The sequence below is a fragment of the Croceicoccus gelatinilyticus genome, assembly GCF_018398395.1.
In the GTDB taxonomy this organism is placed as follows: domain Bacteria; phylum Pseudomonadota; class Alphaproteobacteria; order Sphingomonadales; family Sphingomonadaceae; genus Croceicoccus; species Croceicoccus gelatinilyticus.
Genome location: NZ_JAHCBF010000003.1, coordinates 337,777 through 390,162 on the forward strand (window position 1 = coordinate 337,777; position 52,386 = coordinate 390,162).

The following is a 52,386-nucleotide window of genomic DNA, read 5'->3' on the forward strand; positions in this document are numbered from 1 at the left end:
GGCGACCCTGCGCCTGCTTTCGGGCGACGATGCGGGCGCACGCGAAATGGCCGCCTCTGTCGTAGACTGGCTGGAAAGTGACACGGACCTGGCGGAAACGCCGTTCTACCTCGCCGCAACTCGCGCCGAGGCCCTGCTGCTTATCGGCGATACCGCGGGAGCAAGAGCAGCGCTCATCTCGGCGTTGGAGGCTTCACCAGACAACCACGAGGACATGGCGAGCACGCTGCGCCAGTTGCGGCTGATCGTCGAAGCGCGGGGCGACGACGCCGACTGGCTCGATGAATTCCGCCCGCCACGCTCGCTCCACTTCGCTGGCCATATGGGCGTCGATGCGAAGAACGTGGCCGCATTGGCCGACCGGATCGATTCCGTGCTGGAAGAAGAAGCGATCGGCCTGGGCTTTGGAGCGCTGGCCGCAGGGGCCGACATCCTGATTGCCGAACGTTTGCTGGCACGCGGTGCGGAACTGCATGTCGTCCTGCCACTGACGCCCGAGGCGTTCGCCGCGCAGTCGATCCGTCCTTATGGCGCAGAGTGGGAAACGCGATTCCGCGCCTGCCTTGAGGCGGCGGAAAGTATCGTAACCACTGCTACCGATACGGGCGCTTACGAACCTTTGGCCACTGCGCTTGCATCCGACGTCGCGATGGGATCTGCCGTGCTCCACGCCTCGATGATGGGGAGCGAGGCAGTGCAGCTTACCATCGTTGATGACGAAGGGGGCGAACTGGGCAAGGGGCGCGCCACGGCGCGCGATGCTACGCGCTGGCAGGATGCTGGTCGCCGCAGCCACCACTTGCGTTGGCCGCGTGTCGAAAGCGTGCAGGCCTCCGCGACGAAGCCGCCCGAGGGGCGGCCCGACCGCAGGCTGGCCGCAATGTTGCAGATCGGCTTTGCAGGGCTCGACGATCTCGATGAAGCCTCGTTCGAGAGGGCGGCTGACGAACTGCTATACCCTTTGCGCGATGTGCTGGCGGCAATGGAGGCGCAGCCGGCGATCGTGCTTTCCAATGGGAATACGCGCATCGCGGCCTTTGGCACGCCCGAGGCGGCGTGGAAATTTGCCTGCGAACTGCAAGCGCATCGCTTCAAGGCCCCGCTGACCATCGCCGGCCACTACGCGCTGGCCCACTGGTTCGAAGAACCGGCCGCTCTTGCCGGTCGCGGTGTGGCAGACCTTTCGCGCCTTGCCGGACAGGCCCTGCCCGGAGTGGTGACGGTGAGCGAGCCTTTCGCATCCGCCTTGTTTCTTGCCGCGCCGGGCGTGGTCTATGCCGAACCTGTCGGGGAGTGTGAGGGACTGACCCTCTTTGCCTTGCGCGATGGTTAGGGGCCTCGCGCCTCTCCGATCAGAAGATCAGTTCCTCGAGCCGGTGTTCGGCCACGATGCGAAGCCCGGTTTCCTCGCGCTTCACGATCCCTTTCTTTTCCAGCTTGCTGATTGCGCGCGACACGGTTTCACGCGTCGTCTGAAGGCTGAGCGCGAATTGCGTCAGTACCGGCGGCGGCGAAATCGTGAGGTTTGCGCCGTCGCGCGCCAGCCGCAGAAGCTCTGCATGGATGCGGCCGACAGTGGAAAGCGTCGAAACCTCGGCCATGCGGCGGTTCTGCGTCATCAACCGCTTCAGCAGACGGCGCGAGATCGCCATCGCGACGCTGGCATGGGCGGACATGGCCGCGACCATGACGTGCGATTCGAGGCTGCAGGTCGTGCTGTGGCTTACCGCGACCACTTCGTCCCCGGTCTCCGCCCCTGGCCCTTCGTCGGTCAGCGCGCCCTCGCCAAACAGGTCGCCGTCGCGAAATTCCTCGATCACAGCCATGCGCCCGTCGATGGAAATGGCCAGCATCCGCGCGTGACCGCGGATCATGAGGAACAGGTGTTCTGCCCGCTGCCCGCTGGCGAGCACGATGTCGCGCGGTTCGAAATTGACCCTCTGCGCCTGCCGCGCAAGCGACAGCGCAACTGCGTCGTCGCAGTCGAAACCGCGTGCAATGGCCTGCACCGTTTCAGTATCGGGGTTGCGGATCATGCGTATCACGATACTGCCGCGCGATATGGACACGCAAGCTGCCCGCTTGAGAAATCGGGGCAGCCCAGATCGGGGCAGGGATGTCGGGCATGACCGGGGACGCAGGACCGGGCGGGGGCGCCACTTACTGGGCATTTATCAGCTACTCTCATGGCAATACGCCCTTCGCGACGTGGCTGCATCGCGCGCTTGAGACATATCGCCTGCCCCGCCACATCCGTGTCGAGGATGGCGAGGAACAGGCCCTGCCCAAGCGCCTGTTTCCCATTTTCCGCGATCGGCAGGAACTGGAGGCGGCGAACGACCTGGGTGACCGGCTGCGCGAGGCGATCGCCGCGTCGCGCAGCCTGATCGTGATCTGCTCTCCGGCGGCTGCAAAGTCGCGCTGGGTGGACGAGGAAATCCGCTATTTCCGCAAAGTGCGCCCCGACGGCATGGTGCTGGCCGCGATTCATTCGGGTGAGCCGCATGCCAGCGCGATCCCAGGGCGTGAGGACGAGGAATGCCTGCCGCGCGCCCTGCGTTTCGCGATGGGGCCGGATGGCGAACTGACCGACACGCCGATCGAGCCTCTCGCCGCCGATTTTCGTGATGGCGGCGATGGCAAGCGGCTGGCGCGGCTGAAGCTGGTCGCGGGTATCCTTGGCGTAAAGCTTGACCGGATCGTGCGCCGCGATGCGCAGCGGCGGCACCGGAGGTTGGCCATCCTCGCCTCGGCATCGGTGCTCGGCATGATCGGCACCAGCCTGCTGGCCTATACCGCCGTGCGCGCCCGTGACGAGGCGCAGTACCAGCGCGCACAGGCCGACAGTCTTGTCGAATTCATGATCACCGATCTGAAACCCCGCCTCGAGAAGGTCGGGCGGCTCGACGTGCTGGATTCGGTGGGGGATCGCGCGCTGTCCTATTACGAGGATCAGGACCAGTCCGATCTCGACATCGATGCGCTGGGCCGCAAGGCGCGTGCGCTGCATCTTGTGGGTGAAGTCGCAACCTTGCGCGGACAGCCCGAACAGGCACGGCGCAGTTTCGTCGAGGCAGCGCGCGCCACTGGTGCGGCGCTGCAAAACGATCCCGACAACTGGCAGCGCGTATTCGATCATTCGCAAAGCGAATTCTGGGTCGGATACGGCTTCTACGAACAGGCCGATTGGGCAAACGCAGCGGTGCATCTGGGAAGATACCGCGATCTTGGCCGCAAGCTGGTCGAATTGAAGCCCGACGATCCAACCTCCAAGCTGGAAGCGGCCTCGGGCGAACTCAATCTCGGTGTCGTTTACCGCGAAATCGGGCGTTTCGACGATGCGCTCGCCTCTTTCGAGGAGGCCGAGCGGCTCTACCGGCTGATCGAACCGCAGGACCGAACGACCCGAACCGCAATCTTGCAGGCGATTTCGCACGCGGCGACCACTCACGACTATGCCGGTGACGACATAGGGGCGGAGAAAGCCCGCATCCGCCAGATCGCGCAGCTCGACGCGTTCGACGACGGCACGGATCGGCAGGTCGACCGGTACCGCGCCATCGCTCTCGATCAGTTGGCGGGGCTGCGCTTTGGACTAGGCCGGATGAAGGACGGGTGCGCCAGTCTGGAGCAGGCGGACCGCCGATGGCGCGAACTCATCGCGCTCGACCCCGACAACAAGGTCTGGGAACAGGACCGCGATTTCGACCGTGCGCAGATGGCGCTTTGCAAGTGGCGCAGTGGGCGCAAGAGCGAAGCGACGGCGGATTTGCGCGCCATTTCACGCAAGATCACGGACAGCGAAGGCAAGGGCACGGACGAGGCGGACGAGTTCTACCTGCTCGCGCTGGCCTATGCCGCGGGGTTGGGCGTTGCCGAACCGAAGACACTCGATCTCTACGCAAAACGCGAATATGCTGGCGATTTCGAGGGGCTTACGACCAGCGCCCCGGCCCGTGCCGCCATCCTGATCGCAATCGGCGACAATGCGTCCGCCGGCAGCGCCGCGCGCGAAAAGGCGTGGGAGCAGGCGGGTGAGGTGCTGGCCGCGTCGCATCATCGCAAGATGCTGCAGCGGGTGCAGGAAAAGAGATTGTGCCGCCGAACGCGCGGCAAACAGGAATTCTGCTCGGAGGAAAAGGCCGGTGCGCCTGCCTCTGCTTTCGGGGGAATATTTGCAGAATAACGCAAAGGAGTGGGGACTATGGCTAGCTCAAGCTATCCGAATAAGGTGAAATTCCACGTCAACAAGAGCGGCGTGAATGTCGACAATCGAACAATCATGCCGAATTCAGACGGGATCGTTGAACTGACGATCGCGCAGGACAACAAGTGGGAGTTCGCATCGAACACCGACTTCATTCCGGCAGGTTACAGTTCGTGGACTGCGCTGACCGATAACAACGGCGCTTTTATCGGCGTGTTGATCAAGAATGGCGACATCGCCTTCAACGCGCGTGTCGGTACCGACGACCAGGACCTTGAACTGACGGTCACGTCTGGCGGAACCGCCGGCGTGGAATACGAATACGCCGTCCTGCTGCAGTCCACCAACGACGACGGCACGTTCGCATTCTGCGATCCTATCATCGTCGACCGCGGATAGGCGTCTTTTCCGCTGTTTGATGCAAACGACTCTCAACAGTCGGTTTTGATTGAATCGGCGGCAGTGCATCCCTAGGTGAAACCGGACCGGATCGTTCCGATTAAGGAATGATCATCCGATTACACCTGGGAGCACGAGCTTACATGCGGCTTTCGAGCATGGCCGACTACGCCGTCGTGGCGATGCGTGCCGCTGCCCTTCACTGTGGCGGCGATCGCACCAATGCGTCCGAGATCTCGGAAGAAACCGGCCTGCCCCTGCCCACCGTGCAGAAACTGGTGAGCAGGCTTTCCTCCGCTGGCCTGCTGCGTTCGGTGCGCGGCGCGGGCGGCGGTTTCCGCCTTGCGCGCCCGGCCGCCGCGATCACCGTCGCCGACATTGTCGAGGCGATCGAAGGCCCCATCGCGCTTACCCAGTGCTGTGACGAGGATGGCGACTGCGCCATCGAACTGCGCTGCGGCACCCGCGCGCACTGGCCGCAGGTCAACCGTGCCATCCGCTCCGCGCTATCCGGCATTTCGCTGGTCGATCTCGCCCACGAAAAAGCCCCGCAAGACATTCCCGATCTGGAAGTACCCGCATGAACGACCCACAGGCAGAAGTGCTGAAAGCAGCCCAGGACGAGGCGATCGAGAAGGACCGCGCCGCGAAGGAAGCGGCCAAGGCTCTCGAAACCTACGAATACGGCTTCTCCTCCGACATCGAACAGGAGTTTGCCGAGAAGGGTCTGTCGGAAGAGACCGTCCGCTTCATCTCGGCCAAGAAGGAAGAGCCGGAATGGATGCTGGAATGGCGCCTCAAGGCATACCGCCACTGGCTGACCATGCCGCAGCCGGACTGGGCCAAGGTCAACTTCCCGCCGATCGATTATCAGGACGCGTATTACTACGCCGCGCCCAAGAAGAAGCCGAAGCTGGAATCGCTCGACGAACTCGATCCCGAGATCAAGGCCGTCTACGACAAGCTGGGCATCCCGATTGCAGAGCAGGAAGTGCTTGCCGGCGTTGAAGGCGCGCGCAAGGTGGCCGTGGACGCGGTGTTCGACTCTGTCTCGGTCGCCACGACCTTCCGCAAGGAACTGGAAGAAGCGGGCGTCATCTTCCGCTCGATCAGTGAGGCGATCAAGGAATACCCTGATCTGGTCAAGAAGTGGCTCGGCAAGGTCGTGCCGATGCACGACAACTTCTTTGCCACGCTCAACTGCGCGGTCTTTTCCGACGGCACCTTCGTCTACATCCCCAAGGGCGTGCGCTGCCCGATGGAGCTGTCGACCTATTTCCGCATCAATGCCGAGAACACGGGCCAATTCGAACGCACGCTGATCGTCGCCGACGAAGGCAGCTACGTCAGCTATCTCGAAGGCTGCACCGCGCCGATGCGCGATGAAAACCAGCTCCACGCCGCCGTGGTCGAACTGGTCGCGCTAGACGATGCGGAGATCAAGTATTCGACCGTCCAGAACTGGTATCCCGGCGATGCCGAGGGCAAGGGCGGCATCTACAACTTCGTGACCAAGCGCGCGCTGTGCCAGGGCAAGAACAGCAAGGTCAGCTGGACGCAGGTGGAAACCGGCTCTGCCGTCACGTGGAAGTATCCTTCTTGCGTGCTCAACGGCGAAAACTCGGTGGGCGAGTTCTACTCGGTCGCCGTCACCAACAATCGCCAGCAGGCCGATACCGGCACGAAGATGATCCACAACGGGAAGAACACCCGTTCGACGATCATCTCCAAGGGGATCAGCGCGGGCAAGTCCGACAATACCTATCGCGGCCTCGTCCGCGTGGGCCCGAATGCCGACAACGTGCGCAACTTCACGCAGTGCGACAGCCTGCTGCTGGGCAGCGAATGCGGCGCGCATACCGTGCCCTATATCGAGGTGAAAAACCCCACTGCCCAGATCGAGCACGAAGCGACGACATCGAAGATCAGCGATGACCAGCTGTTCTACGCGATGCAGCGCGGGCTGGACGAGGAGCAGGCCGTGGCCCTGATCGTCAACGGATTTGCCAAGGAAGTGCTGAAAGAGCTCCCGATGGAGTTTGCGGTCGAGGCGCAGAAGCTGCTCGCGATCTCGCTTGAGGGGAGCGTGGGGTGAGCTTGCGCTCTTACTTTCGCGCTCTAGTCAGCCTTCAAACGCTGAAAGCATATCCGAAAGTCTTGGGTATGATCGTGAATGGTGCCTTCAGCGCGCGACTGCGCCGATATTCAAATGACGAGCATGACATTGACTGAACGCAAACCCCTCACCCTGCGTCCCGCAACAGACGACGCCGAACCCGCGATCAAGAAGAAGGGTCGCGGCTGGGAAATTTCCGAATCGCGGCTCGACGCGCTGCACGATCGTGCGCGCGAGATGCGGCGGCATTCGACGCCTGCGCACAAGGCGCTGGCCGAAAAGTTCGCAGAGGCCGACATGGGCCGCTATACCTTCAAGCGCCACGCCGTCGTCGGCAGCGCCATCGTCGACTTCAACTGCCACAGCCTCGGCATGGCGATCGACATCGACGAGGAAGGCGAGGACGAGACGCTGGCCAAGCGCCGCGACAAGAGCCTTGAGGCCGTTGGCATCCGCGTCATGCGCATCAAGGCCGACGACATCCTCACCAACATGGACGACGTGCTGAAGCGCATCACCGCCGGAATGCGGATGCGTATTGCAGACCGGCAGGAAGCGCGGCGCAAGCACTTCGACGAAAAGAAAAACAGCGGGCAGGGCTACAAACCCCGCACCGCTCGCGGCCCCAAAAGAGACTGATACGATGCTGAAAATCGAAAACCTCCACGCCGAAGTTGACGGTAAGAAGATCCTCAACGGCCTGACGCTCGAAGTCGGCGCGGGCGAGGTCCACGCGATCATGGGCCCCAACGGCGCGGGCAAGTCGACGCTGGCCTACACGCTGGGCGGCCGTCCGGGTTACGAGATCACCGAAGGGTCGGTGACATTCGACGGTGAAGACCTACTGGACATGGAACCGCATGAACGCGCCGCGGCCGGCCTGTTCCTCGGCTTCCAGTATCCGGTCGAGATTCCCGGCGTTTCCAACGTCCAGTTCCTGCGCGAAGCGGCCAATGCCCAGCGCAAGCATCGCGGCGAACCCGAACTGACCGGCGGTGAATTCCTGAAACTGGCGAAGGAAAAGGCCGCACTGCTGCGCATGGACATGGACATGCTCAAGCGCCCCGTGAACGTCGGTTTCTCGGGAGGTGAGAAGAAGCGGAACGAGATGGTGCAGATGGGCATCCTCGATCCCAAGTTCGCCATTCTGGACGAGACGGACTCGGGCCTCGACATCGACGCGCTGCGCATCGTGGGCGATGGCATCAATTCGATCATGCGCGATGCGGGCAAGGGCGTGCTGCTCATCACCCACTATCAGCGCCTGCTCGATTACGTGAAGCCGGACAAGGTCCACATCCTTGCCAAGGGCCGCATCGTGAAGACCGGCGGGCCGGAACTGGCGCTGGAGCTTGAGCGTGAGGGTTACGAGGAGGTCGTGTGACCGATCTGGCTACCCTTCCCACCACGCGTGACGAGGACTGGCGCTATGCCGACGCGGCGGCGCTGGAGGCTTCGGACGCGGACACGCTGACCGGCTGGACCGAGATCACGGTTCCTGCTGGCGAAAGCGTGGCCGAAAGCCGTGACGTTACCGGTGTCGAACGCATCCGCGTCCGCATCGGCAAGGGCGGACGGTTCGAACTGTCCGCCGTAAACGCGGCCCCCGGCTATGCGCGGCTCGAATGCGAAGTGACGCTGGAAGACGGCGCGCATTTCGAATTCGGCGGCGTCACCATCGGCGGCGGCAGCGAAACGCGTGAATTCGTGACCCGCTGCATCCATGCAGAGCCCAACGCGACCTCGAACCAGGTCGTGCGCGCGGTTCATTGGGGCAAGGCGATCGGCAACTTCCTTGGCCGGATCGAGGTCGTGCGCGATGCGCAGAAGACCGACGCGGGCCAGAACTTCCGCGCCATCCTGCTGGAAAAGGGCGCAGCTGCGAACACCAAGCCCGAACTCGAAATCTTTGCAGACGACGTAAAGTGCGCCCACGGCGCGGCGATCGGCGCATTGGACCAGATGGCGGGCTTCTACATGGCCGCGCGTGGCATCCCGCCCGAGATCGCCCGCAAACTGCAGGTCCAGGCTTTCATCGCCGACGCATTCGAGAACATCGAGGATGAGGCGGTGGGCGAACGCCTGCTCGAACGTGCGCTGTCCGTGCTGGAAGGTGCGCAGTTGTGAGCACGCAGACGATCTCCAGAAAGGCGGACTTCCCCGGCATGGTCAATGCCGACGGCAGCCCGTGGCACTACCTCGACACTGCGGCGACGGCGCAGAAGCCGCAGGCCGTCGTCGATGCGATGACCCGCGCGCTGGGCCGCGATTATGCGACCGTACACCGCGGCGTCTATTCGCGCAGTGCAGAGATGACGCTGGGCTACGAATCTGCCCGCCGCAAGGTGGCTGGCCTCGTCGGCGGGGCCGAGGACGAGATCGTTTTCACTCGCGGCGCGACCGAGGCGATCAATCTCGTTGCTGCAACATGGGGTGCAGCAAACCTGAAGGCCGGAGACCGCGTTCTCCTGTCGGTTCTGGAGCATCATTCCAACATCGTGCCGTGGCAAATGCTGCGCGACCGCATCGGAATCGAGATCGATGTCTGCCCGCTGACCGAAGATGGCCGCATCGACCTCGATGCTGCGCGGCAAGTCGTTGACGAACGGACGAAACTGATCGCGCTGGCGCACGTGTCGAACGTGCTCGGATCGCGGCTCGATACGGCAAAGGCGGCAGATCTCGCCCATTCGGTGGGTGCGAAATTGCTGCTCGACGGTTGTCAGGCGGTGCCCCGCACAAAAGTCGACGTGAAAACGCTCGATTGCGACTTCTACGTGTTCTCCGCGCACAAGATCTATGGCCCCACGGGCATCGGTGCGCTCTGGGCGAAGAAGGACATTTTGGACGCCATGCCCCCCTATCAGGGCGGCGGCGCGATGATCGACCGCGTGACGTTCGAAAAGACGACATGGGCCGACGCGCCGCAGCGGTTCGAGGCGGGCACCCCCGCCATTACCGAGGCGATCGCCTTTGCCGCTGCCATTGATTACGTCGAGGCCATCGGCATCGATCATATCGCGCGGCACGAGGACGAACTGTGCCGGAAGGCGCGCGCCGAACTGGCGAAGATCAACTCACTCCGCCTGTTTGGGCCGGATGACAGCGCAGGGATCGTCAGCTTCCAGCTTGGCGACATTCACCCGCACGATCTCGGCACCATCCTCGACGAGGAGAACGTCGCGATCCGCGCCGGTCACCACTGCGCGCAGCCGCTGATGGATCACCTCGGCGTTCCCGCGACTGCCCGGGCCAGCTTCGGCCTCTATTCCGACGAAGACGATATCGCCGCGCTGATCCGCGGCATCGAACGTACCATGAGGATCTTCGGATGACCGACGAAAACACCCCCGACCGCGTCGTGGCCCCGCCGCCGACCGAGGAAGTGACCAGCATCGAGCAGCCGCGCCGCGCGCGCGTGCAGGACCTTGTCGAAGAGCCCGAGGAAACCGCCGCCGAAAAGCTGGAGCGCAAGAAGGACTATCTCGACGGCTTCCTGAAGGAAAAGCCCGAAGGCGTGTCCGGCAACGAACCAGGCGGCGAGCTTTACGAAAGCGTCGTGACGGCGCTGAAGGAAATTTACGACCCGGAAATCCCGGTCAACATCTACGACCTCGGTCTGATCTACGGTGTCGAGATCGACGACAACAGCCGCGCGGTCGTCACCATGACGCTCACCACGCCGCACTGTCCGGTGGCCGAATCGATGCCGGGCGAGGTCGAACTGCGCGTCGGCGCGGTGCCGGGCGTGGGCGATGCCGAAGTGAACCTCGTCTGGGACCCGCCGTGGGATCCGGGCAAGATGAGCGACGAGGCCAAGCTCGAACTCGGAATGCTGTGAGCACCGCAGACGCCTCGACGCTGGCCATCACCGTGGCCGACTACCGCGATCCGGCGGACGCGGCGGCGCTTGTCGCGCTGCTCGACGCTTATGCGCGCGATCCGATGGGCGGGGGTGAGCCGCTGTCCGCGAAGTCGCGTGCCGGCCTGGCAGATGCACTGGCAAAGCACCCCGGTGCGTTCAGCCTGATCGCTCGCGAGGACGGTGAACCGGTCGGCCTTGCCAACTGCTTTACCGGCTTTTCGACGTTCGCTTGCGCGCCGCTGGTCAACATTCACGACATGGCCGTCCTGCCCGCGCACCGCGGCAAGGGTATCGGACGCGCTCTGATGCGCGCGGTCGCCGAAGAGGCGAAAAAGCGCGGGGCCTGCAAGATCACACTCGAAGTCCTGTCGGGCAACGAAGGGGCAAAGGCTCTCTATGCCAGCGAAGGCTATGCGACTTATGCCCTTGATCCGGCGAAGGGCAGCGCCCAATTCTGGGAAAAGAAGCTATGACCGACACCAAGACACGCCCCGCCCCGAAGGCCGCCGTTACGCTGACTCCCAGCGCCGAGCAGCGCGTGGCCGACCTCATGGCCAAGGCGCCCGAAGGCGCGATCGGCGTAAAGCTGTCGACCCCGCGTCGCGGCTGTTCGGGCCTTGCCTACTCGGTCGATTACGTGGACGAGGCGAATGCCTTTGACGAGCGGATCGAAACGCCCGGCGGCCTGTTCTTCATCGACGGTGCCAGCGTGCTCTACCTGATCGGCAGCACGATGGACTGGGTCGAGGACGACTTTCAGGCAGGCTTCGTCTTCAACAATCCCAACGCGACCGGCTCGTGCGGCTGCGGGGAAAGTTTCACCGTCTGATTCAGACGGTCGGCGCACTCCCGCCGTCCAGGAAGTCGAGCAGCGCCGCGTCGAATTCGTCGACTTGGCCGTTGCCCGAGATCTGGGCGTCCAGCCACTTCTTCTCGCTCGCCGTCACGGCATGGTCGGCCGCGACAAGCTGTTCGCGGGTCGGTTCGTTCGTGCCCTTGCGGCCGAAGACCTTGCCGAAACGGTTCGGGCTGGTCTTTGCCATACGGCCAAGGAAGCGGCCAACGTTCGAGCTGGCGTCTGCCATGCACGATTCCAGTTCGGCAGCGCGTTCGCGGCTGATCTGGGCATTTTCCGACGAATAGCCCTGCAGGTGGTTGCCAACGGCCTGCACGAACAGGCGCTTCCATTCGGGCGCATTGTTCGCGTCGAGGCAGGCGTCCTTGATGCGGTAGAGCATTTCGGCCTCGCGGCGGCTGACCGCGCCGGGGCGGTCCGATCCGGGGGCGAAGATAGCGCGGCGCAGGATCTTGCATTCCGCGGCGCTGACATGGGTGTGCGAAAGCTCGCCGCCGCAGCGCGTGGGGCCGGTGCCGGTCAGCACTTCATGCTCCATGACGCCGAGGACATAGACCTTCATCTTTTCCGGCACGTTCGAGGCGCGTTCGACGAGGCGGACGACCAATTCCAGTTCGGCCATCGATTCGACTTTGCCGCTGGCGCTCAGGCGCGAGATCAGCCAGCTGCCCTGTTCCTCGGTGACGTAGCCACGCGGCTCCAGCGTGTTGAGCACGTATTCGCCGATCGCCTCGACGAAGAAATCGACCCAGGCATCGGTGCGGCTGCCCAACGAATCGTTCAATGCGAAGATCGCTTCTGCCTCTTCGGCGGTGATCTGTCCGTCACCCCAACCGGCGCGGCGGAGCTGGAGAATCTCTTCGTCCGAAATCTGCCGATCGGCAGCAGCCTGCCGGGCGATATCGCTGAAATGCATGGTCATGAGCGCGCAAAACCCCTTGTTCGTCGGGGAATGGCTTACCCAAACAAGCTTAAGACCGAGTTACCTTGGCGCGAAAGCCGTTCAGCGGCGACGAAGCGCGGCAACGCAAGCCGCGCGGTCGACATCGCGCCCGTCGGTGCCGCGACGCGCTTCCACCCATGTCGCGGTTTCGCCGCGGCCCGGTGCGGTGGGATAGAGGAAGATGTCGAGGACGCAGGCATTGCCCGAGAACTGCAGCTTGCGCGCATCCCCTTCCCATACGTCGAGCCGCGGGGTGCCGAACTGGCGGACAAGGCCGCTGGCATCGGTGCCGATCACGCCGTCGAGGCCCGGTGCATCCATGATCCGCGGCGCGCGAAAGCCGGTCTGCGGCTGGATCGCCGGTTCCTGCGGCGGCACCGGCGCGGTTGCCGCGGGGCGCGAGGACGGGACGGTATAGCTGGGCCCGCTGGCACAGGCGGCAACAAGCGGGATCAGGGCAAGGGCGATAAGGCTACGCATCGATCTTCCCCTGCCTCAGCGCGGCGCGATGCACCAGATGGGTCGCCGCCGCTGCCCCCAGGAACGGGGCCAGCAGGTTCAGGATCGGGATGGCCAGCAGCCCGACGACGGCAAGGCCGAGCAGGAAGCGGCTGGAAAAGCCCAGTGGAGCGGCAGCGCCGTCCTTCATATGGCGCACCCAGACCATGTCTTGAAGCTCTCGCCCCAGCAGAAACGCATTCACGACTGCGAAGACCACCGCAGGGCCGATCGCGGTGAAAACCAACGCCAGCGCGAAGGGCAGGGCAATGAGGTTCGCGAGCAGCGCCCTTACCGCACCGCGAATGGCGATCCGCGCCTGTTCGCCCATCGGCAGGTCGCGCGGGGAAAGCGCCGGATAGAACTTCGCCTCGACCAGTTCGACAACCTCGTCGGCATAGAACTGCAGCACCGCCATCGCGACGATGCGCCATGCGAGCCACGCCGCGATCAGGCCGACCAGTCCCAGCACCGCGATCATCGCAATCCCGACGCCGGGCACGGTCTGGTCGTAGTCCAGCCCGAACATTGCCCCGATACCCCAGCCCAGCAGCACGACCAGAGCCGCGCCGAGCACGACGGCAAGCACGAGGCTGATGAGGATCGACTTCACCAGAAGCCAGATGACCCGCCTGTCGCCAAGCTGGGTCGCCGCCAGCGCGAAGGCCTGCGGTATCGAAAGGGCGGAACGGGCATCCTGCATCGATGCAGGTAGATGCGAGCGCGGGTGCCGTGTCAATCAGGCGCGCGCCAATAAAGCGCGTGATGTTCGGCGCTTGCCGTATCGGGCAAGTGCGCCTAACCCCGCTGCCATTCTCAATTCGATCTCGAAAAAGGCCCATAGCCAACCCATGACCGACACCCGTTTCGACGTCCTCGCCATCGGCAATGCCATCGTCGACGTCATCTCGCCGTGCGAAGACGCGTTTCTGGAAAGCGAAGGGCTCGACAAGGGCGCGATGGCACTGGTCGATACCGCGCGGGCTGAGGAGCTTTACGCCCACATGGGCCCGGCACGCGAAATTTCGGGCGGTTCGGCAGCAAACACGTGCGCGGGTCTGGCGGCGCTGGGCAGCAAGGCGGCTTTCATCGGGCAGGTTGCCGACGATCAGCTCGGCTCTGTCTTCGCGCACGACATTCGCGCCGCGGGCATCCATTACGAAGTCGCACCGCGCGAAGGCGATCCGCCGACGGCACGGTGCCTTGTCCTCGTGACGCCCGATGGTCAGCGCACGATGAACACGTTCCTCGGCGCCTCGCAGCATCTGCCTGCCAGCGCGATCGATGCGGACCTGATCGCCAGCGCCAAGGTGCTCTACCTCGAAGGGTACCTGTGGGATCCCGACGATCCGCGCGCCGCGATGAAGGGCGCGATCGAAGCGGCCCGCGCGGCGGGGCGGCAGGTCGCCTTCACGCTGTCGGACGCTTTCCTGCTCGACCGCCACGGCGACGATTTCCGCAAGCTGATTGACGATGGGTTGATCGATATTCTCTTCGCTAATGAAGTCGAACTGCTGGGCCTGACCGGAGCGGCCGATTTCGAAGCGGGCGTTGCCGCGCTTGCGCCGAAGCTGCCGGTGCTGGTCGCCACGCGCAGCGAGAAAGGCGCGATTGCGGTGTCGGGCGATAAACGCGCCGAAGTGCCTGCCGAACCCGTTGCCAAGGTCGTCGATACGACCGGCGCGGGCGACAGCTTTGCCGCGGGCTTCCTGCACGGTCATGTCAGCGGCGCGCCGCTGGCCGATTGCCTGACGATGGGTGCGGTCGCCGCAGCCGAAGTCATCAGCCACTATGGCGCGCGGCCCGAGGCCGACCTCAAGGCGCTCGTCGCGACCCGCCTGGGATAATCAGCGCGGGCTGAGCATCATGCTCAGCCCTTCGCTTCGCGCTCTACCTCGCGCCAGCCGATGTCGCGGCGGCAGAAGCCGGTCGGGAAATCGATGGCGTCGACCATCGCGTAAGCGACTTTCTGCGCAGCGGTGACACTGTCGCCGCTGGCCGTCACGTTCAGCACGCGCCCGCCATTGGCGACAAGCTGGCCGTCCTTCTGCGCGGTGCCGGCATGGAAAACCTTGCCGCCTTTCGCCTCTGCCGCGTCCAGCCCGCCGATCGCGCCGCCCTTTTCGGGCGTGTCGGGATAGCCCTTGGCTGCCATCACCACGGTCAGCGCGGTCTGGTCGGTGAAACGCGCAGGCGGCAGCTTGCCGAGCGAATTGGTCGCGCAGGCGAGCAGGATCTCGCCCAGATCGTCCTCGAGCCGCATCATCAGCACCTGGCATTCCGGATCGCCGAAGCGGCAGTTGTATTCGATGAGCTTCGGCCCCTCGTCAGTCAGCATCAGGCCCGCATAGAGCACACCGCGATAGGGGGTGCCGTCTTCGGCCATCTGGCGCACGGTCGGCGCGATGATGCGTTCCAGCACCTGCCCGCGCAGCATGGGGCTGAGCACAGGGGCGGGGCTGTAGGCACCCATGCCGCCGGTGTTGGGGCCGGTATCGCCTTCGCCGACGCGCTTGTGGTCCTGCGCCGACCCGAACGGCATGATCGTAGCGCCGTCGGTGATCGCGAAATAGCTCGCTTCCTCGCCGCGCATGAATTCCTCGATCACGACTTGCGCACCGGCAGAGCCGAAGCGCCCGCCGAAGATGTCGCGGATCGCCTCGATCGCCTCGGCCTCGCTCTCGGCGATGATCACGCCCTTGCCCGCGGCCAGGCCGTCGGCCTTGATGACGACGGGGATAGTGAAGTCCTTCAAGGCCGCCAGAGCCTCGTCCGCCGTGTCGGCGCGCACATAACCGGCGGTGGGAATGCCCGCGCGCTGGCACATGTCCTTGGTAAATCCTTTCGACCCTTCGAGCTGCGCAGCCTCCCGGCTGGGGCCGAAGACCGCGATGCCCGCACCGCGCAGCGCGTCGGCAATCCCGTCGACCAGCGGCGCTTCGGGGCCGACCACGACGAGACCGACGTGATTTTCCTCGCAGAAGGCGATAGTCGCGTCATGGTCCGACACGTCGAGCGAAATGCATTCGGCGTGGTCGGCGATGCCCGGGTTGCCCGGCGCGGCAAAGATTTTCCCCGGCTCACGCCCTTCGGGCCGCAGCAGGCGGGATTGCGCCAGCTTCCATGCCAGCGCATGTTCGCGTCCGCCCGAGCCGATCAAAAGGAAGTTCATTGGCCAATCGCCCTGAAAATTACGATGAAGACGCGCGCCTCCTAGCGAAGGAGAGGCAAGGGGACAACGCCGCCCCCCTGTCGATTTCGCAAATCTCCAACATGTTGAAGCGCACGGTCGAGGATCGCTTCGGCCATGTACGCCTTCGCGGCGAGCTTTCGGGCGTCAAACGCGCAGCATCAGGCCACATGTATTGCGCGCTGAAGGACGAGAACGCCGTGATCGACGGCGTGATGTGGCGGGGCAATGCGGGACGGCTGGCGTTCCGGCCCGAGGACGGCGTCGAAGTCATCGCGACGGGCAAGCTGACGACATATCCGGGTCGTTCCAAATACCAGATCGTCATCGATTCGATGGAGATCGCAGGCGAGGGTGCGTTGCTCGCGCTACTCGCGAAACTGAAGGCGAAGCTGGAGGCCGAGGGCCTTTTCGCGCCCGAACGCAAGCGCCGCCTGCCGTTCCTGCCGCGCACGATCGGCGTGGTGACCAGCCCGACCGGCGCGGTCATTCGCGATATATTGCACCGGCTGGGCGACCGCTTTCCAAGCCACGTCGTTGTCTGGCCGGTGATGGTGCAGGGACAGGGCTCTGCCGAGCAGGTCGCCAATGCCGTTCGCGGGTTTTCGGCACTCGCCCCGAACGGGCCGGTGCCGCGCCCCGATCTGCTGATCGTCGCGCGCGGGGGCGGATCGATCGAGGATCTGTGGTCCTTCAACGAGGAAGTCGTCGTGCGCGCCATCGCCGAATCGACGATCCCGACGATCTCCGCCGTCGGGCACGAGACCGATACGACGCTGGCCGACTTTGCCGCCGACTTGCGCGCGCCGACGCCCACGGCCGCGGCCGAACTGGCGGTTCCGGTGCGTCAGGAACTGATGGCCATACTCGACGAATATGCCGCGCGGCAGCGGCGCGGCGTCGTGCGGCCCGTGGCGCTGGCCCGCGAAAGGCTGGTGACGTGGAGCGAGCGGCTTCCCGATCCCAGGATGCTGGTCGAGGCACAGGGCCAGCGGCTCGATGACCTGACCGACCGGTTGCGGCGCGGCCTTGCGGGGCGTGCTGAACAGGCGCGGCGCGCGCTGGCGGAAAGCGGCGGGGGCCTTCGCCCTGCGCTTCTGCAGCGCCATGTCGTGCAGCTTCGCCGCGATCTGGCGCGCGTGCCCGATCCCGGCGTTCTTGCGCGTCAGCGGGTGCGCGAGGCGGGACAGGCGCTGGCCTCGCTTTCGCGCCTTCTGCCGCAGCTCAATCCTTATGCCCCGCTCGAACGCGGTTATGCGGTGGTCACCGATCCTTCGGGCCACGCCGTCACGACGCGGGAAAGTGCAGCGGCGCAATCGGGCCTGACGCTGCGCTTCCGCGATGGTACTCTGGATGTCACCCCCGGTGAGTCCGTGCCGCCTGCACCTGCGCCCCGTCCCCGCAAGGCCGCGCGCCGCTCGTCGCAGGATGATCCCGCTTCGGGCCAGCAGTCATTGTTTTGACAGGTCCCTTTGCCTATCTGGATTGCATGTTGATGAGTACCAAAGAACCGGCCCGCCTGATCTACGGCCCCAACGGCTTCCGCCAGCTCAGCGCGGGGGACCATGTCCTTTGCGCCGTGTCCGGCGTTCCGATCCAGCTCGACATGCTCCGTTACTGGAGTGTGGAGCGACAGGAGGCTTACGCCACCTGCGAAATCGCGACAGAGCGGCTTTCGCCGAAGGGATGATCAGGGCGCCCCTTACTTTCTTCGCCCTTGCCGCCGCGCTGACGGGTTGCACCGTCGTACCGCCGTCCGACGGACAAGCGCAGGCAGTGGCCGCTGCGGCACCCAAACCCGCTCCGGCCCCTGCGCCGACATCCACCCCTACCCCGCAGGCTCTGCCTGCCGGTGTCTTCACGCTTTCGGGCGAGATGACGCAGGGCGGCTGGCTGCGGGGTAATGCGCCAGTTGGCACGACTTCGCTGACGCTTAACGGCGATCCGGTTTCGGTCGATGCCGACGGGCAGTTCCTGGCCGCGTTCGACCGCGATTCAGGGCCGATCGCGACACTGGTCGCCACGCGTAGCGACGGGTCGAAAGTGACCAAGCCGCTCCAGATCAGCCCGCGCGACTGGCGCATCGAACATATCAACGCCGCGCGCCGCACCGGCGGGCCGAGCGAAGCCTTCATGAAGCGCCGTATGCCCGAGCTGGAGGCGATCAATGCCTCACGCGAAAAGGTCACCGGCGCGCAGGGCTGGCGCGAAGACTTCATCTGGCCGGTGAAGGGCCGCCTATCCGGCCTGTTCGGATCGCAGCGCATCTATCGCGGCGAACCGGGCAGCTACCATTCGGGCATCGACATCGCGCCGGGTGCGGGCACGCCTTATGTGGCGCCTGCCGACGGCGTCGTGGTGCTGGCGGTCGATGACTTCTCGCTCGAAGGCAAGCTGCTGATCATCGATCACGGCATGGGCCTCAACAGCGCATTCCTCCATTCGCAGCAGCTTTTAGTGAAGGAAGGCGACCATGTGAAGCAGGGGCAGCGCATCGGCCTTGTCGGTTCCAGCGGGCGGGCTACCGGTCCGCACCTGCACTGGAGCCTGAAGTGGAACGACGCGCGGCTCGATCCGCTGCTGTTTACGGGGCCGATGGGCAACTGATGACGCGAATTGCGCGGGCAGGCGGGCTTCTGGCCCTGCTGCTGCTCGTGTGGCTGATCCTTTTCGTGCCGGATCGCACGGTCCCGCGCGGCACCCGCGTGGTGTTCGACTTTCCGGTAGAAGCGGAGCCCCTTGCGGGTGCGAAGCTGGATGACGCAGGCCCACTGAAGCTGGCCGGTGCCTGGCGCCTGTCTGGTGAGGCGAGCGAGTTTCATTCCCTCTCGGGTCTCTCGTTCGACGGACAGGGCAATCTGGTCAGCGTCAGCGATCGCGGTCTCATGTTCGACCTGCCGGATCCCGAAACGGGCGGTATCGCAACGGCCCGCGCAATCGCGCCCGATCGCCATGGCGGGTTCCACTTGCTCGACATCGAAGCCATCGTATCAGGCGAGGACGGCACGACCTGGTTCGTGGTCGAGAACCAGAACGGCATCTACCGCCTCGACAAGGGCGCAGAGCAGGCGCGTTCGACTTTTCCGGCGATCATGAGCGAGTGGTCACCCATGCGCGGCCCCGAATCGCTAGCGCGTACGGCTAACGGTCGCTTCCTGGTGATCGGTGAGGGGCGTGAAGCGGGCCGCGACGGGACGTTTCCGGGCCTGATGTTCGATGGTGACCCACTGCGCTCGCCCGAGCCTTGGCTGTTCCATATCGCCATGCCCGATGGCCTGCGTCCCGTGGAGGCGGCGGTGCTGACGGACGGCACCGTTCTGGTACTGGGCCGCAGCTTCGGCCTGCCGTTCCGCTTCGAATCTGCGCTCTATGCCTTCGACTTGGCCGACGCGAAGCCTGCAGGGCGCGTCGATGCGCGTCTGATCGGGCGAATCGGCGGACCCGGCATTTCCGACAATTTCGAAGGCATGGCGGTCGAGGAAGGCGCAGACGGTGCGCTTACCATCTGGGTCGTGTCCGACAGCAACGATGCGCAGATCATACAGAGCACGATCCTGCTGAAGCTGGAAACGCGAAAAAGCGCCCTGCGATAAGTCGCGGGCGCTTCTTCGTCATTCCCTTGCGGGAGAAATCAGGCTGCGGCTGCAGCCTTCTTCAGCTCGCGCTTCACCTTGAGCGCGCGTGCCGACAGCTTGGCATCGCTGGTCTTCAGCAGCCAGTTGTCGAGACCGCCGTTATGCTCGACCGAGCGCAGGCCGTGGGTCGAAACGCGGAACTTGTAGCTGCGCTCGAGCTTTTCGCTCAGCAGCGTGACGTTCTGCAGGTTCGGCAGGAAGACGCGCTTGGTCTTGTTGTTGGCGTGGCTCACGTTGTGGCCGATCTGGCGACCCTTGCCGGTCAGTTCGCAGATGCGCGACATGGCTTTAAACTCGCTTGTAAAACAGTGAATCCGTAGTCGGAAAGCGGCGCGCATAGCGGCGACAGGCCCGTCCGTCAAGCAAACGGGCGCTGAACCGTTTCCGGTGCGAGGCCCCATTGCCGCATTCTCCCGATTCGGGCAAGTCGGCGGCTGAAATGAACGAAACCGCCAAGAGATGGCCGCTTCCCCCCGCGATGCAGGCCGCGCTGGACGAAGCGCGCAAGGCCGCAGACGCGGGCGAAGTGCCGGTGGGTGCGGCCGTCGTGAAGGACGGGGCGATTGTCGCCAGCGCCCACAATGCCCCGCGCGCGCTGAAAGACCCGACCGCCCATGCCGAGATGCTGGCGATTCGCCGCGCGGCAGAGGCGCTGGGCGACGAAAGGCTGACGGGCTGCGACCTCTATGTCACGCTGGAACCGTGCCCGATGTGCGCTGGCGCCATCGCCCACGCCCGAATTGCACGGGTCTATTACGGCGCGTCCGATCCCAAGGGCGGCGCGGTAGAGCACGGGTGCCGGACGTTTGAACAGGCCAGCTGCCTGCACCGGCCCGAAGTCTATTCGGGCATCGGCGAATCGGAGGCGGCGAACCTGCTGCGCGGATTCTTTCGGGAGCGGCGGTAGGGAGCGGCAGCTTTCGGGATGACCGAAGAAGGCATTGGTTGGCCGATATGGGGTGATAAGTCCCGTTCTGGGAGCACTGTCAATCGAGACGGACGGTGTTGCCCTTGAGCAGACCAGAGCAGACGGCCCCTTCAACTCGCTGGCCTGACGGACTCGTGCCTTCAAAGGCGGTGGCGAATAAATCGTCCGCCCCACAATCGAAGTAGGCGTAGCCCGTGGTCTGAATCTCGGTATAGCCTTGGGCGACCAGTATTTCCGTGGCGCGATCAGGTAAAGTAAAAGCAATGGGTGCCACAAATGGAAATGCGGCGGCCAGCGCTATACCTACGCCTATCTGCTTCATCCTTCGTCGTTTCATAGATAAGAAATGTCACTTTTTACTGACATCCGCAAATAGTACCGCTGGATCCCATTCCGCTTTGAGGCACAAAACCCTCCTAAAGCGGCTGGAAATCCAGCCCGATGTCGGCGGCAGGTGCGCTTTGCGTCAGGCGGCCTACAGAGACGTAGTTCACGCCCGTCGCCGCGATCGGGCCGATGGTGTCGAGATTGACCCCGCCCGAAGCTTCTGCCGGCACGCGCCCGTCGATCAGCGCGACGGCCTTGCGCAGCGTGTCCGGCCCCATGTTGTCGAGCAGGAGATGCGTTGCGCCCGCTTTCAGCGCGGGTTCGATCTGGTCGAGGCGGTCGACCTCGCAGATGATGTTCTGAACCCCGGCGCGCACCGCGCGGCCAACGGCTTCGCCGACGGAGCCTGCCACGGCGACGTGGTTGTCCTTGATCATCGCCGCGTCCCAGAGCCCCATGCGGTGGTTCTGCGCGCCGCCCATGCGGGTGGCGTACTTTTCGAGGTGCCGAAGGCCCGGAATGGTCTTGCGCGTGTCGAGCAGGGTAGCGTGCCCGTCCATCGCGGCAACGTAGGTCGCGGTCATCGTCGCGATGCCCGACAAGTGCTGCACGGTGTTCAATGCGCTACGTTCTGCCGTCAGCAGCGCTTGGGCATTGCCGTTGATGCGCATCAGGTCGGTCCCGGCATCGACGGCCTCGCCATCGGCGATCAGCACCTCGATCGAACAGGTCGGGTCGAGCGCGCGGAAGAAGGCCGCGGCAATCGGCAGGCCCGCGACGGTGATCGCATCACGGCTGTCCATCACGCCGGAAAAGCGCGCGTCGGCGGGGATCACGTTTTCCGAAGTCACGTCTTGCCCGCCACCCGGCAAACCCTCGCCAAGATCCTCCGCAAGAGTTTCGCGGACAAAGCGGTCAAGGTCGAAGCCGGGAAGCGAGAAAGTCATGCAGTGCCTTTGTAAGAAGCTGTTTCAGATGTCGGCCCGGATATCGGGGCGCGAAGCGACACCCGCAAGGCCAAACGGCCGCCCGAGCTTATGCGAGGAAGCCAAGGCCCCGGATGGGGGCTGCCCGGCGTTTGAGGGCGCCCGCCCCGAAGGGCGGGCACACAAATCAATGCACGAAGCGCGCAACCACGTCGCGGTAGCTGCGGCTGACCTTCACCTCGGCACCGGAATCGAGCACGAGGAAGCATTCGCCGTTGGTGTGCGGCTTGACCTGGCGGACCTGGTTCAGGTTGACGATCGTCGAACGGTGCACCCGCTGAAACGCGCGCGGATCGAGGCGGCGTTCTAGATCCTTCATCGTTTCGCGCAGGACGAGCGAGTTCTCTCCGGTGGAGATCACCATGTAATCGCCCGCAGCCTCGATGTGTTCGATCGTGTCGACATCCACGCGGAAAATCTGACCGCGGTCCTTCACGTTCAGCATCTTTTCGTACCGGGAATCGGCGCCGACATCCTCGTCCGTCATCTGGTCCATCGCATCGGGAGCGACTTCGGCCAGAACGTTCTTCAGCTTCTCGACCTCTTCAAGGCCCTTGCGCTCGCTCAGGCGCGTGCGGGTGCGTTCGATCGCGTCGGCAAGGCGGTCTTCCTCTACCGGCTTCATCAGGTAGTCGACCGCGTTCGCCTCGAATGCCTTGAGGGCATGTTCGGAATAGGCGGTAACGAAGATGAAAAGCGGCGGATCGACGTCCATCACGCCCTTCACGACGGAGAAACCGTCGAACCCGGGCATCTGGATGTCGAGAAAAACCAGATCCGGCTTCTCGGTCTTGATGGCACGGATCGCCTCGCGCCCGTTGGAGCAGGTGGCGATCACCTCGATGTCGGAGAAAGGCTCAAGCCGGACCTGAAGGCCCTGAATGGCGAGCTTTTCATCGTCGACCAGAATAGTTCTGATGGTCATGAGAATTGGAATCCTGTCACGTGTTTGACGGTAAACGGGTAGCGGACGACAAGGTTTCAGCGATCCGGCGTCCGATGGCAGGCGCCCCTGCGCCCTTCTTGCCTTCGTACGCCTCGTCGTCCTCGTCAGGTTCGGTGTCGAACGGAATTTCGATGATGACGGAGAACCCGTCCTGCGGGCGCGAAACGATGTCGAAGCGCTGCGCCTCGCCATAGGCCTGCGCCAGTCTTTCGCGGATGTTGGCAAGCCCGACGCCGGTGGAATGCATGCCTTCGCCGTGGGCAACGCCGATGACGTCGTCGGGCCGCTTGCCGCGCGGGATGCCGGGGCCGGTGTCGGACACGGTAATGCGCAGCATATCGGCGATGCGTTCGGCCTTCACGGTGATCTCCGCGCCTGATTCCTGCGCGCTGACCGCGTATTTGATCGCGTTTTCAACCAGCGGCTGGAGCAGGAGCGAGGGCAGCAGCGCGCTGGCCACGCCCGGCGCGATGTCGAAACGGGTGCGCAGGCGTTCTTCGAACCGCATCCGCTCGATATCGAGGTAGAGTTTCAGCGTGTCGATCTCCTGCGAGACCGTGACGCGGCCCGTCGGCTGATTGACCAGCGTATAGCGCAGGAAGCTGGAGAGCCGCGACAGCATGGCGTTCGCAGGCTCTGTCTGTTTCAGCAGCACCAGCGTCGAGATCGAGTTCAGCGTGTTGAACAGGAAGTGCGGGTTCAGCTGGTAACGCAGCATGGCAAGCTGCGCGCTCGTCGCCTGGTTTTCGAGCGCAAGCAGGCGGTCGTTCGCCTCTTCCACCTGCAGGTAGAAGTTGATCGCGTAATAGAGCGCGGACCATGCGCCCAGTAGCGTGAGGTCCAAGTAGAACACGCCGAGGAACAGCTGCGCGAAATTGGGTTCGGCACTGGGCCGGTAGAGCGAAATGACCCAGGAATCGATAAAGGCATAAACGCCCACGGCTGCGGCCAGCACGATCGCAGTAACGCCCCACGTCACGATCGCGCGGCGGTTCATCAGGTTGCGATAGATGACCGAGAGCACGAGGCTGAGCGAGAAACCCGTGACCGTTGCGAGGAACACCAACAGCAGGAACGAGAACGGCTGCGCATTGGCGAGGCTCGACATCGCGCGCAGCACCATCGCACCGCCCCAGCCCAGCGCCTGAAGGCGCCAGAACGCGCGGTTCTTGTCGGCAAAGAAAGGTACGGGGGCGACGGGAAGAACGGACATACCAGACTGATAGCGCAATCGCGTGTCACGCGACAGCACTCCCGCGGGCCCAAGAATCGACCATGGCTTGCGCCCGGCGCGTATCATGGGACCGTGTTGGCGATCATCGGCACAGTCGTGAAGAAGGCGGGCCTGTCATAAACGCCAGGCCGCGCCGCCGATCGGGTGAGACGAAGCGGTCAGCCGCCCTTGCCGGATAGCGCACTGGCAAGTGCAGCCTTGCCGACTGCACCCTGCAGCGTCTGGTCCTGCGTCACCCATGCGGGCGTGCCGTCGAACTGGAGCTGGTTGGCAAAGGCGCGGTTCGCCTCGATCTCTGCGGCGATGGCGTTGCTGGCGGCGGCTTCCTTGGCCATTGCGATATCGAGACCGGCTTGACGCGCGGCTTTCTCGATATTTTCGGGCGTTGGCTTGCCGACTTCGTACATCGCCTTGTGGAATTCCCCGTACTTGCCCTGATGCGCGGCGGCGAGGGCCATTTTGGCGGCATCGACGCTGCCTTGCGACAGGATCGGGAATTCGCGGATCACGACCTTCAGGTTCGGGTCTTCGGCGATGAGTTCATCCACGGCCTCGACCGACTTCTTGCAGAAGCCGCAGGCATAGTCGCTGAATTCGACGAGCACCTTCGTGCCTTGCGGATTGCCGAGATAGGCACCCGGATAGGGCGTGAAGAGCTGTTCCTGAATGCCGGCCATTGCCTCCTCGGCCTGCTTTTCACGCAGACGGTCGACGACTTCGGGCAGGATTTCGGGGTTTTCGAGCAGGTAGTTGCGCACCAGCGCCTCGATCGCGGCGCGTTCTTCCGGGTCGAAACCTGCGGCGCGAACCGCGGCGTCCGCCTCGCTTTCCGGGGATGCTCCACGGGCCGTGACGACCCAGATGGCGGCGGCGACAGCAAGGGCGATCGCGACGATCGCGGCGGTCAGGCGGAAAGGCTTGGCAGCAAGGTTCATGGGTTCGTTTTACCTGCGCTTCTTCTGCTGTTCAATGATGGCCCGCGCTTCGAGCTTGATATCCTGCGCGCGCAGCCAGTCGACGGTTTCTGCCGGAAGCCCTGCTTCGGCGGCGGTGGCACTGTGCAAGGCGGCCTGCGGCCTGCCGGTCAGCATCTGTTGTTCGGCACTGGCAAGGCGGGCGCGCGGGGTATCGCCGCGTTCGCCATAAATGCGGCCCAGCAAGTACCACGCGGTCGGGTTGTAGCGGTCGCGTGCGACAGCGGTGCGCAGGATACCTTCGGCCTCTTCGTAATGGCTGCGATCTTCGGTCGCGATCAGGGCATGGCCGAACATCGTGGCGATCAGGGGCTCGTTACCTGACATTTCCACCGCGCGGCGCAGCGGGTCGAGCGCTTCGGCGGGCTTGCCGGATTCGAGCAGGACCTGCCCCTTCAATTCGAGGAAGTAGGGATTTTCCGGCTCTGCCGCGATCAGGGCGTCGATCTCCTGGACCGACTGGCTAATCAGCGCTTCCTTGTTGCGGGCAAAGGCGCGGGCGTAGTGGCCGGCGATGGAAGTGTCGGTTTCGGGATAGGCGACGAGCGTTGCCTTGGGCTCTGCCTGATAGCCGTAGAGCTTGGCCTTCACGCGGCGGAAGCGTTCTTCGATCCGCGGATCGGAAGGCATCTTCCACGCCGGGTCCTTTTCATAGACCGCGGTCAGCGTCTCGATACGGTCGCGCGACAGGGGGTGAGTGCGAAAGAACGTGTCTTCCTCTTTTGCGAAATAACCTGCGCGATGTTCCAGCGATTGCAGCTTCTGGAAGAACTCGATCGATCCACGACCCGAAAGACCCGCGCCGGAAAGATATTCAGCGCCGGCAAGGTCGGCTGCCGATTCCTGACCGCGCGTGAAGGCGAGGAACTTGCCCATCGCCGCCTGCTGGCCCGCCGCGATCACGCCCATCGCCGCTTCACCCCCGCCAGCGACAGCCGCCGCAGCGCCGAGGAGAAGCGAGATGATCGAGATGTTGCTGGCCGCCTTCGCACCTTGCGAGAAATTGATGACGTGGCCGCCGGTAATGTGGCCCAGTTCGTGCGCGATCACGCCCTGCACCTGCAAGGCCGTGTCCGCCTCGTTTATGAGGCCCGAATGGATGTAAATCGCCTGTCCGCCTGCGACGAAGGCGTTTACGGATGGCTCGTCGAGGAGGACGATGTCGACATTGCTGGGCTCAAGCCCCGCAGCCGCGATGATCGGCGCGCTCATGTCCTTGAGGAGCGCCTCGGTCTCCGCATCGCGCAGCACGGACTGTGCAAGAGCGGGCCGCGCACCCAGAAGGGCGAGCGCGAGAAGCATGGCGATGTGCGCCAGCGGTTTGAACAGGGTTCTTTGCATGTCTGCCTGGCGTCCGGACGTCTGCTTGCCGGATTGGCCGTCGGGCGCTGAACGGGGGATTAAGCCGGGAAGGCCGCAGGCTCAAGCGTCTTGGGCGGATTGTGCCACATCGGACGGGTCTGCGGCGGGGCCTTCTTCCTCGATGGTCTCCACGATCTGCGCGGTATCGCCCGCGGGCGAAACGCCGATACGGTCGAGGAAATCAGCCCCGACGTCGAAGCTGTCGCCCAGCCAAAGCGGGATGTTCGCATCTTCGATATGCGCCTTGGCGGCCAGTTCTTCGGGCGTGTGCGGTTCGCCGTTCATGCGGATGAAGATCGCCGCAACTCGGCCCGGGTTCTCCATCGCGATTTCCGAAAAAGCGACCAGATCGCCCTGCGTATCATCGCCGATCAGCGCAAAACGCATGTGCGGATAGGCTTCGAGCAGCGCGGTTGCGGCCATGCGCTTGTGAAGGCCGTGCCCCGACGATCCCAGCGTCGCACGGTCGAAACCCCAGTCGCGCAAGTGGATGGGCCCAAGCGGAAGCGAGCGCGATTCCATAAAGGCGACGAGGTAGTGGAACAGGTTCCACGGGCTCGACGAGATGTAGAAGAAGGGCCGCTCGGTCGCGATACGGCGGGTGCCGGGATCGTCCTTACCTGCGACCGCGCCTGCCAGATTACCGTAGAGTTTGCCTGCACCGGGCACTTGCGTCCTGTCCGACGGCATCGTTGCCAGTAGGCGCCGCCAATTGCGCGCGACGTTGGAAATGCCGCCGGTAATGCCGGTCTCGATGATCGTGTCGTCGATGTCGGAAATGACGGCGAGGTTCGCGTCGGTACCGGGCGCGAGGACATAACCCTCGGCACTCTGCGCGCCCTTGTCGTTCTGCCATTCGAAGCGGACCGTTTCCCACGCGGTCGTTGCAGGCAGGCCCCAGCCATCGACCTCTACATCGAAACGGACGAAGCCTTCGTCATTGGTGACGCCTTCGTGCCGCCACTCGCTGCCGTCGGGCGCGCCGATCACCAGCGAGACGGGCAGGCGGGGATGTTCCTTGGAGGCGAACTGCGACCAGAGCGCGCGGATCTTGGCAAAGTCGCTTTGGTGGTCCCAACTCGGCTCACGCGCGCGCAGCGCGCGGGCGGTAATGGTCAGGCGGCTATCATTGCGATGGCCGAAATAGGGAAAGACGTGGGGCGGGTGTCCGAAGAAAGGCATACCCGACCAACGAGGCCGAAGGCGTTTTGTGCCCCTTAGCGGCCCTGTAGCTTGTTCGCGGCCTGACGCATCAGCGCCGGATCGAATGGAATCTCACCCAGCAGCGCAACATTGCCCGACGACATGCGGCGCGCCATCAGCAGCGTGAATTCCGGCCCGTCATCGTCGAGCGCGTCGAACCCAGTCGGCGTGATCGCGCGCAGGCGGCGTGACAGCGGGGCGGGCAGCGGGTCTTCAGCGCGGACCGCACCTTCGCCCGCCTGGAGGAAGGCCCCTGCCAGTTCGCCCGACACCAGATCGGCGATGCCGGTATCGGCCACTTCTTTCCAGTTCAGCACGCCGTAGATGTGATCGATCTTGCGGTCGTCGCTGGAGAAAGGAAGCAGGATGCCGCGATAGACGATCAGCGCGCCGCGGCGGTTCACGAATTCCGCCTCGAACCCGATCGGCGCCTGGCGAGCAAGAATCTGGACGTAGTGATCGGTGATGCGCGACAGCAATGAGCCTGCCGGAACATCGGAAAGCTGTCCGATCACGCGAGTGCCGGTTGCGCCGCATTCTTCGGCCAGACGGCGACCGAGGTGCATGACGGTCGGGTCCTCGATGCCGCTGGAAAAGTCGAGCAGGATCGAGAAATCCGCAAAGTCGGGATCACTGGCCGCATCGAGATCGCGAATATCGGGATAGGCCCGGTGGCCAAGCATGTCGGCCCACAGATTGTAGGCGCGCACTTGCATGCGGCGTTCGTCCTGTCCGATCGCGGGGGGTGGCGGGCTGGACCCGGTGTCGCGAGTTTCCTCGACGATCTGTTCCTCGTAACCGGCAAGTTCGAGGGTGTCGCCAGCGTCGAGCCAATCGTCGAAGCCGCCTTTGACTGTATCCATCTCGATTCCCCCGATCCCGCGTAGGCAGGGCCATCGCCCATGCCTGTCTGGAAGGGGGAGTATCGCCGGAAAGGGTAAACGCGGTGTTAAATTAACCCTGTTCGGCCCGATATAAGTTTATCGCCTGTCTGCAATGACTTGTGCCCGGCGAAGGCACTTGTCCGCCTGCGCCAGGTGCAGCCGTTCGGCCATCTTGCCGTTAACCCGCAGCGCGCCCTTTCCGGCGTTCGCGGGATCGGCGAAAGCGTCGACGATTGCGCGTGCTTCGGCGATGTCATCTTCGCTTGGCGCAAAGACCGTGTTGGCCGGTTCGACCTGCTTGGGATGGATCAGCGTCTTGCCGTCGAAGCCGCCGTCGCGTGCCTGTTCGCATTCGGCGACAAGGCGTGCCTCGTCGTCCAGCGCGTTGCAGACGCCGTCGATTACGGCAAGACCCTGGGCGCGGGCGGCGATCACGCTCATCGTCAGGACGGGCTGGAAGGCGGCCCTGCCGGGCAGCTGCGCAATGCCGGTATCTTTGGCAAGATCGTTGAGCCCCAGGACGAAACAGGCGAGCGGGCTGTCTTTCGCCGCGGCCGTGATCTCCGAGAGGTTGAGGATGGCCTCGGGCGTCTCGATCATGGCCCAGAGCGCGACTTCAGGCCCGAAACCTGCCTCGTGCATTGCAGCGGCCAGTTGCGCGACATCAGCCGCACTGCCGACCTTGGGCGCAAGGATCGCGTCCAGCGGCACGCCTTCCATCGAGGCGATGTCGTCCGCGCCCCACTCGGTCGAAAGCGCGTTGATCCGCACGACGCGATAACGCGAGCCAAAGCCGCCTTCGTGCAGCGCTTCGGCGATCAACTTGCGCGCCTCAACCTTCGCCTCGGGCGCGACGGCGTCTTCAAGGTCCATCACCACCGCATCGGCGTCGAGCGTGCGCGCTTTCGCGATCGCCCGCGCGTTCGAGCCGGGCATGTAAAGGACCGAGCGCAGCAGCAGCGGCAGTTCGGGCAAGATCAGTTCTCCGGGTAAGCGCGATTAGAGGATGTAGCGCATTTTGATCGGCTGGGTGACGTCTTCGCTGCCGACATCGAAGGCCGCGGCCTTGAACGGCGGCGGGCCCATGCGGACGGGTGCGTCACGCGAAAAGCCAAAGCCTTCCTTCGGGATCATCAACGCCTTGTCGATCTTTCCGTTGCCGTTTTCGTCGTGGAGGATCGCAATGGCGTAATGGCCGGGGGCGACGTTGTGGAATGTAAAATGCCCTGCCTCAGTCGCGGGGATTTTCATGTCCATGCCGCCGATGCCTTTGCAGTCAGGAAACGAATCCTTCGCAGGCGCCAGACAGGCGAAGACCTGGCCGTCCTCGGACCGCATGTTCGATACCATCACATCGATATCCGCGCCCGCCTTGGGCGTGGCGCCAATCAGCGGCAGGGCGGCGAGCGGCAGGAGAAGGCGGCGCATCTTCATCGTCCGTCCCAGCCCGGTTTCGCCAGTCCCGCGTCCGTTCCGCATAGCCGGTCCCAGAACCGGAAATAGAGCCCGTAATTGCATCGATACTTCTCGTGGTGAACCTGGTGATGACTGGCCGTTATCAGCATGCTCCCTAAGCGCGAGTGAACAAGCCTACGCGGAAAGATTTCCCAGCCCATGTGGTTGGTTACGCCCATGACGGTCATGATCGCAAGAACCCCGCCCAGAACACCCACATGGATCGGGACGACGAAGACGAGTGCGGGGATCACCACCGCACCGGTAATCGCCTCGATCGGGTGAAACGCCATTGCGGCCCAGGCCGTGGGCGGGCGGCTGGCATGGTGGACGGCGTGCGCAATGCGAAACGGGCGCGGCGCATGCATCCAGCGGTGGGTCCAGTAGAACCAGGTATCGTGCGCGAAGAGATAGACGAGCAACGAAACCGGCATCCACCACAATGGCATCGCGGCGGGGTCGGTATAGATCTGTGTCCAGCCCCTCTCCTGCCAGCCCCACGCGACGATGCCGGCGGGAATGCCGTAGATCGCGGCGGACAGCAGAGACCAGCGGATTTCCTTGCCGATCTGGCTGTCGAGACCCTTGTAAAGGCCGGGCCGAACCGACCGCGTCGCCAGCGCAAAACCGCCGCTGGTCAGCAGGTAACGCACACCGACGATCACCGTCATCGCCGCTGCCGATGCGGCGACCGCGATCAGCGCGCTCGTCGTCATGATCCCGTCCATAGGGGCGGGTTTACCGATAATATGAGCGTGAAGATAGCGGGGTGGCAGGTTGTGCCCCGCCTACGCCAAATCAGCCTGAGTGTTCGCCGCCCCAAGGTGCGCAGTGCGGATCGAAGTCAACTTGCCGCCGCCGCATGGCGCATCGGGCCAGCCGCTCCACTTCCGCACGCCGCCGCGCCGGCGCCAGCTTCAGAAGGGGGGCTGGGCGCAGGATTTCCGCGTCATAACTGTCCGCAACGATCACACCGCAGCGTTCGGGCAGGAAATCCGCGCTTTCAAGACACTGCCGGTCAAGGTCCGGTGAAAGGCCCCAATAGAACCGGTCGCAATGGTCAAGATAATCGGTCCACTTCGAATCGCCGAGAAGGTCGGCACGTGACACCTTGATCTCCACGATCACGACTTTGCCGCGCGCGTCGATCCCCATCAGATCGGCCCGCCTTCCGCCCACCAGCGGCATTTCGGGAATCGTCCAGATGTCGTTGCGCGCCATAAGGCGCCCGATACCCCGCGCAACAGCGGCAGCACCGGCCAGCGCGTCTGCGACAGGCTCGCGGATAGGGATGGCGGCTGATTCGATCATGCCGCGATTGTATGGAACGAAATGGGAACATGGCAAGCGCCGAAACGCCTGCCGGTGCAAAACGTTCAGGCAGCGAGGTCGGCGTTCTCACGCTCCTGGCTGAGCAAGTCGCGGCGGCGATTTTCAAAGCGGGTGAGCAGCGTCTTGGCCGCGACCTTGGCCTCGGCCCCGTTCTCACGCGCGCGAAGAATGGCGTAGAGCCCTTGTTCCATCATCGCGTGAAGATCGCCGGTTGCGTCTTCCAGTTCGGCCAGATCGCCGCCGGGAAGCCCAACCGGATAGAGCGACATGGCGCGTTCCGAGCCCGCAGCCGGCTGGCCAAGCATCTTGGCAATCGCATCTGCGGCCTGGTGCATCGCGGCCCAGCGTGCGGCAAGGATGTCTTCCTCGCACCCCACGCGGTTGCCTGCATCGTCGATCGGAAAGTCCTGAACTGCGCTCATGAAGGTTAACGTGGCAGGACAGCGTTGAAAAACTGCTAACGCCCGCCTCCGTCCCGTAAATTACCGTCGCAAATATACTGGCAAGGGGCGCCGAGTGCTGTTAAGCGGCTGCCTCGTTCCACAAGGAACCGCGCACCCGTAGCTCAGCTGGATAGAGCGCTGCCCTCCGAAGGCAGAGGCCACAGGTTCGAATCCTGTCGGGTGCGCCAGTCAACTGCCTCAGTGCGTTGTTTTCAAACAGAATTTGGCTGACTTGTAAAAAGCGTTCCTACGATTGACCCCACACAATGTGCGGGCTTTTCCGGCACATTCTGGGGCCGTTCGAGACATCTTGGCCCGAACCCGGGATTCAAATTGAGAGACAATGTTCGGTCATAGCGGGAGATCGAGTAGGATTCGCCTCTACCTTCCACCTGAGAAGGTTAGTTGCACGTTGCCGTTCGTGATATTCGCTCTTGATGGCCTCCATAGAGCATCACATGGCGCATCCCGATGTCTCGATCGAGGCGCACATTGGGAAATGCTGCCAAGCGCTGAGCGATGACCTTGCCGAGCGCACGCCGGTCTATCTCGACCTTCGATTTTGGGTAATTGCCCGCGAGGTCCGCAGCGGCATCCGCACCGACCCGCGCGAGAGAAAGCTAGTCCATCATCTAGAGCGACTGGCACACCAAGGTCGCATCTTTTGCCCGATCTCAGCGACGTCATTCTTGGAGCTGATGAAAATCGGTGATGATGCCCGTCGCCAGGCGACTTTGGAGGTCATCGAGGAATTGAGCTTGGGCGTGTCATTGATGCCCGAGCCGGAGCGAACCGAGGATGAGCTTGAGGCTGTCATTCACTGGTCGCTTGCACCGAACGCGACAGCCCTGCCGCGCGTGTGGACGCGCCTCGCCTACACCATGGGCAATTTCCATGTGAGCGACGATCGATTCCCGCCTGAAACGCAGTTGGCCATCCAAAAGGCGTTCTTCGATCATGTCTGGCAGCAGCCGCTCTCCGCCGTCGCTGGAGGCCTTGATCGCACCGAATTCGATATGACCCGCGACATGGCCGCGCTGGCCGACAAGCTCAATGAGGGCAATCGTGTCCATCAGGCGGAAATGACATCGTTCGAATCCGTGCTGTCGGATGAGTTGCGAGGCGTCGCTGAGGTGGCTGAGCCCATTCTTGGGCAGATTATCGCTCGGCTAGGCAATTTCGGACCTGATGTGGAGCGCTCCGAACAGAACAGCCAAATGGCCGTGAATCTCGTGCACGCCATGCTAGGCGGGGAGCATCGGAGCCGACTGCCGACAATCCATGTGCACGCCTGCCTGAATGCCCTCTTTCGTTGGGATTATCGCAGCAAGGCGATGACCGGAAATGATCTATTCGATTTTGGCCATGCGGCTGCGGCGCTGGGCTATTGCGATGCGTTTTTCACCGAGGCCGGAGTTACCCGGTCTATTAGACATCAGGGGCTCAGGCTCGATCAGCTCTATAGATGCGTGGTGACGAACGATGTCGATCAAGTGCTAAACTTTCTTCAATCGTTGAATTGAGGCTAGAGCTGCAATCAGGCGATCAAATCAGGGGCGAGTGACGATGTGCCTTGTGGAATCTTGGACGAATATTGATTGGGCCGCCACCGGGACGATGATGCAAGGTGTGGGAACGCTTGGCGGGGCGGTCGCCGTCTATGCTGCCGCAAGGATGGGCTTGTCAGCTTGGAAGCATCAAAAGCTGGCAGAGCGGAATCGGGATCAAGCCGAGGTCATCCTGCACGCGGCCTACAACGCGAGGCGTGCGCTGGGATACCTTCGATCGCCATGGATGTCTGGAGGGGAGCTAGCGGCAGCAGAAGAAAAATTGAACAGCAGTGAGCCGAAATGGCGAAACAGCATCGTCGAGGAAAAGCAAAAGCGTCTCATCACCGCTCAAGCCTATTACATGCGGGCCAATCAATTGCTCGACGATCGGACGAAGCTAGAGGATTGCCTGCCGATGGCGCGCGCGCTCTTCGGCGAGGACTTGGAAAACGCGATCGAGACGCTGCACCATCAATTCCATATCGTGCGGACATACGCCGACGCCTACGTTGACGATTACAACGGCACCGACCGCGATTTCACGGTCAAGATTCGCCGGGCATTGTTTGCCGCCAACAAGCGCACCGCGGGCGAGGAAAACGAGGTGTCGGATGCGATTGACACGTCAATTGCGACCATAGAGGCGATTTGCCTGCCTTACCTGCGAATGGAAGCGCTATAGCCTATCTGGAGAAGGGATCGAGCAAGATTCGAGACCGGATAGAAACCAATGGATAGGAATTTCATGGGCGTCCTTGCGGCTCGATCTGAAACTCACAACCGACCGAACGCTCAACCTTTCCCGCTTTTTCAATGCAGCGTTCGAAGGCTTCACGGTTTGCGCTGAAGATGCGCTGCGCTGCCGCCAATTCTTCCCACGCTTCCGGGTTCTGTGACCGGATCAACCGTATACCCGCTTCCAAAATGGTCGGTTCGCCAACCGCCTTGCGAGCGATCCTTTCGGGCCATTGCCAGCTTTCGGGCATGGCGCGGGCGATGGTGCCGGGAAGAATCGACCACAGCAGGATGCCGACAACCAACCCCATACTTGCAAAGTGCGAGGCCTGCCGTTTCTGCTCGGCCTCGGCGCGGACACGCCCCACCATCGCACTGAGCTGCCCGGTTGCGCTGTCGAAGTCCCTACGTCCCTGCCGGAGCAGGTCGCTGGTATCGCGCAGCATGTCGTGCGAGGCACGCTTGATCTGAACGGCAATGTCTTCCGGCGTCAGCTCGATGGCGGGTTTGTTGCCGATGGCTGTCAAACTGTCGGAGACCCGCTCTAGCTGATTGGCCATCTTGCTAAACGTTGCCGTGTAGTCCGGGATCACGATGTCGGCTCGCTCCCTGGCCATGTTCTGGACGGTATGGCGTACCATTGCCATTTCGCCTTCGAGACGGGCGAAGGCTTCCGTGGCCGGATCGGTTTCCGTCACCGCCTCCGGTTCTGGTTCCGGGGCTAGCGGTTCCTCGACTTCGAGGTCCAGCTGCACTTCTTCGATATGGTCGTCGTCCATGTCGTTTCTCCTAAATGCCCATGTCGAAAGCGCGGGTGCGCTCGCGGGTGAGGGTTGCGGTCAGTTCTTTGGCGATGCTGCGTTCGGGCTTCGGATCGATGCCGAGTTCGCGGGCCTTGCCGCGCAGCAGACCTTCGACCTGCGGATCGCGTTCAAGCCCCTTCAACAGTTCGTTCTGCTTGGCCGATACTTGGGCAGCGCCTGCGCGGTCGCCCTGTTGTTCAAGCTGCTTGCGCGCCGTGCTCAGACCCTGCCAGTCGCTGACAAAGCGCTCGGTTCGCAGCGCCGGATCGGTGCGAACGGCGGCTTCGTGCTGCATGGCGCGCATGGCCTCCTGGCTGCGTCCGCCTGCGGCCTCTGCGATCAGCGCAGGACGCCGCTCAAGTGCATTAGCGAGATCGGTGGCGGCATGGGGCCGGATCGCGTCGAGGGCCTTTTCTGCCTTCTCCAGCGCATCCTTCTGGTGCGGGAGAACGGGCAAACCTTGCGCCTGCATCGAGCCGAGATCACCAAGCGCGCGGGCGTAGCGTTCGACCGCGCGGCGCTGTTCGTTTTGCGTGTTTCCCTGCACCGGCAGCGGCTCAAGCTGTCGGGCCTGCGGACGGAAATTCCCGAAGATGGATTTGGCCTTCTCCGGCACTTGCCAAACTATCTCCAAGATTCGCTCGCGGAAGGTGATGCCGCGTAGTTCGGCGAAAGCCTGCTCGGGCTTGTAATCGCCCGCCATGTCCTTCCCGCGCTCGCGGCTCAGCGTGCGGACAAGTTTCGACTGATCGGCAAAGTCATCGTGGCCATAATGGAGCGCGAGCCCCTCGCGATGGCGCGACATGGCGACATAGGCGGAATGACTATCCATACCCGGCGTGGCGAGTAGATGGGCACGATCCACCGTGATGCCCTGCGCTTTGTGGATCGTGGCCGCGTAGCCATGATCGATGTGCGCGTAGTCCTTGGTGTCGAAGGTAACTTCGCGGCCATCATCGGTGCGCACGGCTATTCCTTGTGCGCTAGCCTTCTCCACCGTGCCGAGCGTCCCGTTCTTCACCCCAAGCCCGCGCTCGTTGCGCAGAAAGATAATACGGTCACCCGATGCGAACTGGCGCTCGCCGCGTGCCGCCTTGATCGCGGCATCTGCACCCAATGCGCCAGCCTCACGCATCTTTCCGCGCGCCATGTCGTTTAGCTCGCGCGCTTCGTCATTGGTGTGGGTGAGGATGATGCGGCTGTCGTCTGGGGCGGTCCTCCGTTCCTGATTCCAGCGCTCGATCAGCGCCGTCCGTGCATCCGCGCGCGTGTGGGCGGCATGGACCATGCCGCGTTCCTCGTAGGTGCGGATCGCTTTGCCGGTTCGGCCTATTGCAAGCTGCCTGGTCGCATCCTGCTGCCATGCGGAAAGCTGGCGGCGAACCTCGCTGATCTCGACCCCTCCTTGGCGTTCGTGGATTGCCCGGAACGCCGCACCTGCTTCGATGGCCTGAAGCTGCTGCTGGTCGCCTACCAGGATAACCTTCGATCCAGCTTTCGCGGCATGGGACAGTACGCGCTCCATTTGGCGTGTGCCGACCATGCCCGCTTCGTCGATGACGAGCACATCCCTGGCGGTGAGTTGCTCGCGTCCTTTGCCCCATTGGTGTTCAAGGCTGGCGATGGTGCTCGATGCGATGCCGGAACCGTTCTCCAGCCCCTCGGCGGCGATGCCGGACAGGGCTGCGCCGCGCACAGCGTAGCCTGCGCTTTCCCACGCTTCGCGCGCCACTCCCAGCATCGCGCTCTTGCCGGTTCCCGCATAGCCGACCACGACCGCGAGGCCCTTGCTGTTGGTTGCATGTTCGAATGCAGATTTCTGCTCGCCAGAGAGGACCAGGCCGCGCTTGGCCGCGCTGACAAGCGCGGCGTTTCGTTGCACATCATTGACGGCGTGACCGGTGCGCTGCGCCAATGCGTCTGCGGCGCGATACAGGCGCTGTTCGGTCTCGATCATTGCCCGAGACGTGAAGCGATCCTGCCCGCGTCCGTCCTTGCCCAGCGCAATCAGGTCGGGCGATGCGCGCACCGCATTGTAGGCGGCATCGAACTGATCTTTGCCGTCGCTATGCCGGTGAACGAAGGCGGCAAGATCGCGCCTGGTGAAGGTCGCCTGCTGGTGGGTGATCGCATCCAGCGCCAGCGCCGGGTTGGCGATGATCCGCTCACCATTGCGCTGGGCAATCGCGCGGTGTTCCTCGATACGCTCGGCTTCCAGTCCACGCCCGCCAATGCGTGAGGCGGCAGGGCCGATCTTGTCCTGCGGCTCCAGCGCAATGCCCTGCGCTTCCAGGCTGCGGTGATCGATCCGCGCATCGATGTCGCGTTCCGCCAACGCGCGGTTCACATGATCGGCCCAGCGCTCACGCCATTGCTCGATCAGCGCGGTCTTGTTCCAGTCGCGGACCTTTGCGCCAAAGCCGTCCTTTGTGACCTCGCGCCCAATTTCCCGCATCGTCAGCATGACATGCGCGTGCGGCTTGGCCTTGCCATCTTCGCCGATATCCCAATGGACATTGAGGTCGGCGATCATGCCCTTCTCGACGAACTCGGCTTTGACGAACTCGCGCGCCAGCTTGATGTTGTCCTTCTTGGGCAGCTCGCGGGGCAGGGCGAATTCGACCTCGCGGGATAGCTGGGCATCCTTGCGCTTTTCGGCGGCCTCGACTGCGTTCCACAAGGTGGCCCTGTCGGCGAAGGTTTCAGGCGCGCCTTTTGGCAGCATCACTTCGGAATGAAGAACGCCTGCCTTGTTGGTGAAATCATGGGTTCTGTCGATCCGCTCATCGTGCAGGCGCTCGCCCGCGCGATAGGCCGCCGCCGCAACGGCGCTGCGTCCGCTCGACCTTCCGATGATCTTTGCGCTGAAGTGAAAGATTGCCATGACGGCAATCCAGTTACACCGCAAAGCCCGCGTCGGCACGACGTATAAGCGCGCCCTCTCATGATAAAATCCTGATCGGGACTAGGCGGGTTCACACTGTCCCGGCGACCTTACTGCATTGGGAAAGCTCACCGATTATCATGGCTCCATCACATCAACGATGGAGACTTCTCTTGCGCAAACCCCGCGATTTTGATTCGGAACTGAAGGCGCTTGCCGACAAGGCAAAGCAGCTAAAGGAGCGCCGCGTACGCGACCTTGGAGCGTTGGTGACGGCAACCGGAGCCGACGCGCTCGATGCCGATATCCTGGCAGGCGCGCTGCTCGACGCTGCCGCCAATACCGACAAGGCAACCGGGGAGGGCTGGCGCAAACGCGGCGCGGCCTTCTTTCAGCGCAAGCCACGAGACACTGCGAACGGACCTGGCCAGCAGCCGGAAGGCACTCTCCCGTTCGATGGCGGCGCGGCATCGGCTTGAGGCGGCAAAGGCACGGACCGACATGCGCGAATGGCAGGTCAAGCGCCGCGAGCGGACCCGGCAACTGATCGAACTGGGCGGCCTGGTCGCCAAGGCCGATCTGGTCGAGTTGACTGACGATGATCGCGCCGCGCTCTACGGTGCGTTCCTCACCGTCGCCGCCAAGCTGCGCGGTCCGGATGGTGCGCAGGCGCTGGTGCTGTTCCGGCGCAAGGGCAAGCGGGCGTTTGAGGCTGAGCAATCGAATGATGGATAGGGGAGCAGTCCGAACGGCAATTGGTATGCTAATCCCGTCCTAAAATTGAGCGGGTCAACTCAGCCAATCCGCTAGCGTCTAGGTGAGCGGACAAGGCATCTCTTTGCAGCAATTCCTCCGTCAAGTGAGGATGGAATTTCTCGAACAACAGGTTCGGCGAATGCGCAAATAGGTCCACCTCTTTGCCATCTGCCAGGCCCGAAAGTGCGTTAATCAAATCCGGGCTTTCGTCCTTTCCGAACACTTCGAGAAACCCGTCGTGTGTCTGCACGGTAAAGCCGCTCGCGCGAAGGGCGAGTGCTAGGGTCGTTGTCCGAACGGAACCCGTTTTCGTCGCTATGACAGCAGCTTTGTCGCTGAGTTGCGCAATCCTTCCGGGGTTAAATTGCAGCTGGCCGTGATGGCTGCGCGCCTCGTCGAGTAGCTCCAGCGCTGTTGCATCAAGATAGATCGGGCGCTTCTGTCCCTCCAAAACATCGAACATTCGCTCGATCACGCGGTCGTGGATGTTGCCAAGGGTCGCCCCAAAAATGGGCGGCACTCCGGCTTTGGCCGGTGCAACCAAAATGACACGATCCCGGTCGAGAACTTCCTGCACCAGCCAGCGCCTACCCGAAAAAATGAGAAGCATTCCCGGCGCGATCATGTTGTCGATCGGAAGTGTCCCAAGCTCCTTACCGCCGGAAATCAGCCGGTATTCCTCGGGTGTCTGAAATACGGCGTAGAAGCTATAGTGCTCAACCAGCTTCTCGCCATTGGCACCGAGCAAGAGAAGGCCATCGCTGGCTTGCTCAATGAGCGCGACCTCGGGTTGCCCGAGTGCTCGCAAGACATCCAGAAACAACTGGGTATCGATCTGGCGGAATGGTCCGCTTTGGCAGAGAATCCCGTATAGTTGTTGCGCACGTATTCCGCCCCTCTCGGCGATCACCGAGAGGATTTGGTGAACTAGGGTCGAAAGGTGCAGGGCCTCGCGTTGCGGCGGTTCGCACCAGCCTTCCAAAAGCAATTCGATCATCGCAATGGCCCGCACCATCCCAAGGCGAAGACGATCCGAAAAATTGCTGGTAGGCGTGAGCTTCGCCTCGACTGTGTATTGCCGAAGGATGGCTGGCTTGCCCGGTCGCCGCCCTGATCGGCCAAGCCTTTGCCTGAGCGACGCGACGCTGAATGGTGCGCCAATCTGGCCGACACAGGTCACATCGCCAATGTCGATTCCCAATTCCAGAGTGGAAGTGCAGATGGCAGTCGTCGGCGCAGTACCATCTTTCAGGCGGCGTTCGACGAAGTCTCGATGCTCGCGCGATAGGCTGGCGTGGTGAGGGTAAAACTCCTGCGGCAGATGTTCCTTTTCGCAAAGTGCGCGCAACCGATCTGAGTAGATTTCAACTGCCTGACGCGCACCGCCAAAGACAAGATTGTCGCTGCCTCTCAGGTGCTCGAATAGGTGCTGCGCAATGGCATCCGTCGCTGAAGGGCCTTCATCGTCCTTGTCACCAGCAACGTAGCCCCGGAGCTGAAGCTGCAATTCGGCTGCCCCACCTTCGGCAATGATTTGTTCGACTTCGCCAGGGCTGTCAGGACGAAGATAAACCTTCGCCAGTTCCATATCTCCGAGTGTGGCCGACAAACCGACCCGGCGAATAGGTCTCTTGAGAGCAATTTCGAGACGCGTGAGAAGCGAACGCATCTGGATGCCACGCTCACTGTCGAGGACCGAATGCAATTCATCGAGAATGACTGCGCGCGTTGCGCCAAACAGCCTCGGAATCTCCAATCCGCGTCGAATGAATAGCGCTTCAAGGGACTCCGGGGTGATAAGCAGCACGCCCCTCGGTCGCTTGGTAGCCTTAGCCTTTACCGATGACGAAACGTCGCCATGCCACGGGGTGATAGGCATGTCTGTATTGCGACAAATGTCTTCAAGTCGCCGCGCCTGATCGGTGATGAGCGCTTTCAGCGGCGCGACATAGAGAACATCAAATCCGGAGTCCTCACTGGGTTCGTCGAGCACCTGCGACAGTAGCGGGAGAAATGCGGCTTCAGTCTTGCCTCCGGCGGTGCTGGCGGCGACAATCAGGTCGCGATTGCCGTCCATAAGCACGTGCGTTGCGCGCGCCTGAATATCGCGCAATTCCTTCCAGCCTTGCTGACGAATCCTTTTCTGGATTGGTCGAGCCAGCTTGTCGAACGCCGTGCTCACAGTCGGAAGCTGGCTAGCTCGTCATTCTCAGGGACAGCGCCAACGCTCTCATCCACGTCGCTCATGTCGTCACCAGAATCCTCCGCCACGTCGAGCTCTTCGATGAGGTCCGACCATTCGACGCCGGGGTTTTGTTCGAGCACCGCCAGAAGATTCACGAATGCCGTGACCGTGTTCCGAGGGGTTCTGAAATAGGCCTCCCCGATCCTGTCCGAACAGTGCGCCATAAACGCTTCCAAGGCGTTGTCTGGCAGGATTGCTTCATCGCCCTGCATAACGGCGCGAATGTTGGCCAGAAGCACGAACAAATCTTCGGGCGTGAGGCTGGCTAGTCGAATGACCGGCCCGGAGAGATCGACCAGTCCGTCACGCGCAAAGGTGTTCTCTGCGAGGCGAGACTGGAGGGCTTCATAGCTGTAGAGGCCGCGCCGCGTATTCATGAGGAATTCCGGCGTTCCTCCCATGAGGAACCCAAGGTTCTCCGCGCTGCCTTGGAGCACGTCGTTCAGAATGCGCAGGATTTGCTCATAGTTGGCGTTGCGTGCTTGCGATGAAGTCAGCTTGTAGAGGTTGACCATCTCGTCAAGGCCAACGAGCAGGCCCTTGTAGCCAGCTTCACAGACAAAGGCCGACATCAGTTTGAGGTGGTCGTAGACGCTGGCGTCATGGACGATAGTGCGAACACCAAGAGCCTTGCGAGCATCCGTTTTGGTTGCAAATTCGCCGCGCAGCCATCTGATCGCCGCCGATTTCAGCTCTTCATCGCCGGTTTCGTGCCCCTCCCAATACCGGCGGATCACCTGCGCGAAGTCGAAGCCTCCAGTCAGTTCTTCAAAATGGGCAAGGCGCTGGCGAATGATGTCATCTGTCGATTGTTCTTGCGCCTCGGCATCGTGCTGGGCCTGGCTGATAAACCGCTCGACAACATTCGACAATGCACCTCCATCTGGCTTGGTACGGGTTGCAAGATTTCGCGCCATCTCCGCGTAGAGGCCCCGTGCTTGCCCGCCGGTCGCGTGGATGCGGCGATCCGGGGCAAGGTCGGCAAACATGACGACCAGCCCCTTTTCGAGCGCGACAAGCCGGATCAGGTTCATGAAGAAGGTCTTGCCGGAGCCATACTCGCCGATGATGAAACGAATGGCTGAACCGCCATCGGCGATCCGGTCCATGTCCTTGACGAGTTCCTCGATCTCACGAGCTCGTCCAACCTGGATGTGCCGAAGCCCCAATTTGGGAACAACACCGGCGCGTAGCGCCTGAGCGATGGCGTCGCGTTCGCGCGGTTTCAGTCTCGACATGAATTAATCCCCCTTCGCCATCTCGGCTCGCAACGTATCGGCTATGTCCGGCGATACGTCATATCCGTCATATTCATCGAGCAAGGCCTCATCGAATTTCTCGAAAGCCCACTCGTTGACTACCTCAAGCGCGCCAGAGGGCATGAGCCCTTGCTTACTGGCGATCTCGTCAAACTCTTCGTCAGTCCAGTGATCGCGCTGGATTATCTGCTCTACAAGCATCGCGTGCTTGGGATCGAGGCCAGCCATTAACGATGGAAGAGCATGTGTTGCGGCGGCCTCGTCGCTCACGTCTTCGTCGGCCGAGAAAATCTCGCCCAGTACGCTTGAAACGCGCTCGGTGTCATTTCGAATAGCGGCAATACGCGCTGCATCGAGCGAACCGGCTTTGGCTTTCGGCTCGTCCGGTATTTGTTCGCCTGGTGCTTCAGCTTCGGCGGCTTTGACGCGAACAGGGCCGTCTGGCACGTCGCCAGCATGGAGGTCGGCGTAAACGAGGCCAGCATCGATCCCCAAAGCCTTGTAGATCTTCTCGATGCAAGCCACTTCTTCAGACTGAATCACGCTGTCAGCGTGGGCAATCGCGACAACTGCCGCGCGCAGGGCTAGATGATGCTCAGCGTCCGCATCTTTCAGCTTGCTGCGCAGCCATGACATGTCTGGCGGAACATCGAGATACCATTCGAGGTTGGCGTGAAGCCGCTTTCTTTCAAGCTCAGTCAGGCCGCTAACAGCATCGATCTTTTCACGGAGTGCCCTGCGTTCGGCTTCCACAATTTTGCTATCGGCATGTGCGACGAAGGTCGCCAGCGCTAGTTCGAACAATTCGGTTCGATAGGCCGGGGATACGTCTTCAAGCTGTTCGACCGGCTCGCCGAGTTCGAAGATCACAACGGGTTCGTCGATCTTCGGTCCGCGCAGCGAGAATCTTGGGTCTGGAGCCATACCGAATCCGATACGGGCGAGTGCATCTGCTGCGCCGGTGAGGTTCCGCTTGCCAAGCTTCTCCGGCGTTTCTCCTTCTAGGCGCGAGATCACATCAAGTGCTGGGACCAACCCGCCTGCGGCTACTTGTTCGCGCGCCCAGTCTTTGAGTTTTTCCAACTCGTCTGATGGGAACAGACTCCAAAGCTCAGCGGGTAGCAGCGCCTGTGCTTCAATGGTCCCCCGACCATCTGGATTTCGTCCAAGATATCGGCTGAACTTGTCGAGTTCATCCATAGCCTCATCTGCGATCTTCTGCGCCTTCTGCATTGGCGACCGCAAATCAGACACGTTGGGGATTTGAGCTTCTCGGCCGCCTTTCGCGCTAAGATTAACCGAGCAGTTGAATTCGCTGGAGGCGGCGCGATACGTCATAGCCAGCATTTTCCGAGGCGCTCGCACTTTCAAGCCATCGGGATGCAGCGCTCCGAACTTAAGCTTGAAGAGTGCTCGGAACTCTTCGTCACAACGCTCGGCAGGCGTGCGGAGGCGGCGTTCTGGATAACACAGCAACCACAGGAGGACCCAATCTGAGTCCAAGGCTTCGCCTTCGGAAATCATGCCTCCGAGGGCGAGCTTCAACAATAGGGGCAAATCCCAGCTGCGATTCTCCAAAATCGCCTGCTTTAGGGTGGGGTCGTCTGTTGAAAAGCCACCCAGTGCCGCCGCGCGGGCGATATTGAGGAATTCACCGAGATACCTTTGTGCGGAATGGTTGTGAGAAAAGAGGATCTTGAGGCGCTCAACCTCCGCTACGATTTCCTGCTTCTCATCCTCAGATGGCTGTTCGACCAGATACCGCCGCTCCAAGCCATAAAAGAACAGGAACATGTAGCCGGGGTCGATCGTCCCGTCTTGTCGCCCATCCGCAAGCCAATTTAGATAGGTGGCTCGGCAAACAGCCGGGATGTTCGAATAGCCCGGCCAATATGACATGTTAACGCCATTCCTGTCCGATCCAACCTGCGCGACGGACAACGATGGATCGATGTAGGCTCGACAGCTCTCGCCATAATGGGTTGAGCCGATGCGAGGCGGTTTGCCGACATAGACCATCCCATCGATCGTGCGACCTGCAATGGTGACGGATTGCCCTTTGCGCACCCAACCTTGGTGATGGCCTTGCGATCTCTCCGATGAACCTTGCTTTGGCCTCTTTGCTTCAGGCGAAAGCTTCTCTTCTTGGTCCGACCGACGCTGTAGTTCTGCAGATCGGGGCACTGCTTCCGCTGCAATTTGTGCCACGTTTCCGAGGTGGGGATCAAACTGAGCTAGCTGATCCGGTCTCGAATTCGTAGACGCTCTAACTTCGCGCGAAAATGGGGGAGATTGCAGCTTTTCAGGGGCGGTCGTCTCAGCAACTCGCGCGCTTCGACGCTTTTCGTACCACCAGACAAAAGCAATCGGCGCGAGGAGTGCGAACAATGCTTCAAGCGCATCGGGTAGACTGTCCAATGCAATTGCCGCGATTATTACGCAAACAAAGAAAGAGGCGACGTAAAGCCCGATAATGCGGATGATTTTCCAGACAATCGACATGCGCACTGCCTGCCATTTTGCGGATGAGAGGTCACGCTGATTTTCGCCAAGCGCATATTCGGTCAGCCGAGAAGTACTTTCTCCAGAACCTCGATCAGCTCTTTCCGCTTCTCAGACAGCATCTTTTCCAGATTCCGCTGCTTCCACAAGACTGCTGGCAAGTGCCTTGCTTCCGGTATGCCGAGAAGTTCCCAATTCGGGTCACCGCGCTTGAAGCCGATCAGGAACTGGTGGTGCGCGTCTGGCATCTCGCCAACCATTGTGGCGACGAGTGCCTCGCGGGTAGCCTCTAGATCGGCAAGCTCGACATTCTCTTGCGTCATGCCGACAAATCCGCGCTCAAATTCCTCCGCCAGCGGTTTGTGGGTCGGAGCGAGCACCTCGGCCATCGGGCGATTGTGGCTGATGAGGTAGACGAGGAATGCGCGCCGCAGTTCGTCACTTATTTCTTCGTTCGCCAGCAGGTCTCGCACGTCGAACAGGTCACGCGGGTGCTGGCGGTCCAGCGCCGCCACGATCTTTCCCGCATAAAGGTCGGGGAAGGAAACAACCTGCATTTCGGCGAAACCGAACGTGTCTTCGACTGCGGGAACGACGCTCATGACCACGGGGTCGTAGACGGTGCCACGCAAGACAGGCGTGACTTCGATCTTGATCTGCACACCTTCAGAGCGGACGATGAGCTTGGTGATGATGTTATCGCCTGCTGAACGTGATGGAGCGACCGCCGCGCCCGGTATCCCGCCTTCGATCCGCTCCTTGATCCGCACCATCGCCGCGTCGATAGCGGCGAGTGATGAAGCGCGATCCTCGACCGGCAAGTAGGTCAGGTCGATGTCAACCGAGAGGCGCGGCAAGTCGCGCACGAAGAGGTTGATCGCCGTGCCGCCCTTGAGCGCGAAACACTGCTCTTGCGCCACGAACGGTATGGTGCGGATCAGGAGGGCAACCTGCTGCCGATAAGCGTCCTGGAAGGCCATTTCCTATTGCCCTCCAAGATCGGCGGGCACCGTGATGTCGTATTGCGGATCGAGCTTACCCCCCTTCACCAGAACCCGTTTTCCGGAACCTAAATCGATCTTGGCCAAGTCGAGTTTCGATCGCCAAGCATGGCGGTGCCGGTCGGCAAAGAACAGGAACAGCCGCTTCACCTTGACGCTGGAGCAGGCTTCGAGAAGAGTTTGCAGGCGACGAGGGCTGAGATCGCTCAAGCCTTCCATTAAGGCATCGACCTGATGAAAGCTCTCATGCCTGGGCAGTTCGTCGAGCAATTCGAGAACGGCGCGCTCCTTGCTCGAATAGCGAACAGGCAATTGCACGCCAGCGGCACTATACATGGTAGGGCTTGGCAATGGCGGCGTGTCGGCATCTGTCGGAAACAGGCGCAAGCTGTTGTGCCATGCGAATGTCACTTCGAGCGGCAAATCACCCAGCCAGGTTGGCGGTCGTGTCGGTCCGTATAGGTGAACTGTCTGGACGTTTGCTGAAAGGTAGTGGGCATAGCCTTGCTGTTCGAGCGCGGTGCGACCGCCAACGGTCAGTGGAAGGTCAAGCATGGTCTGGAGCGAGATTACGACCTGCTGCCAGGTCATAGGCCCGCGTGAACGGCGATAGACCCGTCGCGCTGGGCTATCCAGCCAGCCGGAACTTACATACTGGCTACGCAGCGCGGACGAATAGCCATTGGCCTCCAGCCAGGCGGCATCGACCAGAAGTCCTTCCGGGAGCTCCTGCTGGAGTTGGTTTAGCTTGCTGTCCAAACGCGTAGCCATGCTTAGTGTTTTGCCACTTGTGTAAACTCGTGTCCAGTTTGAAATAACCTCAAAAGACTAAGCTTAACTTAGCGTTCTGGCAAAGAATCAAACCGCCTAACCAAGCCGACTGCGCGAAAGAAGACATGATTCGTGCGCGAAATCCGGCAACGCTGGCGCGGAAATCCGTCGCTGCCGTCGCAAATTCGCGCGTGCCAGCCGTAAATTCGCGTCGAACGAAAAAAATCTCAAAACCAAGGGCAACGGAGCGGTTTGTCCGTAAAGGTCTCGAACCGTCCATAGTCGGTTCAAATCGTGCAAATCGTTGAAGAATTGCCCGAATTCCAACTGAACCGGGCGCTTGCGCCTTTCAGAAAAAGTTCTCATTATGTTCCGGAGAGGGGCTGCCGATACCAAAGAGAGAATGCCCCATGTCGAATACCGAACGCATCATCCGCCTCAAGACCGTGCTCGACCGCACCGGCCTTTCCCGCTCCACCATTTATCGTAAGATCGCAGAGGGCACGTTTCCGTCGCAGGTCAAGATCAGCATCCACGGCGCGGGCTGGCACGAGTCTGCCATCAATCGCTGGATTGCCGATCCCGCTCACTATCGTGAAGAGGAACCAGCAGAATGAGCGGCCATCAAACCGTCGAGCCGATCTGCGTCCGGATCAATGACGCTGCCCTTATGATCGGCGTAGGGCGCACGAAGCTCTATGAGCTGATTGCGACGGGCGAACTCGAAACCGTGAAGATCGGCAAGGCAACGCGCGTCATTACCTCCAGTTTGCATGACCTGGTCAAAAGGCAGCGCGCTTCGAACTGAGCCGCCTGAGCAAGAACGTGGCTCTAAAACTTTCCTCCGGTTTGGATCGCAGCATCCCTCACCTGTGCAGCATAGCGCACAAGGGATGATCCGAGCGTCAAACCTTGTATGGAAACATGGGACATCTCCGGTCTGCCAATCACCGAAGTTAACGCCTTTGTGACCTGCCCCATCAGGGTGGTCCAACGGTTAAGTTAGAGTTCCGGCGGTTATGGTCGCCCTGCTGGGCGGCCTGAAGCGTAGCGTAAGGTAGTCTAGCAGGGCGATGCAAGATCGTTTGTGGTGCGGGCGGCTTGTATCCGAGCGATGAGTGCGGCCGGATGGTGTTGTAGTGGATGCGCCAGCGCTCGATCAGGATGACCGCTTCCTTGAGGGTGTAGAAGATCTCGCCGTTGAGCAGTTCATCCCTGAGCTTGCCGTTGAAGCTTTCATTGTAACCGTTCTCCCATGGTGATCCTGGCTCGATGTAGAGCGTCTTCACGCCGATCCGACCAAGCCAGTCGCGCACGGCGTGTGCGGTAAACTCAGCCCCATTGTCCGAGCGGATGTGATCGGGCGGACCGTGCCGCTGGAACAGCTCAGTGAGCACCGCCAGCACGTCATCGCTCTTCAACTTGCGTTGGACATGGATCGCCAGGCACTGCCTCGTGTGCTCATCGATCACCGTCAGCATGCGGAACACCTTTCCGTCACGCGTGCGATCCATGACGAAGTCATAGCTCCAGACGTGACCAGGATCCTTCGCGAGCCGGCCCGTAAGTCTGCGGATCTATCCCGACCGTATTGTCATCGCCGCCGAAGGGCAGGTGCTATGCGAACATCGGCGGCTTATCACGCGGGCGCATCATCTGCGGGGCCAGACAGTCTATACTGGCGGCATTATCTCGCAGTAATCCAGCGCAAGCCCGGAGCCCTGCGCAACGGCGCCCCCTTTACCGGGATGCCCGATGCCTTCCGCCAGTTGCAGTCACACCTTCTCAGCACCCCGGCGGCGACAGGGAGATGGTCGATATCCTCTCGCTGTTTCTGCATCCCGATGAGCAGGCGGTGCTATGTGCGGTCGAGCTGGCGCTGGAAGCCGGCGTTCCCACCAAGACCATATCGTCAACCTGCTGCATCGGCTGATCGATGATAAGCCGAGCAGTGTCGAGGTGATCGATGCCCCGCAGGCGCTCAGCCTGAACCGCGAGCCAAAGGCCAATGTGGCACGATACGATACCCTGCGCGGAAAGGATCTTCGCCTTGCGTCATGATCCTGCCAGCGCGGCTGTGGTGGTCATGCTGCGTGGCCTGAAGATGTACGGCATGGCGCAGGCTGCCGACGACCTGATCGAGCAGGGAGCCCCAGCCTTCGGTACGGCGGTTCCGATCCTTTCCCAGCTGCTCAAGGCCGAGGTAGCCGAACGCGAGGTTCGCTCGATCGCCTACCAGATGAAGGCCGCCCGCTTCCCGGCCTACGTGGATCTGGCCACCTTCGATTTTGCGTCCAGCGAAGCGAACGAGGCCATGATCCGCCAGCTCCATCGCGGCGAGTTTATCGATGGCGCCCACAACGTCGTTCTGATCGGTGGCCCGAGCACCGGCAAGACCCATATCGCCACTGCGCTGGGAGATTAGGCAGTCGAGCACCACCGCAAAAAGGTGCGCTTCTCTTCCACGGTCGATCTGGTAAACGCGCTGGAGCAGGAAAAAGTGATGAACAAGGCTGGCCAGCTTGCCGAGCGGCTTCTGCGGCTCGACCTCGTGATCCTCGACGAGCTTGGATATCTGCCGTTCAGCCCGTCAGGCGGGCATTGCTGTTCCACCTGCTCAGCAAACTCTACGAGCGCACCAGCGTCGTCATCACGACCAACCTGAGCTTCTCGGAATGGGCCAGCGTGTTCGGCGATGCCAAGATGACCACTGCATTGCTCGACCGACTGACCCCATCACTGCCACATCTTCGAAACCGGCAATAACAGCTTCCGCTTCAAGGCATCCGCTGTCAAGAGCAAACAGAAAAAGGAGACCACACAACACTAGACCAAATCCGAAGCCGGGAGAAAATAACCCTCCCGCAACCCGGGTCACATCTCAGCGAAAATCAACAGGCGCAGATCGAGGCCTTCGTTGAGCATTACAATCACCAGCGCTACCATGAGAGCCTGAGCAACGTGACGCCCGCAGACGCCTACTTCGGCAGAGCTCCAGCCATCATCCAACAACGAGAAAGGATCAAACGCAAGACCATCGCACATCGGCGCTTGCAGCACCGCAAGCTTGCCGCCTAACATCAACCCCAGACAAGGCCGACGCTTCGCTAATTTACGCCGCGAATTGTGCCAGATGTTCTGACGACTGACTTGGTTGGGGTGTTTTGTTCACGCGAACCTCTGGGCGCAGCCGTAGATTTATGGCTGATTGAGCTTGCCTGATGGTATCATGAGTGCATTGCCGGTATGACATCCTTGCAATATCCCGCCTCTATCTCGCGAGCAATAGCGGTTTCCTGCTCCGCTCTGTTCGTCCGTTTCCGTGTCAAGACTGAAAAGACCACTAAATGATGCATCACCTAGACCAAAAAGCGATACGAAAGGCCGATAATGGCACGTCAAAATCTCGCCTGTGATAGTGAGCCCAACCTCCGCCGTGAACAGCTCTTACAGGCGGCGGCGCTGCTCTTCCAGAAAAATGGATATCAGGGCGCTACAGTGAGACAGATTGCAGATGCTACGGGCCTGACCTCCGGCAGCATCTTTTACTACTTTAAAAGTAAAGAAGACTTGCTCGAAGAAATAATTTCGCAGGCGATGAAGTCTGGACTGCAAATTGTTCACGAACATCTTTCAACCGCAACGGGCCCCTTGTCTAGATTCCAGGCTCTCGCCCTTGCGCACCTTACGGCTATAATGGGACCGTTGGGTTCAGCTCATGAGGTCTCCTTTCGAGATTGGAAATTGCTTTCTCCCGATGCAAGGGACCGATTGCGCACAGTCAACCAACAGTATCGCGAGGTGTGGATGCAGGTTCTGAACGAACTCAAATCAAATCAGTACCTGCTCAGCGATCCAGAGCGTTGTCGGCTTTACATGCTTGCTGCACTGAATTGGGGCCCCGCCCGAAAAAACCTCACAGAATCTTCTCAACTTGCAAGTGCCGCCAACCTCTTCTGTTCAATTGCGCTCAATCTAGATGAAGAAGAGTTTCATAAACTTTGTGCTGCGGAGAAGAGCGGCGACAAGCCGAAAGACGTAGATTGATGTAGAAATAAGAGGGTCTTACTGTTTTTGCGCTACAGATCTAGCGCGGACCCATGCATCCTTCAGCGAGGCTGACATGATCCGCAATTTTTCCAATCTGCATCCTTGCACAAGAGAATGACCCTGCCTGGAACCGGGCCCCACGCTCAAGCGCTGGTAGAGGGTCCAGGACCGGGCTGGCGCATTCATTCCATCTTGACCGTCGACGATTGAAGCCATCGCCTTCTATCCCGATCCGCGCTCAACAAGACGCTCGCCAATTTCTCACGCAAGAAATTCAAGAAAAGGGTGACAAGGCCTTCGCCTTCTCGCGAAGTTCGTATTTCTGGATCTTTCCTGTGGCTGTCTTGGGAAGCTCTTGAAGAGTGACGCGGGTCGGGCATTTGAAATGAGCGAGATGGTCTCGACAAAAGGCAATAATCTCGTCGGGGTCAGCGCTTTTGTTTGCGACAGTTTCGATGAAAGCGTGTGGCGTTTCCCCCCACTTTTCATGGGGGGCGGCCACTACCGCTGCTGCGGAAACAGCGGGATGTTTATATAGAACTTCTTCTATCTCAATGCTGGAGATATTCTCTCCGCCGGATATAATGATATCTTTGGAACGATCTTTGATCTCTACGTAGCCGCCGGGGTACCAGACGGCCAGATCGCCGCTGTGGAAATAGCCGCCAGAGAGCGCTTCCCGTGTTGCTTCGGGGTTTTTATAGTAACCAGTCATTACCACGTTACCTCGGAACATGACTTCCCCGATCGTCACGCCATCTTGTGGAACCGGCAGCATTGTCTCGGGATTTATTACAGCTATCTCTTCCACAACTGGGTAGCCGACGCCTTGACGCGCCATCAGCGTGGCCTGCTCGTCTTGAGATAACGCATCCCACTCCGGGTGCCATTCACAGACAGCACAGGGTCCGTAGACTTCAGTCAACCCGTATGTATGTGTGATATCGAAGCCGGTCGCACTGGCCTTGGCCAACAAGGACGAGGGGGGCGCAGCACCCGCCGTCATAATGGAGAGGGGTGCCCGCTCAGTGGTGATTGCGTTGGCGGCATCGACCAGCATTCTCACTACGATCGGCGCCCCGCACAAATGTGTAACCTTGTGCTTCTCAATCAAATCGAGAAGCGCGTTGGGATCGACCCCGCGAACGCAAACATTCACTCCCGCCTGCAATGCGATTGTCCAGGGAAAGCACCAGCCATTGCAATGAAACAGGGGAAGGGACCAGAGGTAAACGCAGAACCGTGGCAACCCCCACGAAAGCGAGTTGCCTATTGCGTTCAGATAAGCCCCGCGATGATGAAGTAAAACGCCTTTGGGATCACCGGTTGTGCCAGAGGTATAGTTAAGAGCGATCGGATCAAGTTCGTTCAGATTGGGCGCTGGAAGATCGGTGATCGCCTCGCTCAGGAATTCCTCGTAGGATAATTGCGCAAAAGTAGGTTTGCTGCCGCTCGCCGCGTCCTCAATGTCGATCACCAGAAGGTTGCGTGTGCAATTGGAAATCGCTTCACCGGCAACCTTTGCATAGTGCCGGTCGACGAGGAAGACTCGCGTTTCTGCATGCTCAAGAATGAAAGCAATTGCATCGGGGTCAAGACGCGTGTTGATCGCATTGATGACACCCCCCGCCATAGGAATTCCGAAACTGGCCTCCAGCGCAGCGGGAATATTATCTGCCAAAATCGAAACTTTCTCGCCGCTTTTAACGCCTCTTCCGGCCAGAGCTCCAGCCAGATTGTAGCAGCGGTTTGCGAATTGCGCCCAGGTCCAGCTACGCTCCTCAAAGATCACAGCCACATGATGACCAAAGACTTGTGCGGTGCGCTGTAGAAAGCTCAACGGCGTCAACGGTGAATAATTGGCCTGGTGACCGATATTCTCTGGATTCCCGCTACCCTTCGTCATTCCGATCTCCCTAAAAATCGAATATAGTGATATTTTTCGCAAAAATTGCCGATCTGAATATACATGTCAACGGCGGAGCAAAAGTCGGCCATTCGGCGGCGTAAAACCAGGCCATCGTGTTACATGCCGGGGGGAGTGGCG

Annotated in this window: 52 protein-coding genes, 1 tRNA gene and 4 pseudogenes (1 of these 57 only partly in view); 29 read left to right on the plus strand and 28 right to left on the minus strand. The window is 61.7% G+C overall.

What is annotated here, in order from left to right; genetic code table 11:
• On the plus strand, positions 1-1,333 hold the 3' portion of the coding sequence (locus tag KIH45_RS09085; protein WP_213175676.1) for a tetratricopeptide repeat-containing protein. It extends 257 nt beyond the left edge of the window; only the last 1,333 of its 1,590 coding nucleotides appear in the window; its start codon lies beyond the left edge, outside the window; its stop codon occupies positions 1,331-1,333.
• A 19-nt stretch (positions 1,334-1,352) separates the two neighbouring features.
• On the opposite strand, the gene KIH45_RS09090 is transcribed toward KIH45_RS09085, so the two are convergent.
• The gene (locus KIH45_RS09090) at positions 1,353-2,036 is read right to left on the minus strand and encodes a Crp/Fnr family transcriptional regulator (protein WP_213175677.1); all 684 of its coding nucleotides are present in this window, start codon (positions 2,034-2,036) and stop codon (positions 1,353-1,355) included.
• An 89-nt stretch (positions 2,037-2,125) separates the two neighbouring features.
• Here KIH45_RS09090 and KIH45_RS09095 point away from each other — a divergent pair, with 89 nt between their 5' ends.
• From KIH45_RS09095 to KIH45_RS09145, 11 genes are all read left to right on the plus strand, one after another.
• Entirely contained in the window at positions 2,126-4,186 is a 2,061-nt protein-coding gene (locus KIH45_RS09095; protein ID WP_213175678.1) for a toll/interleukin-1 receptor domain-containing protein, read from the plus strand.
• A gap of 18 nt (positions 4,187-4,204) precedes the next feature.
• Complete coding sequence (locus KIH45_RS09100) at positions 4,205-4,606, plus strand: hypothetical protein (protein WP_213175679.1); 402 nt, start codon at positions 4,205-4,207, stop codon at positions 4,604-4,606.
• A 143-nt stretch (positions 4,607-4,749) separates the two neighbouring features.
• Positions 4,750-5,190 (plus strand): SUF system Fe-S cluster assembly regulator, encoded by a 441-nt coding sequence (locus KIH45_RS09105; RefSeq protein ID WP_066764395.1) that lies wholly within the window; start codon positions 4,750-4,752, stop codon positions 5,188-5,190.
• On the plus strand, positions 5,187-6,701 hold the full coding sequence (gene sufB / locus KIH45_RS09110; protein WP_213175680.1) for a Fe-S cluster assembly protein SufB: 1,515 nt from the start codon (positions 5,187-5,189) through the stop codon (positions 6,699-6,701). Before KIH45_RS09105 ends, sufB begins: the two co-directional genes overlap by 4 nt.
• 129 nt (positions 6,702-6,830) lie before the next feature.
• Positions 6,831-7,361, plus strand: a complete 531-nt coding sequence (locus KIH45_RS09115; protein ID WP_213175681.1) for an endonuclease domain-containing protein — start codon at positions 6,831-6,833, stop codon at positions 7,359-7,361.
• 4 nt (positions 7,362-7,365) lie between these two features.
• Positions 7,366-8,106, plus strand: a complete 741-nt coding sequence (gene sufC, locus KIH45_RS09120; RefSeq protein ID WP_213175682.1) for a Fe-S cluster assembly ATPase SufC — start codon at positions 7,366-7,368, stop codon at positions 8,104-8,106.
• Positions 8,103-8,849 carry a SufD family Fe-S cluster assembly protein gene (locus tag KIH45_RS09125; protein ID WP_213175683.1) on the plus strand — a complete coding sequence of 249 codons (747 nt, stop codon included), beginning with the start codon at positions 8,103-8,105 and terminating at the stop codon, positions 8,847-8,849. The genes sufC and KIH45_RS09125 overlap by 4 nt, the downstream gene beginning before the upstream one ends.
• Before the next feature lie 38 nt (positions 8,850-8,887).
• A complete protein-coding gene (locus tag KIH45_RS09130; protein WP_225899804.1) occupies positions 8,888-10,057 on the plus strand; it encodes a cysteine desulfurase in 1,170 nt (389 codons plus the stop codon).
• The gene (locus KIH45_RS09135; RefSeq protein ID WP_213175685.1) at positions 10,054-10,563 is read left to right on the plus strand and encodes an SUF system Fe-S cluster assembly protein; all 510 of its coding nucleotides are present in this window, start codon (positions 10,054-10,056) and stop codon (positions 10,561-10,563) included. Before KIH45_RS09130 ends, KIH45_RS09135 begins: the two co-directional genes overlap by 4 nt.
• Complete coding sequence (locus KIH45_RS09140) at positions 10,560-11,060, plus strand: GNAT family N-acetyltransferase (RefSeq protein WP_337925442.1); 501 nt, start codon at positions 10,560-10,562, stop codon at positions 11,058-11,060. The genes KIH45_RS09135 and KIH45_RS09140 overlap by 4 nt, the downstream gene beginning before the upstream one ends.
• A complete protein-coding gene (locus tag KIH45_RS09145) occupies positions 11,057-11,416 on the plus strand; it encodes a HesB/IscA family protein (protein WP_213175686.1) in 360 nt (119 codons plus the stop codon). The genes KIH45_RS09140 and KIH45_RS09145 overlap by 4 nt, the downstream gene beginning before the upstream one ends.
• A gap of 1 nt (position 11,417) precedes the next feature.
• Here the strand turns inward: KIH45_RS09145 and KIH45_RS09150 are convergent, their stop codons facing one another.
• The 3 genes from KIH45_RS09150 to KIH45_RS09160 all read right to left on the minus strand — a co-directional run bounded on the left by KIH45_RS09150 (position 11,418) and on the right by KIH45_RS09160 (position 13,587).
• Complete coding sequence (locus KIH45_RS09150) at positions 11,418-12,365, minus strand: hypothetical protein (protein ID WP_213175687.1); 948 nt, start codon at positions 12,363-12,365, stop codon at positions 11,418-11,420.
• A gap of 81 nt (positions 12,366-12,446) precedes the next feature.
• Positions 12,447-12,866: a hypothetical protein gene (locus tag KIH45_RS09155; protein WP_213175688.1), complete on the minus strand. Its 420-nt coding sequence runs from the start codon at positions 12,864-12,866 to the stop codon at positions 12,447-12,449.
• On the minus strand, positions 12,859-13,587 hold the full coding sequence (locus KIH45_RS09160; protein WP_213175689.1) for an EI24 domain-containing protein: 729 nt from the start codon (positions 13,585-13,587) through the stop codon (positions 12,859-12,861). The genes KIH45_RS09155 and KIH45_RS09160 overlap by 8 nt, the downstream gene beginning before the upstream one ends.
• Positions 13,588-13,735: 148 nt before the next feature.
• On the opposite strand from KIH45_RS09160, the gene KIH45_RS09165 reads away from it, so the two are divergent.
• Entirely contained in the window at positions 13,736-14,731 is a 996-nt protein-coding gene (locus KIH45_RS09165; RefSeq protein ID WP_213175690.1) for an adenosine kinase, read from the plus strand.
• A gap of 23 nt (positions 14,732-14,754) precedes the next feature.
• On the opposite strand, the gene purD is transcribed toward KIH45_RS09165, so the two are convergent.
• Positions 14,755-16,056: a phosphoribosylamine--glycine ligase gene (gene purD / locus KIH45_RS09170; RefSeq protein ID WP_213175691.1), complete on the minus strand. Its 1,302-nt coding sequence runs from the start codon at positions 16,054-16,056 to the stop codon at positions 14,755-14,757.
• Between purD and xseA the strand changes: the two genes are divergently transcribed.
• Genes xseA through KIH45_RS09190 form a run of 4 tightly spaced genes read left to right on the plus strand, consistent with a single transcriptional unit; the run spans position 16,008 to position 19,667 of the window.
• Positions 16,008-17,537 carry an exodeoxyribonuclease VII large subunit gene (gene xseA, locus KIH45_RS09175; protein WP_213175692.1) on the plus strand — a complete coding sequence of 510 codons (1,530 nt, stop codon included), beginning with the start codon at positions 16,008-16,010 and terminating at the stop codon, positions 17,535-17,537. The genes purD and xseA overlap by 49 nt on opposite strands.
• A 26-nt stretch (positions 17,538-17,563) precedes the next feature.
• Entirely contained in the window at positions 17,564-17,764 is a 201-nt protein-coding gene (locus tag KIH45_RS09180; protein ID WP_066764373.1) for a DUF2093 domain-containing protein, read from the plus strand.
• Complete coding sequence (locus tag KIH45_RS09185; RefSeq protein ID WP_213175693.1) at positions 17,761-18,681, plus strand: M23 family metallopeptidase; 921 nt, start codon at positions 17,761-17,763, stop codon at positions 18,679-18,681. Before KIH45_RS09180 ends, KIH45_RS09185 begins: the two co-directional genes overlap by 4 nt.
• Entirely contained in the window at positions 18,681-19,667 is a 987-nt protein-coding gene (locus tag KIH45_RS09190) for an esterase-like activity of phytase family protein (RefSeq protein WP_213175694.1), read from the plus strand. The genes KIH45_RS09185 and KIH45_RS09190 overlap by 1 nt, the downstream gene beginning before the upstream one ends.
• Before the next feature lie 38 nt (positions 19,668-19,705).
• Here KIH45_RS09190 and rpmB read toward each other — a convergent pair whose 3' ends face one another.
• Positions 19,706-19,993: a 50S ribosomal protein L28 gene (rpmB, locus tag KIH45_RS09195; RefSeq protein WP_213175695.1), complete on the minus strand. Its 288-nt coding sequence runs from the start codon at positions 19,991-19,993 to the stop codon at positions 19,706-19,708.
• Between the two features lie 155 nt (positions 19,994-20,148).
• Between rpmB and KIH45_RS09200 the strand changes: the two genes are divergently transcribed.
• Positions 20,149-20,616 (plus strand): nucleoside deaminase, encoded by a 468-nt coding sequence (locus tag KIH45_RS09200; RefSeq protein WP_225899779.1) that lies wholly within the window; start codon positions 20,149-20,151, stop codon positions 20,614-20,616.
• Positions 20,617-20,695: 79 nt separating this feature from the next.
• Here KIH45_RS09200 and KIH45_RS09205 read toward each other — a convergent pair whose 3' ends face one another.
• From KIH45_RS09205 to KIH45_RS09265, 13 genes are all read right to left on the minus strand, one after another.
• Positions 20,696-20,959 (minus strand): hypothetical protein, encoded by a 264-nt coding sequence (locus tag KIH45_RS09205; protein WP_225899780.1) that lies wholly within the window; start codon positions 20,957-20,959, stop codon positions 20,696-20,698.
• Positions 20,960-21,053: 94 nt separating this feature from the next.
• Positions 21,054-21,911 carry a carboxylating nicotinate-nucleotide diphosphorylase gene (nadC, locus tag KIH45_RS09210; RefSeq protein WP_213175697.1) on the minus strand — a complete coding sequence of 286 codons (858 nt, stop codon included), beginning with the start codon at positions 21,909-21,911 and terminating at the stop codon, positions 21,054-21,056.
• 166 nt (positions 21,912-22,077) lie between these two features.
• Positions 22,078-22,875 carry a LytR/AlgR family response regulator transcription factor gene (locus tag KIH45_RS09215; protein WP_213175698.1) on the minus strand — a complete coding sequence of 266 codons (798 nt, stop codon included), beginning with the start codon at positions 22,873-22,875 and terminating at the stop codon, positions 22,078-22,080.
• 16 nt (positions 22,876-22,891) lie between these two features.
• The gene (locus tag KIH45_RS09220; protein WP_213175699.1) at positions 22,892-24,109 is read right to left on the minus strand and encodes a sensor histidine kinase; all 1,218 of its coding nucleotides are present in this window, start codon (positions 24,107-24,109) and stop codon (positions 22,892-22,894) included.
• A 179-nt stretch (positions 24,110-24,288) separates the two neighbouring features.
• Entirely contained in the window at positions 24,289-25,065 is a 777-nt protein-coding gene (locus tag KIH45_RS09225) for a DsbA family protein (protein WP_213175700.1), read from the minus strand.
• Positions 25,066-25,074: 9 nt separating this feature from the next.
• Positions 25,075-26,445, minus strand: a complete 1,371-nt coding sequence (locus KIH45_RS09230; protein ID WP_213175701.1) for a M48 family metalloprotease — start codon at positions 26,443-26,445, stop codon at positions 25,075-25,077.
• Between the two features lie 81 nt (positions 26,446-26,526).
• Positions 26,527-27,648 carry a phosphatase domain-containing protein gene (locus tag KIH45_RS09235; RefSeq protein ID WP_213175702.1) on the minus strand — a complete coding sequence of 374 codons (1,122 nt, stop codon included), beginning with the start codon at positions 27,646-27,648 and terminating at the stop codon, positions 26,527-26,529.
• Positions 27,649-27,683: 35 nt separating this feature from the next.
• On the minus strand, positions 27,684-28,532 hold the full coding sequence (locus KIH45_RS19520; RefSeq protein WP_213175703.1) for a PAS domain-containing protein: 849 nt from the start codon (positions 28,530-28,532) through the stop codon (positions 27,684-27,686).
• A gap of 117 nt (positions 28,533-28,649) precedes the next feature.
• Entirely contained in the window at positions 28,650-29,528 is an 879-nt protein-coding gene (locus KIH45_RS09245; protein ID WP_273544149.1) for an HpcH/HpaI aldolase/citrate lyase family protein, read from the minus strand.
• Positions 29,529-29,552: 24 nt separating this feature from the next.
• Complete coding sequence (locus tag KIH45_RS09250; protein WP_225899781.1) at positions 29,553-29,987, minus strand: DUF2141 domain-containing protein; 435 nt, start codon at positions 29,985-29,987, stop codon at positions 29,553-29,555.
• On the minus strand, positions 29,984-30,724 hold the full coding sequence (locus tag KIH45_RS09255; RefSeq protein ID WP_213175704.1) for a sterol desaturase family protein: 741 nt from the start codon (positions 30,722-30,724) through the stop codon (positions 29,984-29,986). Before KIH45_RS09255 ends, KIH45_RS09250 begins: the two co-directional genes overlap by 4 nt.
• 82 nt (positions 30,725-30,806) lie before the next feature.
• Positions 30,807-31,319: an MmcB family DNA repair protein gene (locus tag KIH45_RS09260; RefSeq protein WP_213175705.1), complete on the minus strand. Its 513-nt coding sequence runs from the start codon at positions 31,317-31,319 to the stop codon at positions 30,807-30,809.
• Between the two features lie 65 nt (positions 31,320-31,384).
• Positions 31,385-31,762 carry a hypothetical protein gene (locus KIH45_RS09265; RefSeq protein ID WP_213175706.1) on the minus strand — a complete coding sequence of 126 codons (378 nt, stop codon included), beginning with the start codon at positions 31,760-31,762 and terminating at the stop codon, positions 31,385-31,387.
• Between the two features lie 132 nt (positions 31,763-31,894).
• Between KIH45_RS09265 and KIH45_RS09270 the strand changes: the two genes are divergently transcribed.
• The 3 genes from KIH45_RS09270 (at position 31,895) to KIH45_RS09280 (ending at position 34,015) form a co-directional block, all read left to right on the plus strand.
• Positions 31,895-31,971, plus strand: a tRNA-Arg gene (locus tag KIH45_RS09270).
• A 270-nt stretch (positions 31,972-32,241) separates the two neighbouring features.
• Entirely contained in the window at positions 32,242-33,306 is a 1,065-nt protein-coding gene (locus KIH45_RS09275) for a hypothetical protein (RefSeq protein WP_213175707.1), read from the plus strand.
• A 43-nt stretch (positions 33,307-33,349) separates the two neighbouring features.
• The gene (locus tag KIH45_RS09280) at positions 33,350-34,015 is read left to right on the plus strand and encodes a hypothetical protein (RefSeq protein ID WP_141521574.1); all 666 of its coding nucleotides are present in this window, start codon (positions 33,350-33,352) and stop codon (positions 34,013-34,015) included.
• 61 nt (positions 34,016-34,076) lie between these two features.
• Here the strand turns inward: KIH45_RS09280 and KIH45_RS09285 are convergent, their stop codons facing one another.
• Both KIH45_RS09285 and traA read right to left on the minus strand, forming a co-directional pair.
• Positions 34,077-34,847 carry a DUF6118 family protein gene (locus KIH45_RS09285; protein ID WP_213175708.1) on the minus strand — a complete coding sequence of 257 codons (771 nt, stop codon included), beginning with the start codon at positions 34,845-34,847 and terminating at the stop codon, positions 34,077-34,079.
• 10 nt (positions 34,848-34,857) lie between these two features.
• Positions 34,858-37,755 carry a Ti-type conjugative transfer relaxase TraA gene (traA, locus tag KIH45_RS09290; RefSeq protein ID WP_213175709.1) on the minus strand — a complete coding sequence of 966 codons (2,898 nt, stop codon included), beginning with the start codon at positions 37,753-37,755 and terminating at the stop codon, positions 34,858-34,860.
• Positions 37,756-37,928: 173 nt separating this feature from the next.
• Between traA and KIH45_RS09295 the strand changes: the two genes are divergently transcribed.
• Both KIH45_RS09295 and KIH45_RS09300 read left to right on the plus strand, forming a co-directional pair.
• Positions 37,929-38,234: a conjugal transfer protein TraD gene (locus tag KIH45_RS09295; RefSeq protein WP_213175710.1), complete on the plus strand. Its 306-nt coding sequence runs from the start codon at positions 37,929-37,931 to the stop codon at positions 38,232-38,234.
• Positions 38,212-38,490 (plus strand): conjugal transfer protein TraD, encoded by a 279-nt coding sequence (locus KIH45_RS09300; protein ID WP_225899782.1) that lies wholly within the window; start codon positions 38,212-38,214, stop codon positions 38,488-38,490. Before KIH45_RS09295 ends, KIH45_RS09300 begins: the two co-directional genes overlap by 23 nt.
• A gap of 28 nt (positions 38,491-38,518) precedes the next feature.
• Here KIH45_RS09300 and KIH45_RS09305 read toward each other — a convergent pair whose 3' ends face one another.
• The 5 genes from KIH45_RS09305 to KIH45_RS09325 all read right to left on the minus strand — a co-directional run bounded on the left by KIH45_RS09305 (position 38,519) and on the right by KIH45_RS09325 (position 46,289).
• The gene (locus tag KIH45_RS09305) at positions 38,519-40,693 is read right to left on the minus strand and encodes a DEAD/DEAH box helicase (protein ID WP_213175711.1); all 2,175 of its coding nucleotides are present in this window, start codon (positions 40,691-40,693) and stop codon (positions 38,519-38,521) included.
• A complete protein-coding gene (locus tag KIH45_RS09310) occupies positions 40,690-41,994 on the minus strand; it encodes an ATP-binding protein (RefSeq protein WP_098106756.1) in 1,305 nt (434 codons plus the stop codon). Before KIH45_RS09310 ends, KIH45_RS09305 begins: the two co-directional genes overlap by 4 nt.
• Positions 41,995-41,997: 3 nt before the next feature.
• Complete coding sequence (locus KIH45_RS09315) at positions 41,998-44,517, minus strand: tellurite resistance TerB family protein (protein ID WP_098106758.1); 2,520 nt, start codon at positions 44,515-44,517, stop codon at positions 41,998-42,000.
• Between the two features lie 62 nt (positions 44,518-44,579).
• Positions 44,580-45,497: a nucleotidyl transferase AbiEii/AbiGii toxin family protein gene (locus KIH45_RS09320; protein WP_160682560.1), complete on the minus strand. Its 918-nt coding sequence runs from the start codon at positions 45,495-45,497 to the stop codon at positions 44,580-44,582.
• A 3-nt stretch (positions 45,498-45,500) separates the two neighbouring features.
• Positions 45,501-46,289, minus strand: a complete 789-nt coding sequence (locus KIH45_RS09325) for a type IV toxin-antitoxin system AbiEi family antitoxin (protein WP_098106762.1) — start codon at positions 46,287-46,289, stop codon at positions 45,501-45,503.
• A 410-nt stretch (positions 46,290-46,699) separates the two neighbouring features.
• Between KIH45_RS09325 and KIH45_RS09330 the strand changes: the two genes are divergently transcribed.
• Together KIH45_RS09330 and KIH45_RS09335 are read left to right on the plus strand one after the other, a co-directional pair.
• Positions 46,700-46,906 carry a helix-turn-helix transcriptional regulator gene (locus tag KIH45_RS09330; RefSeq protein WP_009802104.1) on the plus strand — a complete coding sequence of 69 codons (207 nt, stop codon included), beginning with the start codon at positions 46,700-46,702 and terminating at the stop codon, positions 46,904-46,906.
• A complete protein-coding gene (locus tag KIH45_RS09335; protein WP_098106764.1) occupies positions 46,903-47,097 on the plus strand; it encodes a helix-turn-helix domain-containing protein in 195 nt (64 codons plus the stop codon). Before KIH45_RS09330 ends, KIH45_RS09335 begins: the two co-directional genes overlap by 4 nt.
• 172 nt (positions 47,098-47,269) lie before the next feature.
• Here the strand turns inward: KIH45_RS09335 and KIH45_RS09340 are convergent.
• Positions 47,270-47,833: pseudogene (locus tag KIH45_RS09340) on the minus strand (IS3 family transposase); the annotation flags it as partial.
• On the opposite strand from KIH45_RS09340, the pseudogene KIH45_RS09345 reads away from it, so the two are divergent.
• The 4 genes and pseudogenes from KIH45_RS09345 to KIH45_RS09360 form a co-directional block, all read left to right on the plus strand.
• Positions 47,829-48,350, plus strand: a pseudogene (locus tag KIH45_RS09345) (IS21 family transposase); the annotation flags it as partial. The pseudogenes KIH45_RS09340 and KIH45_RS09345 sit on opposite strands and share 5 nt — an antisense overlap.
• Positions 48,340-49,119, plus strand: a pseudogene (istB, locus tag KIH45_RS09350) (IS21-like element helper ATPase IstB). The pseudogenes KIH45_RS09345 and istB, both read left to right, overlap by 11 nt.
• A 65-nt stretch (positions 49,120-49,184) precedes the next feature.
• Positions 49,185-49,367: pseudogene (locus tag KIH45_RS09355) on the plus strand (integrase core domain-containing protein); the annotation flags it as partial.
• 312 nt (positions 49,368-49,679) lie between these two features.
• On the plus strand, positions 49,680-50,336 hold the full coding sequence (locus KIH45_RS09360) for a TetR/AcrR family transcriptional regulator (RefSeq protein ID WP_098106014.1): 657 nt from the start codon (positions 49,680-49,682) through the stop codon (positions 50,334-50,336).
• Positions 50,337-50,613: 277 nt separating this feature from the next.
• Here KIH45_RS09360 and KIH45_RS09365 read toward each other — a convergent pair whose 3' ends face one another.
• Positions 50,614-52,245 carry an AMP-binding protein gene (locus tag KIH45_RS09365; RefSeq protein WP_098106015.1) on the minus strand — a complete coding sequence of 544 codons (1,632 nt, stop codon included), beginning with the start codon at positions 52,243-52,245 and terminating at the stop codon, positions 50,614-50,616.
• Positions 52,246-52,386: the final 141 nt, after the last annotated feature.

What these genes read in the sequence shown, in the direction of transcription:
- KIH45_RS09090 (WP_213175677.1), bottom strand. Translation starts at nt 2,036, where the DNA reads ATGATCCGCAACCCCGATACTGAAACGGTGCAGGCCATTGCACGCGGT.
- KIH45_RS09095 (WP_213175678.1), top strand. Translation starts at nt 2,126, where the DNA reads ATGACCGGGGACGCAGGACCGGGCGGGGGCGCCACTTACTGGGCATTT.
- KIH45_RS09100 (WP_213175679.1), top strand. Translation starts at nt 4,205, where the DNA reads ATGGCTAGCTCAAGCTATCCGAATAAGGTGAAATTCCACGTCAACAAG.
- KIH45_RS09105 (WP_066764395.1), top strand. Translation starts at nt 4,750, where the DNA reads ATGCGGCTTTCGAGCATGGCCGACTACGCCGTCGTGGCGATGCGTGCC.
- sufB (WP_213175680.1), top strand. Translation starts at nt 5,187, where the DNA reads ATGAACGACCCACAGGCAGAAGTGCTGAAAGCAGCCCAGGACGAGGCG.
- sufC (WP_213175682.1), top strand. Translation starts at nt 7,366, where the DNA reads ATGCTGAAAATCGAAAACCTCCACGCCGAAGTTGACGGTAAGAAGATC.
- KIH45_RS09130 (WP_225899804.1), top strand. Translation starts at nt 8,888, where the DNA reads ATGGTCAATGCCGACGGCAGCCCGTGGCACTACCTCGACACTGCGGCG.
- KIH45_RS09135 (WP_213175685.1), top strand. Translation starts at nt 10,054, where the DNA reads ATGACCGACGAAAACACCCCCGACCGCGTCGTGGCCCCGCCGCCGACC.
- KIH45_RS09145 (WP_213175686.1), top strand. Translation starts at nt 11,057, where the DNA reads ATGACCGACACCAAGACACGCCCCGCCCCGAAGGCCGCCGTTACGCTG.
- KIH45_RS09150 (WP_213175687.1), bottom strand. Translation starts at nt 12,365, where the DNA reads ATGACCATGCATTTCAGCGATATCGCCCGGCAGGCTGCTGCCGATCGG.
- KIH45_RS09155 (WP_213175688.1), bottom strand. Translation starts at nt 12,866, where the DNA reads ATGCGTAGCCTTATCGCCCTTGCCCTGATCCCGCTTGTTGCCGCCTGT.
- KIH45_RS09160 (WP_213175689.1), bottom strand. Translation starts at nt 13,587, where the DNA reads ATGCAGGATGCCCGTTCCGCCCTTTCGATACCGCAGGCCTTCGCGCTG.
- KIH45_RS09165 (WP_213175690.1), top strand. Translation starts at nt 13,736, where the DNA reads ATGACCGACACCCGTTTCGACGTCCTCGCCATCGGCAATGCCATCGTC.
- xseA (WP_213175692.1), top strand. Translation starts at nt 16,008, where the DNA reads ATGCCAGCGCATGTTCGCGTCCGCCCGAGCCGATCAAAAGGAAGTTCA.
- purD (WP_213175691.1), bottom strand. Translation starts at nt 16,056, where the DNA reads ATGAACTTCCTTTTGATCGGCTCGGGCGGACGCGAACATGCGCTGGCA.
- KIH45_RS09180 (WP_066764373.1), top strand. Translation starts at nt 17,564, where the DNA reads ATGTTGATGAGTACCAAAGAACCGGCCCGCCTGATCTACGGCCCCAAC.
- KIH45_RS09185 (WP_213175693.1), top strand. Translation starts at nt 17,761, where the DNA reads ATGATCAGGGCGCCCCTTACTTTCTTCGCCCTTGCCGCCGCGCTGACG.
- KIH45_RS09190 (WP_213175694.1), top strand. Translation starts at nt 18,681, where the DNA reads ATGACGCGAATTGCGCGGGCAGGCGGGCTTCTGGCCCTGCTGCTGCTC.
- rpmB (WP_213175695.1), bottom strand. Translation starts at nt 19,993, where the DNA reads ATGTCGCGCATCTGCGAACTGACCGGCAAGGGTCGCCAGATCGGCCAC.
- KIH45_RS09200 (WP_225899779.1), top strand. Translation starts at nt 20,149, where the DNA reads ATGAACGAAACCGCCAAGAGATGGCCGCTTCCCCCCGCGATGCAGGCC.
- KIH45_RS09205 (WP_225899780.1), bottom strand. Translation starts at nt 20,959, where the DNA reads ATGAAGCAGATAGGCGTAGGTATAGCGCTGGCCGCCGCATTTCCATTT.
- nadC (WP_213175697.1), bottom strand. Translation starts at nt 21,911, where the DNA reads ATGACTTTCTCGCTTCCCGGCTTCGACCTTGACCGCTTTGTCCGCGAA.
- KIH45_RS09215 (WP_213175698.1), bottom strand. Translation starts at nt 22,875, where the DNA reads ATGACCATCAGAACTATTCTGGTCGACGATGAAAAGCTCGCCATTCAG.
- KIH45_RS09220 (WP_213175699.1), bottom strand. Translation starts at nt 24,109, where the DNA reads ATGTCCGTTCTTCCCGTCGCCCCCGTACCTTTCTTTGCCGACAAGAAC.
- KIH45_RS09225 (WP_213175700.1), bottom strand. Translation starts at nt 25,065, where the DNA reads ATGAACCTTGCTGCCAAGCCTTTCCGCCTGACCGCCGCGATCGTCGCG.
- KIH45_RS09230 (WP_213175701.1), bottom strand. Translation starts at nt 26,445, where the DNA reads ATGCAAAGAACCCTGTTCAAACCGCTGGCGCACATCGCCATGCTTCTC.
- KIH45_RS09235 (WP_213175702.1), bottom strand. Translation starts at nt 27,648, where the DNA reads ATGCCTTTCTTCGGACACCCGCCCCACGTCTTTCCCTATTTCGGCCAT.
- KIH45_RS19520 (WP_213175703.1), bottom strand. Translation starts at nt 28,532, where the DNA reads ATGGATACAGTCAAAGGCGGCTTCGACGATTGGCTCGACGCTGGCGAC.
- KIH45_RS09250 (WP_225899781.1), bottom strand. Translation starts at nt 29,987, where the DNA reads ATGAAGATGCGCCGCCTTCTCCTGCCGCTCGCCGCCCTGCCGCTGATT.
- KIH45_RS09255 (WP_213175704.1), bottom strand. Translation starts at nt 30,724, where the DNA reads ATGACGACGAGCGCGCTGATCGCGGTCGCCGCATCGGCAGCGGCGATG.
- KIH45_RS09260 (WP_213175705.1), bottom strand. Translation starts at nt 31,319, where the DNA reads ATGATCGAATCAGCCGCCATCCCTATCCGCGAGCCTGTCGCAGACGCG.
- KIH45_RS09265 (WP_213175706.1), bottom strand. Translation starts at nt 31,762, where the DNA reads ATGAGCGCAGTTCAGGACTTTCCGATCGACGATGCAGGCAACCGCGTG.
- KIH45_RS09275 (WP_213175707.1), top strand. Translation starts at nt 32,242, where the DNA reads ATGGCGCATCCCGATGTCTCGATCGAGGCGCACATTGGGAAATGCTGC.
- KIH45_RS09280 (WP_141521574.1), top strand. Translation starts at nt 33,350, where the DNA reads ATGTGCCTTGTGGAATCTTGGACGAATATTGATTGGGCCGCCACCGGG.
- KIH45_RS09285 (WP_213175708.1), bottom strand. Translation starts at nt 34,847, where the DNA reads ATGGACGACGACCATATCGAAGAAGTGCAGCTGGACCTCGAAGTCGAG.
- traA (WP_213175709.1), bottom strand. Translation starts at nt 37,755, where the DNA reads ATGGCAATCTTTCACTTCAGCGCAAAGATCATCGGAAGGTCGAGCGGA.
- KIH45_RS09300 (WP_225899782.1), top strand. Translation starts at nt 38,212, where the DNA reads ATGGCGGCGCGGCATCGGCTTGAGGCGGCAAAGGCACGGACCGACATG.
- KIH45_RS09310 (WP_098106756.1), bottom strand. Translation starts at nt 41,994, where the DNA reads ATGTCGAGACTGAAACCGCGCGAACGCGACGCCATCGCTCAGGCGCTA.
- KIH45_RS09315 (WP_098106758.1), bottom strand. Translation starts at nt 44,517, where the DNA reads ATGTCGATTGTCTGGAAAATCATCCGCATTATCGGGCTTTACGTCGCC.
- KIH45_RS09320 (WP_160682560.1), bottom strand. Translation starts at nt 45,497, where the DNA reads ATGGCCTTCCAGGACGCTTATCGGCAGCAGGTTGCCCTCCTGATCCGC.
- KIH45_RS09325 (WP_098106762.1), bottom strand. Translation starts at nt 46,289, where the DNA reads ATGGCTACGCGTTTGGACAGCAAGCTAAACCAACTCCAGCAGGAGCTC.
- KIH45_RS09330 (WP_009802104.1), top strand. Translation starts at nt 46,700, where the DNA reads ATGTCGAATACCGAACGCATCATCCGCCTCAAGACCGTGCTCGACCGC.
- KIH45_RS09335 (WP_098106764.1), top strand. Translation starts at nt 46,903, where the DNA reads ATGAGCGGCCATCAAACCGTCGAGCCGATCTGCGTCCGGATCAATGAC.
- KIH45_RS09360 (WP_098106014.1), top strand. Translation starts at nt 49,680, where the DNA reads ATGGCACGTCAAAATCTCGCCTGTGATAGTGAGCCCAACCTCCGCCGT.
- KIH45_RS09365 (WP_098106015.1), bottom strand. Translation starts at nt 52,245, where the DNA reads ATGACGAAGGGTAGCGGGAATCCAGAGAATATCGGTCACCAGGCCAAT.